The following is a 56800-nucleotide window of genomic DNA, read 5'->3' as shown; positions in this document are numbered from 1 at the left end:
CCGTCCCCGCGCCCCGCGGCGCGGCCCCCTCCTCCGACGAGCAGCGGCTGCGCGAACTCGGCTACGTCCAGGAGCTGGCCCGCTCCATGTCGGGCTTCTCCAACTTCGCCGTCTCCTTCTCCATCGTCTCGATCCTCTCCGGCTGCCTGACCCTCTACGGCTTCGGCATGAACACCGGCGGCCCCGCGCTCATCACCTGGGGCTGGCCGGTCGTCGGGCTGATGACCCTGTGCGTGGGCCTGTCCATGGCCGAGATCTGCTCCAGCTACCCGACCGCCGGCGGCCTGTACTACTGGGCGGCGAAGCTGGCCCCCTCCCGGGCACCGGCGTGGAGCTGGTTCACCGGCTGGTTCAACTTCCTCGGCCAGGTCGCGGTCACCGCGGGCATCGACTACGGCGCCGCCACCTTCCTCAACGCCCTGCTGGACCTCCAGTTCGGCCTGTCGGCCACGCCCGCCCACACCGTGGAGATCTTCGCGGTGATCCTCGTGGCGCACGGCCTGCTCAACACCCTGGGCGTGCGGCTGGTCGCGCTCTTCAACGACGTCAGCGTCTGGTGGCACCTGCTCGGCGTGCTGATCATCGTCGGCGTGCTGGTGTTCGTGCCCGACCACCACTCCTCCGCGTCCTTCGTCTTCGGCAAGTTCGTCAACGACACCGGCTTCCACAGCCCGTTCTACGTCGCGATGCTCGGCCTGCTGCTGGCGCAGTACACCCTCACCGGCTACGACGCCTCCGCGCACATGACCGAGGAGACCCACGACGCCGCCCGCTCCGGCCCGCGCGGCATCGTCAACGCGATCGTGGTCTCGCTGGTGGCCGGCTGGGTCCTGCTGCTCGGCCTCACCTTCGCCATCCAGAACTACGACGGCGAGCGGACCAGCGGCAGCGGGGTGCCGCCGGCCCAGATCTTCATCGACGCCATCGGGCACACCGGCGCCAAACTCCTGCTGCTGATCGTGATCGGCGCCCAGTTCTTCTGCGGGATGGCCTCGGTCACCGCCAACTCCCGGATGATCTACGCGTTCTCGCGGGACGGCGCGCTGCCCGGGTCGCGGCTGTGGCACCGGATCAACCCGCGCACCCAGACCCCGACCAGCGCCGTGTGGCTGGCCGCGGGCGGCGCGTTCCTGCTCGGCCTGCCGGCGCTGTGGAACTCCACCGCCTACGCCGCGGTCACCTCGGTCTCGGTGATCGGCCTCTACATCGCCTACGTCATCCCGGTGTACCTGCGGCTGCGGCAGGGCGACACGTTCGTGCGCGGGCCGTGGCATCTGGGGCGCTGGAGCCGTCCGATCGGTACCGTGGCGGTGGGCTGGACGGCACTGATCACCGTGCTGTTCATGCTTCCCACCGTCAGCCCGATCACCGCCCTCAGCTTCAACTACACCCCGGTCGCGGTGGCCGTCGTGCTGGGCTTCGCGGGGGTGTGGTGGCTGGTCTCGGCCCGGCGCTGGTTCACCGGCCCCCGGGTGCAGAGCAGCCTCCAGGAGTCCGACCTCGTCGCGAGCGATGTGGAGAAAAGTTGAGCAGCGTCCGCCTCACCTTCGACGATCTGCGCGAGCGCGTCGCGGCCGGCGCCGTCGACACCGTCGTGCTGGCGATGACCGACATGCAGGGCCGCCTCCAGGGCAAGCGCGTCGCCGCCGACTTCTTCCTGTCCGACGTGGTGCCGAACGCGGCGGACGGCTGCGGCTACCTGCTGGCCGTCGACGTCGACATGAACACCGTCGACGGCTACGCCCTCTCCTCCTGGGAGGGCGGCTACGGCGACCTCGTGCTCGCGCCGGACCTCGACACCCTGCGGATGGTGCCCTGGCACCCGGCGACCGCCATGGTCCAGTGCGACGTCACCCACCACGACGGCACCGCGGTCGGCGTCTCGCCCCGGCAGGTGCTGCGCCGCCAGCTCGACCGCCTCGCCGAGCACGGCTGGCACGCCTACGCGGGCACGGAACTGGAGTTCATCGCCTTCCGCGACACCTACGAGCAGGCGTGGGAGAGCGACTACCACCGGCTGACCCCGGTCAACCAGTACAACGTCGACTACTCCATCCTCGGCACCTCCCGGATCGAGCCGCTGCTGCGCCGTATCCGCAACGGGATGGCCGGCGCGGGCCTGACCGTGGAGTCGGCGAAGGGCGAGTGCAACCCCGGGCAGCACGAGATCGCCTTCAAGTACGGCCCGGCGCTGGCCACTTGCGACGACCACGCGGTGTACAAGACCGGCGCGAAGGAGATCGCCGCGCAGGACGGCGTGAGCCTCACCTTCATGGCCAAGTACGACGAGCGGGAGGGCAACTCCTGCCACATCCACCTGAGCCTGCGCGACGACGAGGGCCGCCCGGTGCTGGCGGGCGAGCGCCCGCACGGCTTCTCCACGGTGATGGAGCACTTCCTGGCCGGTCAGCTCGCCTGCCTGGCCGACTTCGCCCTGCTGCTCGCGCCGAACGTCAACTCCTACAAACGCTACGTCGAGGGCAGTTTCGCGCCCACCGCGATCGCCTGGGGCCGCGACAACCGCACCTGCGCGCTGCGGGTGGTCGGCCACGGGCCGTCGCTGCGGTTCGAGAACCGGGTGCCGGGCGGGGACGTCAACCCGTATCTGGCGGTGGCCGCGCTCGTCGCGGCCGGGCTGTACGGCGTCGAGCACGAGCTGCCGCTGGAACCGGAGTTCACCGGCAACGCGTACGCCTCCGCGGCCCCGCGGGTCCCGGCCACCCTGCGCGACGCGGTCGACGCCTTCGAGCGCAGCGACCGCGCCGTGTCGGCCTTCGGCCCGGACGTCGTCGACCACTACGTACACGCCGGCCGTACCGAACTGGCCGCCTTCGACCGGGCGGTGACCGACTGGGAGCGGCGCCGCGGATTCGAGCGGCTGTGACCCGCCGCCCCCGCCGCCCGCTGATCGGCATCACCGGCTACCTGGACGACGCCGCCTGGGGCGTCTGGCGGCAGCCCGCCGCCCTCGTCCCGCACACCTACGTCGAGTCCGTCACCCGCGCGGGCGGCACCGCGGTCGTGCTGCCGCCGCAGGCCGACGGCGCCGGCGACGTGCTCGACCGGCTCGACGGGCTGCTGCTCGCGGGCGGGCCCGACGTGGACCCGGCGCGGTACGGCGCGGCGCCGCATCCGCGCACGGGCGCACCGCACGAGGCCCGCGACGCCTGGGAGTTCGGCCTGCTGGCCGGCGCGCTCGACCGGGACCTGCCGGTGCTCGCGGTGTGCCGCGGGATGCAGGTGCTCAACGTCGCGCTCGGCGGCGCGCTGGTCCAGCACCTGCCGGACCGGGTCGGCGACAGCGCGCACCAGCCGGCCCCGGCGACGTTCGGACGGCGGACGGTACGCACCCGGCCGGGCAGCTTCCTGCACGGCGTCCTCGGCGCCACTTCCGAGGTGTCCTGCTACCACCACCAGGCGGTCGGCGCCCTCGGTGCGGGGCTGCTGCCCGCGGCCTGGAGCGAGGACGAGACCGTGGAGGCGCTCGAACGGCCCGGCGGCGGGTTCGCCGTCGGCGTCCAGTGGCACCCGGAGGCGGACGCGGCCGACCCGCGCCTGTTCACCGCGTTCGTGGCGGCGGTCCGGGGAGCCCGGGGAAGCGCGCCATGACGCCGGCCGCACGGGCGTACGGCCCGGCCGGTCGTCCCGCCGGCTCCGGGCGCCGGCCCCGGACCCGCACGGCTCGCCGCACCCGGAGCCGCACCCGCACCGCTCACCGTATCGACCGCTCCCAGGACAGGGTGGACAGCTGATGCCCCGACCAGACACCGCCGCGGCGGACACCACCGCACCGGACACCACCGCACCGGACGTGGCCGCCGAGCCGTGGCCGGTGGTGAACCCGGCCACCGAGGAGATCCTCAGCACCGTGCCGATGGCCGACCTGGCCGGGACGGACGCGGTGATCGCCCGCAGCCGCGCCGCGTTCGCGACCTGGCGCCGGGTGGCACCGGCCGACCGGGCCCGGCTGCTGCGGGCGTTCGCCGCCGCCGTGGACGCCGACCGCGCGCACCTGGCGGAGCTGGAGGTCGCCAACTCCGGCCACACGCTGGGCAACGCGCAGTGGGAGGCGGCCAACGTCCGCGACGTCATCGAGTACTACGCCGCCGCGCCCGAACGGCACTCCGGTCGCCAGATCCCGGTGGCCGGCGGCCTGGACGTCACCTTCCACGAGCCGCTCGGCGTGGTCGGCGTCATCGTGCCGTGGAACTTCCCGATGCCGATCGCCGGGTGGGCGCTGGCCCCCGCGCTGGCGGCCGGCAACACCGTGGTGCTCAAGCCGGCCGAGCTGACCCCGCTGACCGCCCTGCGGCTGGGCAGGTTGGCGCTGGAGGCGGGCCTGCCGCCGGGCGTGCTGGAGGTGCTGCCCGGCCGGGGCGACGTCGTGGGGCGGCGCTTCGTCACCCACCCGGACGTCCGCAAGGTCGTCTTCACCGGCTCCACCCGGGTCGGCAAGGAGATCATGGCGGGCTGCGCGGCCCAGGTGAAGCCGGTGACGCTGGAGTTGGGCGGGAAGAGCGCCAACATCGTCTTCGCGGACGCGGACCTGGCGAAGGCCGCCGCGACCGCGCCGTCCGCCGTCTTCGACAACGCCGGGCAGGACTGCTGCGCGCGTTCGCGGATTCTCGTCCAGCGCTCGGTGTTCGACGACTTCATGGCACGGCTGGAGCCCGCGGTGCGGGCGGTGCGGGTCGGTGACCCGGCCGATCCGGCCACCGAGATGGGGCCGTTGATCTCGGCCGCCCGGCGCGCCGCGGTCGCCGCCTACGTGCCCGAGGACGCCCCGGTCGCCTTCCGCGGCAGCGCCCCGGACGGCCCGGGCTTCTGGTTCCCGCCGACCGTGCTGGCCCCGGTGCGGCCCGACGACCGCGCGTTCACCGAGGAGATCTTCGGGCCGGTGGTGACCGTGGTCCCGTTCACCGACGAGGAGGACGCCGTACGCATCGCCAACGACACGTCCTACGGCCTGTCGGGTTCGATCTGGACCCGCGACGTGGGGCGGGCGATCCGGGTGGCGCGCGCCGTCGACGCGGGCAACCTGTCGGTCAACTCGCACTCCTCGGTGCGCTATTCGACCCCGTTCGGCGGGTTCAAGCAGTCCGGCCTCGGCCGCGAGCTGGGCCCGGACGCACTCGACGCCTTCACCGAGACCAAGAACGTCTTCATCGCCACGGAGGAATGAACCCATGACGCTCGCACCACGCCTGGACGGCCGCGTCGCCGTGATCACCGGAGCCGGCAGCGGCATCGGGCTGGCCAGCGCCCGCCGGATGGCCGCCGAGGGGGCCAAGGTGGTCTGCGTCGACGTGGACGCGGACACCGGCGCCGCCGCCGCGCAGGAGGTCGGCGGCCTGTTCGTCCGGGCCGACGTCACCGACGAGGACGCGGTACGCGGGATGTACGAGACGGCGGTCGCCACGTACGGGCGGCTCGACATCGCGTTCAACAACGCGGGGATCTCGCCGCCGGAGGACGACTCCATCCTCACCACCGGCCTGGAAGCCTGGCGCCGGGTGCAGGAGGTGAACCTGACCAGCGTCTACCTGTGCTGCAAGTACGCCATCCCGCACATGCAGCGGCAGGGCAAGGGCTCGGTCATCAACACGGCGTCGTTCGTGGCGGTGATGGGCGCGGCGACCTCGCAGATCTCGTACTCCGCGTCCAAGGGCGCCGTGCTGTCGATGAGCCGGGAGCTGGGGGTGCAGTTCGCCCGCGAGGGCATCCGGGTCAACGCGCTGTGCCCCGGGCCGGTCAACACCCCGCTGCTGCGGGAGCTGTTCGCCAAGGACCCGGAGCGGGCCGCCCGCCGCCTGGTGCACATCCCGCTCGGCCGGTTCGCCGAACCGGAGGAAGTGGCGGCCTCGGTGGCGTTCCTGGCGAGCGACGACTCGTCGTTCATCACGGCGTCCACCTTCCTGGTCGACGGCGGGATCTCGGGGGCCTATGTGACACCGCAGTAGCGGCCGGGGCACGCGGGTCCGGCGCCGGCGGCCAGGCGCCGGCGGCCCGACGCACGCCATCGGGCGCACGCGGTCGGGCGCCCGCGGTCCGACATCGTGTTCGACGCACCCTGTTCGGCGCCGTCCCACGTGATGCACCCTGTCCCAGGCACCCCACATCCCAACGGAACGGCGGATCACATGAATGACGTCAGTCGCAGGAAGTTCATGGCCCTGTCGGCGGCAGCGGCCGCGGCGGCGACCGTCGGCGGCGCGGCGGACGCCACCGCCGCGGCCGCCCCCGGCGACGCGCCGGCCGCGGCACCGGCGGCCACCGGAACGCTGACCGACGCCAAGCACATCGTGATCCTCATGCAGGAGAACCGCTCCTTCGACCACTACTTCGGCACGCTGAAGGGCGTCCGCGGCTTCGCCGACCGCAGCGCGATCCAGGTCGCGGGCGGCTACAGCGTCTTCAACCAGCCCAACGGCGCCGGCCGGCAGTACCCGTGGCAGTTCAGCGCCACCGAGCCGGCCGGCGGCGCCGACCCCGAGCGGCTGGCGCAGTGCAGCGGCGACCTCGCGCACGGCTGGGCGGACCAGCACGCGGCGTGGAACGGCGGCCGGATGGACGGCTGGGTCGCCGCCAAGGGCAACGTCCGCACCCTCGGCTACCTCAACCGCGACGACATCCCCTTCCACTACGCGCTCGCCGACAACTACACCGTCTGCGACGCCTACTTCAGCTCCACGCTCAGCGCCACCGGCCCCAACCGCACCTTCCACTGGAGCGGCCAGATCGACCCGGACGGCCGGAGCGGCGGCCCCGCCTACGACGGCGGCTCGGAGTCGGGACTGCGCTGGCAGACCTACGCCGAGGCGCTCCAGGACGCCGGGGTGAGCTGGAAGGTCTACCAGAACGCGGCGGACAACTTCACCGACAACGCCCTCGCCTACTTCACGCAGTTCACCTCCGCGGCCGCCGGCACCCCGCTGCACGACCGGGGCATGGGCTCGGTGCCCAAGGTGACCGGGAAGACCCCGGACGACATCGCCGCCGCGATCAAGGCCGACGTCCTGGCGGGCACCCTCCCCCAGGTCTCCTGGGTGGTGGCCGACGAGGGCTCCTCCGAGCACCCGTACGCGACACCGGCCGACGGCGCGCACTTCGTGCACATGGTCATCGACGCGCTGGGCGCCGACCCGGCCGTCTACAACTCCTCGATCCTCTTCCTCAACTACGACGAGAACGACGGCTTCTTCGACCACGTGCCGCCGCCGGTCCCGGTGGACGGCACCGCCGGCGAGTTCTGGACCGGCACCCCCGTCGGGCTCGGCGTCCGGGTGCCGATGATCGCGATATCCCCCTGGAGCAGGGGCGGTTGGGTCGACTCCGAGGTCTTCGACCACACCTCGGTGCTGCGCTTCCTGGAGACCTGGACCGCGGCCCTGGGCACCCCCGCCACATGCCCGAACATCAGCGCCTGGCGCCGCGCGGTCTGCGGTGACCTCACCTCGGCGTTCGACTTCGCCCACCCGGTGCCCGGGCTGCCCTCGCTGCCCGACACCTCGGCCGTGATCGGCGAGTCCACCTGCGCGCCGCTGCCCAACCCGGCGCCGGTGACCAACGCGCTGCCCGCGCAGGAGTCCGGCACCCGACCGGCCCGCGCGCTGCCGTACCAGCCGGGCGCCAACCTCGACCACATCGAGTTCGACGCCGGCGGCGTGACCCAGGTCTGGCTGGCGATGGACAACACCGACGCCCGCTCGACCCGCACGGTGCACTTCGCCGCCTACGCCAACGCCCACCGCGGTGGCGGCCCCTGGCAGTACACCGTCGCCGCGGGCAGCGCCACCAGCGACTTCTTCAACTGCGGCCCCGGCTACGGCGACGGGAAGTACGACCTCAGCGTGGTCGGCCCCAACCGCTTCCTGCGCCGCTTCCAGGGCGACACCACCGCGCCGGGCAAGGACGTCGCAGTCACGTCCTCCTACGCCGTCACCAGCAGCACCGGCAAGCTCGCGCTCTGGTTCGACCTCGCCAACAACGGCTCCGCACCGGTCACGTTCACCATCACCAGCGGCAACTACCGCACCGACGGCCCCTGGACGTACCAGGTCCCGGCCGGCGGGCATGTGGCCGACTACTTCAACGCGGTGGCCTACTTCAACGGCTGGTACGACATGACGGTGACGGTCAGCAGCGACCCGAGCTGGTCGCAGCGGTTCAGCGGCCACCTGGAGACCGGGCTGCCGAGCGTCAGCGGCTGACCGCCGGGGTCAGCCGCCGGCAGCCGGGGTCAGCCACTGGCGGCAGGGGTCAACGGCTGCGCGCCGCACGGCGGTTGGCGCGCAGCCACTCCTTGTTCATCGAGGTGATCGACAGCAGCGGGATGCCCTTGGGGCAGGCGGTGGCGCACTCGCCGGTGAGCGTGCAGCCGCCGAAGCCCTCGGCGTCCATCTGCCCGACCATGTCCAGCACGCGGCTCTCGCGCTCCGGTCCGCCCTGCGGGAGCGCGGCGAGGTGGTTGACCTTCGCGGAGGTGAAGAGCATCGCGGAGCCGTTGGGGCAGGCCGCGACGCAGGCGCCGCAGCCGATGCACTCGGCGTGCTCGAAGGCCCGGTCGGCGTCGGGCTTGGGCACGGGCGTGGCGTGCGCCTCGGGCGCGGCGCCGGTGGGCACCGAGACGTAGCCGCCGGCGGAGATGATCCGGTCGAAGGCGGAGCGGTCCACCACGAGGTCGCGGACGACCGGGAAGGCGGCCGCGCGCCAGGGTTCGACGTCGATGGTGTCGCCGTCGCGGAAGGACCGCATGTGCAGCTGGCAGCTGGTGGTGCGCTCGGGGCCGTGCGCGTCGCCGTTGATGACGACGCCGCACGCGCCGCAGATGCCCTCGCGGCAGTCGTGGTCGAAGGCGACCGGGTCCTCGCCGTCGAGGGTGAGGCGTTCGTTGAGGGTGTCGAGGACTTCGAGGAAGGACATGTCGGGCGAGACGCCGTCGACCTCGTAGGCGGTCATGGCACCGGGGGCGTCGGCGTTCTTCTGCCGCCAGATGCGCAGGGTGAGCCTCATGCGTAGCTCCGCTGGGTGGGGTGGACTTCGGTGAAGACGAGCTCTTCGCGGTGCAGCAGGGGCGGCGCTCCGGTGCCGGTGTACTCCCAGCCGGCGGCGTAGCTGAACTCGTCGTCGCGGCGGGCGGCCTCGCCGTCGGGGGTCTGCGACTCCTCGCGGAAGTGGCCGCCGCAGGACTCGGCGCGGTGCAGGGCGTCCAGGCACATGAGTTCGGCGAGTTCGAGGTAGTCCACCACGCGGTTGGCGCGCTCCAGGGACTGGTTGAACTCCGCCTCGGTGCCGGGCACCTTGATCCGACGCCAGAACTCCTCGCGGATCTGCGGGATGCGCTCCAGGGCCTTGCGCAGGCCCTGCTCGGTGCGGGACATCCCGCAGAACTCCCACATCAGCTCGCCGAGTTCGCGGTGGAAGGAGTCGGCGGTGCGGTCGCCGTCGACGCTCACCAGCCGGTGCAGCCGCTCCTTGGTGCCGGCCATCGCCTCGACCACGGCGGGGTGTTCGGCGTCGACCGGGTCGGCGGCCGGGTGCCGGGCGAGGTAGTCGTTGAGGGTGGCGGGCAGCACGAAGTAGCCGTCGGCCAGGCCCTGCATGAGCGCGGACGCGCCGAGCCGGTTCGCGCCGTGGTCGGAGAAGTTGGCCTCGCCGATCGCGAACAGCCCGGGCACGGTGGTCTGAAGGTCGTAGTCCACCCACAGCCCGCCCATCGTGTAGTGCACGGCCGGGTAGATCCGCATCGGCACCTCGTACGGGTTCTCCGCGGTGATCCGCTCGTACATCTCGAAGAGGTTGCCGTACTTCTCCTCCACGGCGCGCCGGCCCAGCCGGGCGATGGCGTCGGCGAAGTCGAGGTAGACGCCCTGGCCGCCGGGGCCGACGCCGCGGCCCTCGTCGCAGACGTTCTTCGCGGCGCGGGAGGCGATGTCGCGCGGCACGAGGTTGCCGAACGAGGGGTAGATCCGCTCCAGGTAGTAGTCGCGTTCGGCCTCGGGGATCGCGGCGGGCGGGCGGGTGTCGCCCTGGGCCTTCGGCACCCAGATCCGGCCGTCGTTGCGCAGCGACTCGCTCATCAGCGTCAGCTTCGACTGGTGGTCGCCGGTGCGCGGGATGCAGGTGGGGTGGATCTGGGTGAAGCACGGGTTGGCGAAGTACGCGCCGCGGCGGTGGGCCCGCCAGATCGCGGTGGCGTTGGAGTTCATCGCGTTGGTCGACAGGTAGAAGACGTTGCCGTAGCCGCCGGAGGCGAGCACGACGGCGTCGGCGAGGTGGGTGCTGACCTCGCCGGTGACCAGGTCGCGGGCGACGATGCCGCGGGCCCGCCCGTCCACGACGACCAGGTCCAGCATCTCGGTGCGCGGATGGATCTCCACGTTGCCGGCCGCGATCTGCCGGGACAGCGCCTGGTAGGCGCCGAGCAGGAGTTGCTGGCCGGTCTGGCCGCGGGCGTAGAAGGTGCGGGAGACCTGGACGCCGCCGAAGGAGCGGGTGTCGAGCAGGCCGCCGTACTCGCGGGCGAACGGCACGCCCTGCGCGACGCACTGGTCGATGATCTCCACCGAGATCTGCGCCAGCCGCCGCACGTTGGACTCGCGGGCGCGGAAGTCGCCGCCCTTGACGGTGTCGTAGAAGAGCCGGTGGATGGAGTCGCCGTCGTTGCGGTAGTTCTTCGCGGCGTTGATGCCGCCCTGCGCGGCGATGGAGTGGGCCCGGCGCGGGGAGTCCTGGTAGCAGAACTGCACGACGTGGTAGCCCTGTTCGGCGAGGGTGGCGCCCGCGGAGCCGCCGGCCAGCCCGGTGCCGACCACGATCACGGTGTGCTTGCGGCGGTTGGCGGGGTTGACCAGCTTCGCGGTGAAGCGGCGGGTGTCCCAGCGGTCCTCGATCGGCCCGTCGGGGGCCTTGCTGTCGGCGATGGGCGCGCCGGTGCCGTAGCGGGTGTAGTCGGTCAACTCGGCTCCCTCAGTGGACGGTTCCGGTCATGACGCCGACCGGTACGGCGATGAAGCCGGCCGTCAGCAGGACCGCGAGGCCGGTGGCGGTGGCCTTCAGCGCACGGTCACGGCGGCGGTTGCCCGCGCCGAGCGTCTGCGCGGCGCTCCAGAAGCCGTGCTGGATGTGCAGGCCGAGCGCGAGCATCGCCACGATGTAGATGACGTCGCCGTACCAGGTGTGGAAGGTCGCCTCGACGTTCTGGTACGGGTGCCCGGGTTGGGCGTTGCGGTTGACGGTGAGCGTGGTCAGGTCCAGCAGGTGCCAGACGATGAACAGCGCGAGGATCACTCCGCCCCAGCGCATGGTGCGGGTGGCGTAGCTGGAGCGGGCCTTGCGGTGGGCGTAGCCGACCGGACGGGCCCGCAGGTCGCGGCGGCTGAGCTGGAAGGCGGTCACGCCGTGCGCGACGACCGCGACGACGAGGACGACCCGGATGATCCACAGCGCCCACTCGTAGTGCAGCGCGGGCTCGCCGAGGGTGCGCAGCCAGTGCGCGTACCCGTTGTAGTCGTCGGCGCCGAAGAAGATCTTGAGGTTGCCGAGCATGTGGGCGACCAGGTAGAGCAGCATGACCAGCCCGCTCACCGCCATGACCGCTTTCTTGCCGACGGTGGAGTCCCAGGCCGTTTTCAGCGTGGGCGGCCGCCGGTATGTCCGCGTTGCCAATGCCATGGACACGACGGTAGGGCGCCGACCGATGAGTGGTCCAAGACATGATCCGGCTCGTTTCCATAGCGAACGCCTATGAAGGCGTACGCTGAGGGCATGCAGTTCCAGCAGCTCGCGTACTTCGTGGCGGTCGCGGAGACGCGGCACTTCACCCGCGCCGCGGAGGCCGTGCACGTCTCGCAGCCGTCGTTGTCCCAGCAGATCAGGGCGCTGGAGAAGGAGCTGGGGGCGCCGCTGTTCAGCCGGGCGCGCGGCAACATCGCGCTCACCGACGCCGGGGAGGCGCTGCTGCCGCTGGCGGTGCGCATCCTCGCCGACGCGGACACCGCGCGGCACGAGGTGCTGGAGCTGGCGCAGTTGCGCAGCGGCCGGGTGCGGCTGGGCGCCACGCCCAGCCTGTGCACGGGGCTGCTGCCGGTCGTGCTGCGCGCCTTCCACGACCGGCACCCCGGAATCCGGCTGCTGCTGGAGGAGGGCGGCTCCCACGACCTGGTCCGCGAGCTGGCCCGCGGGGCGCTCGACCTCGCGCTGGTGGTGCTGCCGCTGCCCAGCCCCTCCCCCGCGCTCACCACGGTCGAGCTGTTCCAGGAGGACCTGGTCGCCGTCTCCGCGGTCGGCGCGGACCCGCCGCCCACGCCGCTGCGGATCGAGGATCTGCGCGGGCAGCCGATGGTGATGTTCCGGCACGGGTACGACTTGCGGGACCTGACGCTCGGCGCGTGCCGCGCCGCCGGTTTCGAGCCGACCTTCACGGTCGAGGGCGGCGAGATGGACGCGGTGCTGGGGTTCGTACGGGCCGGGCTCGGGATCGGGGTGGTGCCCTCCATGGTGGCCGCCCGGGCCGGCGACGGCCTGCGCGTCACGCCGCTGGCCCGCCCCGGCCTACGGCGCACCGTCGCGCTCGCGCACCGCAGCGATGTGGCTCCGCCGCGGGCCGCGCGGGTGCTCCAGCAGGTCATCCTCTCGGAGGCGCCTCCCCGGTGACCCGACCCCCCGGGGTGGTCCGTCCTGGGTCGGGTCACCGCGAACGCCTCGATCGCCTTTCTCGGCGTGTCCGCGGTACTCGGCGCTGTAGATCGCCCGCATCGCCTTCGTCGCACCGGGCTGGGCGGACTTGGGGAGGCAGTTGTTTGACGTTGCGGGCCTGCGCACCCAGCACCTCTGCGGCTGAGCACGGGCGGGTCCCCCCGACCCGCGCTGCAACGCGGGCCTGCTCGGAGACGTCGGCGATGGAGCCGGGCCACTGGTTGTAGGGGGCGGCGCTGTTGATGACGAGGTTGGAGCCGATGCTGAGGTGGCCCGCCGGGGCGTAGACGGGAGTGGGGTTGCTGGGCGCGGTGTCGGAGGCGACTCCGTTGACGTACAGGGTCTGGATTCCGGCAGGGCGGTGAAGTGTCGGGTGAGCGTGGCTGCCCCTTCGATGGGGGCTCCGTTGGGCCGGGTGAAGACGTAGCCGGTGTCCCGCCAGCCGGTGCCTGCCGCTTCGCGTTCCTGGCGCTGCTGGTCGCGGTGCTGTTCGAGGGAGTGCAGGCATGGCGTGGGCAGCGCGATGGGCGGGATTATTGGGCCAGATGGAAAAGTTGTTTCCTTCTGGTATTCGGATGCGCACTAGGAGTGAGGAATAGGTGATGCTGGGCTTTACGGACTCCTATACCCTGTGGCGCCACCTTCCGTTCCCTTCGGGCGGGCCAGGTGAGGGCCTGGCCCTGACGCGCAGCGATTTGGCCGAGGCCGACGAGTACGTGACTACGGTAATCCGCTATGTAGAGCGCGGGATCTTCAAGCCGGCGCCAGTTGCCGTCCTTGAAATGCTGCAAGCGCTCATGCACCGAATCGATCGGCTCGGTAGCGTGGCAACGGGTGGCGAGCAGGCGGCCGCTCGGTCCCAGCACGCATACGCGGCGCTATTGCACCTCGTTTATCGGCAGTTCCTTGAGGAGGGCCGCCCGCGTGAGTAGCGAAGGCACCCTCCTCGGTTCCGGCTGATATGGGACGCAAGCGCGTCCTCGGCGGTGAGGGGTTCGAAGCGGCGAGGTCGGGGGGTGCCCATGCGGACGTTCCTGGCGACGTTGCGGGGGATCTCTTCCTCGCGGACGGCGTGCTCCAGGGCGGACTTGAGCACCGAGTGCACGTAGGCCAGGGTCAGCGGGGAGAGCCGCTTGGAGCAGCACTTCCCGGCAGCGCAGCACTGGGGCTGGTCGCGGGCGGCGTCGAAGCCGCGTGTGCAGCACTGGCAGGTGGTGCGGAGTTGGTCGAGCTAGGTGCGGACGTCCTTGGCGGTGAGCTTGGCGAGCTTCTTCTTGCCCAGGCCGGGGAGGACGTACAGCCGGACGACGGCGGTGTAGCGGGTGTGGGTGTTCTCGCGGAGCTGGTGGACGGCGGCAGCGTCGAGCCAGTACGTCAGGTACGCGGCCAGGCTGCCCTGCGCGGAGGGCGCGGGGAGGCCGCGGTTGCTGGCGGCGCTCTTCTCGGTGAGCTTGGCCAGGGCGTCTTTGCGGGTGGTGCCGTAGCGCGGACACGCTTGCGGGTGTCGCCGACGGCCAGCACGTAGCCGGCGGCTTCCCAGCCGTCCTTGCGCTGATGGACGGTGCCGTTGGCGCGGGCCCTGCGAGAACTGGTGCTGGGGGTGGGTTTGGTGTCGGGGGCAGTCATCAGGCTGCCTGTTCGAGTTGGTGTGGACGAGGGTGTACAGGGCGTGGGTGGGGATGCGGCGGGCGCGGCCGATGGTGATGGAGGCGAGCTGTGGGTGCGGATGAGGTCGTAGACGGTGGAACGGCTGATCTTCAGGCGTGCCGTGACCTCGGGGACGGTCAGGAGCTCGGCGTCGGCGGCCCTTGAAACCCACCGGCGGGGGTCCCTCGACCGGGAGCCGGGGCAGGGCGGGGGGAGGGTCAGAGCCGGAGGGGGAGCTTCGTGCGGGGGCCGGGGGCGCTGCCCGTGTTGGAGGTGCCCGCGGGTTCGAGGAGGAGGACGGCGGTCTCCTCGTCGGCGCGGGGACAGTGCTCCGCGCCCTTGGGCACGACGAACAGCTCGCCGGGCCCGAGGACCACGTCGCCGTCGCGCAACTGGATGGTCAGACGGCCGCTGACCACGAGAAACAGCTCATCGGTGTCGTCGTGGCGATGCCAGACGAACTCGCCGTGCAGCTTCGCGAGCTTCACCTCGTAGTCGTTGACGTCGGCGACGGTCCGCTGCGCCCACAGCTCGTCGAACGTAGCGAGCTTGGCCGCGAGGTTCACGGCTGCGGGCCCGGACGTGGCAGGGTTGGTGGGGTCGGTCATGGGCTGAGGGTGGCCGAACCGGCCGGTGGGGGTCTTGTACGTTCCTGACCCGTGTGGCGGAGAGGGGGTGCCGTGGACGGCCCCGAGATCCATCAGGTGGACGCGTGGCGCCCGGGTGTGCCGGGCATCACGGAGGTGCTGCACGCGCACTTCACGGACCACGCCTACCCCGTGCACACCCACACCACGTGGGACCTGATGCTGCTGGACGACGGCGTCGTCGACTTCGCGCTGGACCGCACTCGCCACGGCGCGACGGACGCCAGCCGGGTCGTGCTCCTTCCGCCCGGCGTCCCGCACGACGGCCGGACGGTCAACCCGGCGGGCTTCCGCAAGCGCGTGCTGTACCTGAGCACGGATGTGCTGCCCGCCCGGCTGGCCGGAAAAGCCGTGGCCGGCCCGATCCTCGGCGACCCGGCGCTGCGCGCCAGGGTGCACCGGCTGCACGGGACCCTGCGCGACCAGGACGACGCGCTCGAAGCGCAGTCACGGCTCGCCTTCGTCCGGGAGCGGCTGCTGGTCCACCTCGACGCCCACCGGGTACGGCCCCCGGGCCGCGAGGGGGACCGGCTCGCCGCACGGCTGCGGGAACTCCTCGACGCCCGGATCGCCGACGGCCTCACCCTCGACGAGGCCACCACGCTCCTGCACGCCCACCCCACCCACCTGATCCGCAGCTTCTCCCGCACCTACGGCCTGCCGCCGCACACGTACCTCACCGGGCTGCGGATCGACCGCGCCCGGCGGCTGCTCCTCGCCGGCGAGCGGCCGGTCGCGGTCGCCTCGGCCGTCGGCTTCTACGACCAGGCCCACCTCAACCGCCACTTCAAGCGCCACCTCGGCGTCACCCCGGTCGCCTACGCCCGCCGCAACGGCCGATCGCTGCACTAGAAACCGGCGCCCCCGCCCGCGGCCGGCTACACCGTCGCGATCGCCGGGTCGCTCACACCCGGGCGGCCGGTCTCCACGTGCCCGGCGAAACGGCGGGTGAACGCGGGGTCGTGGTCGGACAGCACCGTCACGTCGTACCAGCGGCCGGAGCGCGCGAGGTCCAGCCGGTGGTTCTCGCGGCGCCCGGCCCGGACCACGAGCATCCGCTGCTTCCCGTCGTACGCGTTGCGGACCGTGAAGCGGAGGTCGGTGTGCCCGGAGTTGGTGAGGGTCAGCTCGACCTGCCCGGTGAGGGCGTCGTGCCGGGCGGTCACCTCGGCGCCGGTGCGGTGCGCGGAGCCGCCGAAGGCGCGCAGGAAGCCGGCCGGACCGTGCACGGTGAGGTCGTACTCCCCGCCGGAGGTGCCGGTGTCCCAGTGCCCGGAGACGGTGTGCCCCGCGCCGGTGGTGTACGTCCAGGGCCCGTCGGTGCGGTTGCCGGAGGTGACGTGGAAGCAGGCGCCCGCGCCGGTGCCGCCGCCGAAGGTGAGGGTGATCCGCGCGTCGGACGCGGTCACGGCGGCGTCGGTGCGCGGCGCGTAGGGCAGCGGCCTGGTCGGCCGGGAGCCCTTCTCCTGGCGGGGCAGCGCCTGGTGGGCGGGCGGCACCGGTACGTAGGAGTCGTGCCGGTCGGAGTCCGGCGGCTGGTAGCCGTCGGTGCCGGGCAGGTGCGCGGGCCGGTCGTGCGTGAGGGAGAAGTCGAACGCGGAGGTGAGGTCGCCGCAGACGGCGCGCCGCCAGGGCGAGATCTGCGGCTCGCGCACGCCGAACCGCCGCTCGATGAAGCGGAGGACCGAGGTGTGGTCGAACGTCTCGGAGCAGACGTAGCCGCCGGTGCTCCACGGCGAGACCACGATCATCGGCACCCGCTGGCCGAGGCCGTACGGGCCGGGCGCGTAGGTGGCGTCGCCCGGGAAGAGTTCGAGCGAGGTGTCGACGGTGGAGGCGCCCTGCCCGGGCGCGGCGGCGTACGGCGGCACGACGTGGTCGAAGTAGCCGTCGTTCTCGTCGTAGGTGATCAGCAGCGCGGTCCTGCTCCACACCTCGGGGTCGGAGGTGAGCGCGTCGAGCACCTGGGAGATGTACCAGGCGCCGTAGTTCGCGGGCCAGTTGGGGTGCTCGGAGAACGCCTCGGGGGCGGCGATCCAGGACACCTGCGGCAGCCGGCCGGCCTTGACGTCGGCGCGCAGCACGTCGAAGAAGCCGTCGCCCGCCTTGGCGTTCGTGCCGGTGCGGGCCTTGTCGTACAGGGGGTCGCCGGGCTTCGCGTCGCGGTACTGGTCGAAGTAGAGCAGCGAGTTGTCGCCGTAGTTGCCGCGGTAGGCGTCCTCGATCCAGCCCCAGCCGCCGGCCGCGTCGAGGCCGTCGCCGACGTCCTGGTAGATCTTCCAGGAGACGCCGGCCTGCTCCAGCCGCTCGGGGTAGGTGGTCCAGCCGTAGCCGAGTTCGGAGTTGTCGACGACCGGGCCGCCGCCCTTGCCGTCGTTGCCGGTCCAACCGCTCCACAGGTAGTAGCGGTTGGGGTCGGTGCCGCCGATCAGCGAGCAGTGGTACGCGTCGCAGACGGTGAACGCGTCGGCGAGCGCGTAGTGGAACGGGATGTCCTCGCGGGTCAGATGGGCCATCGTGGCGGCGGACTTGGCCGCGATCCACTGGTCGTAGCGGCCGCCGTTGACCGCGGCGTGGCTGCCGGTCCACTCGTGGTTGAGACCCTCGATGAACTTCATCCCCAGGTCCCCCGCGTCCGGGTGGTACGGCAGGACCTCGCCCGCGCCGGCGCCGGTGCCGGTGCCGTCCGGCTGGTGCCACACCGACTTGCCGCTGGGCAGCGTGACCGGGCGGGGGTCGCCGAAGCCGCGGACCCCGCGCAGCGAGCCGAAGTAGTGGTCGAAGGAGCGGTTCTCCTGCATGAGGACGACGATGTGCTCGACGTCCTTGAGGGTGCCGGTGCGGCGGCCGGCCGGGATGGCGGCGGCCCGGGTGATGCTGCCGGACAGGGCGGAGAAGCCGGCGGTGGCGCCCGCGATCTGAAGGAAGCGGCGCCGGTTGAGTTCGGTCATGGCTCGCGAGACCTCTTTGGCTCGGGGCGGGGGTGTGTCGCGGTATCCGGTCGCGGCAGCCCGGTCGGGTGGGTCCCAGACCACCGAGTGCCGGCGAAGGGCGGGTGTCGTCCGCGTGGCGCGCCGAGGTACGGACCGCGAACAGGCTTGCCCGCGGCGGCTGATGGGGTGCCCGGGGGTCCGGGTGCCCGGGCGCGAGGCACCCAGCCTCCCCAAGCCGATCAGACCTTCAACCGTAGTTGGGAAGGGAGGCGCCAGAGGGACACGGTGGACTCGTCGTAGGGGTGTCAGACTCCCAGGGTCGGGAAGCGACCTTCAACGACCGCGTCCACGAAGGTCTGCCACTGCTCGGGCCGGAACGTGAGCGCCGGCCCCGTTGGACAACCAGGGGCCGGCGCCTCCGACATGTGCTCAGGCGAGCAGGTCCTTCTGTCCGGCCTGCACGCTTGCTGTGAACAGCTCGTAGTCCCGACGGGAGACGATCAGGACCTTGGCGTCGGGGTCACCCACGTCCACGGAGTCGCGCAGCGCCACCACCCCGTCCACGAAGGCGACCTCCAGGCAGTTGTTGCCGGCATTGGACATGTCGCTCTTGGCCCAGGTGGCGTTGGTGAGATCGACCTGCTTGTTCATGCGTAGTAGTCCTTGATCAACTCGTGGATGAAGCGGCGCGAGGCCGGGCCGTCGAGGGACTGGGAGCGGAGGTATTCGAGGGCCGACTCGTACCTGCCCACGTCCCCATCCTCCTCCAGGTAGACGGAGGTTGTCATCGTCTCAATGACGGCAACCGGCGGTCCCACCGGGAAGCGGTACATCGTCGGGTACGACGACCTGACCGGCCCGAGGTTCGCGTCGCCACGCTCGCCCTGACGGGCCGTTCGGCTACACACCTGTGGCCAACCTGGCGACCGACAGAGGGGATATCCGATGGGACGTCAGATCACGAGCTCGCTCCACCAATCCCTGCCCGTACGGACGCTCAGGTGAAATCATGCATGAGTGAAGGAGTTCAGGCAGCGATGGTGACACCTGTCGCCCTGGCACGCTCGAACAGCGCCTTCACGTGAGCGTTCCTCGCATGAGGAGAGAGACGGGCGACCATAATCCTCATCTTGTCGTCACATCGACCCGATTGGACCAAGGGGTAGTCGTCCAAGGCGCGATCCCAGGACTGGCAGGCCGCTTCAAGATGCCCGATGTCGAGCTGCCGTTCAGCGGTGAGGCTGTGGTGACGCACTCGGGTGCGCCGGTAGTGGGGGAAGGCAAGCCGGGTGGACTCCTGCATGGCCTTGACAGCCCCGGCACCATCTCTCAGCTCATGCCGTACCTGTGAAAGGTGGTACATCAGCGCAGCAGGATCATAGGACCCGAAGGTTTTGGACTGAGACTCGGCTACATCCATGGCCCGCTCTGCCTCGCTCATGAAGCGCAGCGCCTCAGCCGCGTTTCCGAGCTGCGCAGCCGAGTGTGCTTGTTGCCCTGCCAGGAAGGCCCGCATCCGAGGGCCGGCCTGGGGCGAGGCGGCTGCTGCCGCATCTGCAAGCCTCATGGCGTGACGTCCGTGTCCGAGCTCAACGGCTTGAACAGACATACCTCGCAGCGTCGTGCAGTAGGTCAGGTGGTCTTCAGCAGCCCCGGCCAGTTCGAGCGCCTTGAGGTAGTAGCGCTGGGCCAGGCCGTGAACTCCTTCGTCCACTGCCATGTATCCGGTGAGGTAGCAGAGGTCCGCGGCAGCCGACATCATCGCCCTACGAACGTGTCCGGGCGCTTCGGCCCTCAAGTAGCCGGCCACCGTGTTCACCAGGAACGCGGCGGCCATGGGACGGGCGTGCCGGCCGCCGAACTCGTCGTCGAGGTCGCTGACCTTCTCCGTCATCTGCTGGACCATCTCAACTTCGCCAATACCAATACGGATGGTCTTCCCGGCCGCGAAGGCTTCAGCCCGTCCCACCACGTCAGGCCAGTCCGGGATGGTCAGAGCAACAGAGAACAACGCTGCGCCCAGCACGCTCCTTCGGGACGGGTCCATGTCCTGCCTCCCCAGATCGATCAGACCTTCAACCGTACCCAAAGGCGGCGCAGTTCCAGGGTGCGGGAAGCCAGCCTCTTCGTGGGTGACTGGACGGAAGAGCCTCCGTGACAGGGACTCAAGGATGGCCGCGCGGGTCTCCTTGCGCGGCATGGTGCCACTCAGCCAATGCGACACCGTCGAATGATCGAACCTGGTCGGCTTGCCCAGCTCGGTGCCGACACGATTTACCTCCATGGCGAACCGCTCGTGCTTGATATCGGCTTCCGACAGCAGTCCGGCCAGCCGTCGATTCGAGGTCTTCTCCTGGGCCACGCCAACTCCCGCGAACTTTCACGTGATTCACGCTCTCGCACTGCACACACAGTACCGCTGTATGTGTTCGTGCGGTTGCTTAGTGCGTAGCAACAGAAGCGGGGCTTCGAGCTCCTCGACACGTAGGGAGGTGCAGCGATTAGCGCGCGGTTACTTCACTTCAGGCTCGACCTTGCGTGCGAACCCTCCGCCGTCCGGTTCGCTCGGAGCCACGCTCACGACGTTCTGAAGCAGTGGGCGATGCCCTCCGAGGTGAGGTACGACGCTGCGACCGTGGTCACCGAGCTGACGAGCAACGCCGTTCGCCACGCGGGGAGTTGCGCCGATCCGTTCGGGCCCGGGCAGGTCCGGCCGTCGACCGTACGGCGGTGCGCCCTGACCCTGTGGGTGACCGACACGCGGCTGCACCTCGGGGTGTGGGATCAGAGCAGGGCCCGCCCGGTGCTGCGGCCCGTCTCGTTCGACGCCGAGGGCGGACGCGGGCTCCAGGTGGTGGCCGGTCTCTCCGAGGGGCAGTGGGGCGCCGCGCTGACCCGGCCCGAAGGGAAGGTCGTCTGGGCCGCGCTCCCTCTCCCCGCCGGGTACCGCCCTCGCATCGCACGGGACAGCCCGTTGTCGCGGGCTTCGTCGAGGCGGTGAGCGCGTGAGAACCGTTGCCGCTTCACCGACCCCGATCCGGCGCCCGCCCGGCCGGGCCGGGCCACCCGACGCCCGTCCGCGCCGCGCCGCCACCCGATTCCACCGCCCGACCACGAACAGGAACCCCGCACCATGAACGCCACCCCCTCATCCAGCGCCTTACCCGCCCCCGCTACCCCGCCGGAGCTGAACCCGAAACCGAGGCCGAACCCGAAGCCGAAGCCGGCCCGGCGGTGGGCGATCACCACCACCACCGGAGATACCGCCATCGGCCACCTGCCGGACTGGGCCAGCACCGACCCGAGCGAACACGACGTGCCCCCGCACCAGTTGGCCGCGCGCCTGGCCGACATCAACCACCACGTCCGCTTCCCCGGACAGGTCCTACGCGTCTACTCCCCCGCGAACTCCGAACGGCACCCGATGCCCGTGGAAGTCCTCCACACCAGCATCGACTGCAACCCCTACGCGCCCGACCCCGAACCCCGCGTCCCCGTCGCCAACCTCCACCTCGCCGGAGAGTACTGGCTCACCGACCTCGACCCCGAAGAACTCGGCCACCTCGCGGGCAGCCTCCGGACCCTGGCCGACCGCCTCGATCACCAGGTCCGCCCCACACTCGTCGCCGCCCGCTCCGACTGGACCCGCCACCCGTCCCGCACCACAGGCACCCACCGGTGAAGGCCCACGTGACGAAACCCCGCACTCCGGCGCCGCTGTTCGCGAACGGCGAGATGACCGCCCGCGCCCTGTACGCCCACCAACTCGCCGCGCTGCGCGCGAAGGCCGGACTCACTCTCACCGAACTGTCCGACCAGTGCCACTACGAACAGTCCTACCTGCACCGGCTGGAGACCGGCGGACGACTGGGCACCCTCGACGTCGCCGTCGCCCTGGACCGCCTCTACGACACCGGCGACCTCCTGGTCCGGCTGTGGCACCTGGCCAAACGCGAAGCCAAGCAGCTCGCGGCCGGCGGCATCGCCAGCCTCGAAGCCACCGCCACCACCATCCAGGAATACGCCCTCACCGCCATCCCCGACCTCCTCCTGGCCCCCGCCTACGCCAAGGAGCAACTCGCCGCCACCGGCCCCCACCACCTCCGGGCACTCGACGCCCGCCTCGAAGAACTCCGGCTGCGGCAGGCCCGGTTGACCGCCACCGCGTCCCCGCCGGTCCACTACCGCGCCATCCTCGACGAAATCGTGCTCCAGCACGCGGTTCACCACCCCACCACCTGGGCCGATCAGCTCGACCACCTGATCACCGCCGCCCAACACCCCGCCGTCGCCCTCCACATCCTCCCGCTGGGCGGCGGTCCGCGCGTCCTCCACGGCCCCCTCCAACTCCTCTCCTTCCGCGTCGGCCGTCCCCTCGCCCACGCCCACAGCACGCTCACCGGCCACCTCACCGACGACCCCGACGACGTCGAACAGCTCCGCCAGAGCTACGACAACCTGCGCGACACCGCCCTGACCCCCACCCAGACCCTCACCCACCTCCACGCCCTCCGCACCACCACCGTGACCACGTCCACGTCCTGAACAGCCCGCCCCGACCACCGACGCCAGCCCCGGACGCCGCGACCGGCCCGTCACCGTGGGTTCCGTCGCCGTCCGGCAAGGCGCCGTTCAACTGTCCGTCGCCGCCGGGCGGGAGTCTGCCCGATGTCACCGCGCCGTACCGGTGGCACCGGCACCGCTCAGCACCTCCACGCACCGCATCCGCGCCAAGGAGCCATGATGGTCGCACAGTTGGACCCGCTGGACCCGTCCGAGCCGTCGTCGTCCGAGTCCTCGCCGGAGTCCTCGTCCGGTCCGCGCATCGGCCGCCGGACCGCGGTCGGCCTGCTCGGCACCGCGGGTGCCGCCGCGGTGGCCGCACCGCTGCTGACCGCGACGCCGGCCGCCGCGTCGGCCCCGGGCAGCGCGCCGGCGGGTGCCCCGGCCTTCCACCCGTCGCCGGACGCGGGCGGCGCGCCGCCGGTGCAGGGCCTGCACCTGACGTTCGGCAAGGACCCGTCCACCCAGATGGTGGTCTCCTGGCTGACCGACGCCCCGGTGAAGCGGCCCCGGGTGATGTACGGCACGCTCGACCACGGCCTCGGCTCGGGCGCCGACGCGGTCACCCGCGTCTACGCCGACGGCAAGTCCGGCCGGAAGGTCTACGTCCACCACGCGGCACTGAACCGGCTCTCCCCCGGCAAGCAGTACTTCTACGTCGTCTCGCACGACGGTGCCACCCCCGACAGCGGCACCTTCGCCACCGCGCCGCGCGGCCGGCAGCCGCTCACCTTCACCAGCTTCGGCGACCAGTCGGCACCGCAGGTCACCTGGGCGGCCGACGGCACCGTGGCGCTGGACGCCAACTCCACGCCCGCCACGAAGGACATCGTCACCGGCATCGAGCAGGTCGCGCCGCTGTTCCACCTGCTCAACGGCGACCTGTGCTACGCCAACCTGGACCTGGACCGGGTGCGGACCTGGAACAACTTCTTCACCAACAACACGCGTTCGGCCCGCTTCCGGCCGTGGATGCCCGCCGCGGGCAACCACGAGATCGAGTCGGGCAACGGCCCGATCGGACTGGGCGCCTACCAGACGTACTTCGCGCTGCCGTCGACCGAGACCGACGCCGAACTCGCCGGCCTGTGGTACGCGTTCACCGCCGGCTCGGTGCGGGTCATCGTGCTCCAGAACGACGACAACTGCCTGCAGGACGGCGGCGACCTCTACATCAACGGCTACTCCGGCGGACGCCAGCTCGCTTTCCTGGAGCGGGAGTTGAAGGCCGCCCGGGCGGACCGCGAGATCGACTGGGTGGTCGTCGCCATGCACCAGGTGATGATCTCCTCCTCCGACGCCAACGGCGCCGACCTGGGCCTGCGCGCCAAGTACGGCCCGCTCTTCGACCGCTACCAGGTCGACCTGGTCGTCTGCGGGCACGAGCACAACTACGAGCGGTCGCTCGCCGTGCGCGGCGTCGTCAGCGGCAGCGAGACGCTGACCCCGAACCCGGCGTCCACCCGCACCGACGACATCGACACGGGCCTGGGCACCGTGCACATGGTGCTCGGCGGCGGCGGTGTCTCCGGCACCACCAACCAGTCCTTCTTCAAGGACGGCACCGCGAAGGTCCTCACGGCGGTGGCCGACAGCCGCCCCGAAGGCGGCAAGCGCGCGCCGACCTACGTCAAGGAGGAGGCGGTCTGGACGGGCGTGCGCGACATCGAGCACCCGTACGGTTTCGCGGCCTTCACCGTCGACCCGGGCCGCTTCCCCGGCGACACCACCCGCCTGCACGTCACGTACTACAACGTGGACAAGCCCGCCGGCGAGCTCTCGGTCTTCGAGAAGTTCACGCTGCACCGCAAGCGGTCCGACGCACGTCGCTGACGGCACCCGGTCCACCCGGGCGACACGGTCCGCCCGGGTGGCACGATCCGCCCGGGTGGCTCGCTCGGGTGGCTCGCTCGGGGTCGCCCGACATCGGTCAGGTGGCGGCCGACGCGCACCGGCACCCGGGTCGGCCGGTCACCGCCGGCGCGCGGGCATCACCGTCGGCTGGGAGTCCGGCCGCATCGCCGCATCCGTGCCACCGTCGACCGTCAGCAGGGCGCCGGTGGTGAAGCGGGCCTCCGGGCGCAGGAACTGGTCGACCCAGAAGGCTATGTCCTCGGGGTGGCCGAACACACCGAGCGGCATCGGGGTGGGGAAGGCGTCCGGGTCGAGGTCCTCCTCCTTCATCGTGGAGCCGGTCATCAGCGGGGTGATCACGGCGCCGGGGGCGATGGCGTTGAGGGTGATGCCCCTGCGTGCCCACTCCGGCACGACCGCGGTGGCCCGCACCCACCGGGAGAGAGCGAACTTCGAGGTGGCGTACGCGCTGATGCTCGGGCTGTTCGCGGCGAGTTCGGCCGGCAACCCGCCCTGCCCGGCCCGCGCGTGCTCCCGGGCCGCCTGCTCGTCGCCGGCGAGCATCAGCTCCACCAGCGGCTCGTCGATCATCGGCACGGTGGTCGAGGAGTTCGAGCTGATCACCACGGCGCGTCCCCCGCCGGCGGCCTCCAGCGCCGGGCGCAGCCCGTTCAGCAGGGCCACCGGGCCGAAGTAGTTGATCGAGGCGACGACGCCGGCGTCACGCATCTGCGGTCCGACGCCCGCCACCGCCGCGACACCGTCCAGCCGGCCGCCGGCGAGCCGGATGACCTCCCGGACGGCGTGCGCCCGGCCCTCGGCCGTACCCAGGTCGGCGACGACGTCGGCGTCCCGCAGGTCCACTCCGATGACGCGGTGTCCCGCGGCGCGCAGCCGGGCGGCGCTGGCCGCGCCCATGCCCGAGGCCGAGCCGGTGACGGCGTATGTACCCATGGTGAATCTCCTTCGTGCGGTGCTCGGTCACCGTGGCGACCGTGGTGGTGCTTGTCGGTCACGGGCGTCCCGTCACCGTTTTCGATCGTAGTTCAATCACTGATTGAATGACGTCATGACCCACGTCACCTGTGGTGCAATGGCTCCGTGAGTCATCCGGACACCACGACGCGGCAACGCCTCCTCGCCGCCGCCAAGACGCTGTTCCTGGAGAAGGGCGCCGACCAGGTCTCGCTGCGCGCGGTGAACGCGGCGGCCGGGCTGAACCCGGGGGCGGTCCACTACCACTTCGGCTCCCGCGAGGGCCTGATCTCGGCACTGCTCGAACAGGAGCTGAGCCCGGTGTGGCGGTCCTGGTGGGACCGCGTGCCCGAGGACGGCGCCGGCGCCGAGGACCTGGCGGCGGGGCTCGTCGAGCCGTTCGCCGAGCTGGTCGGGACGCGTGACGGCCGCGTGCTCGTGCACCTGCTGGCGCGTACGGCGCTGCCCGCCGGCCAGCTTCCGAACGTCTCGACGCCCTACACCCCCGCTCCCTTCGAGGTGCGGCTTGGCCGTGCGCTGCCCGAGCTGACCCCGCAGGAAGTCACCGAGCGGTGCGCGCTGGCGTCCGCCCTGGTGCTGGAGGTCTACGGGCGCCCGCTGGCGCGCACGGCCGCCGAGAACCACGCCTTCCCCGACACCCGCACCGTCGTCGCCTTCGTGCTGGCCGGGCTGACCGCCCCGCCGGTCGGGCGTCGCGCACCCGGGGCGTAGCCCGGACCCGGCCGCGCGAGGCGCGGGCGATGCGTCAAAAGGGGCACTCGGCGGCCCGCACCGCGGGTGGGGTGCGGCCAGGTGCACCCGGGTGAGCTACGATCCGCCGAGTCCCCCGAATCACGCAGGAGGCGTCACGTGGCCGACAGCGAATACCGCGTCGAGGTCGACGGCGCACGCGTGCTGACTCCGCGGCTGGTCCTGCGGCCGTGGCAGGACGACGACGCCGCTGGCGCCCTCGCGGTGTACGGCGCCGACGAGGTGACCCGCTGGCTGGCCCCGGCCATGACCCGCACCCCGGACGCCGAAGCGATGCGCGACCTGCTCGCCTGCTGGCGGGCGAACTGCGAGGAGATGGAGCCCCCGGCCGGGCGCTGGGCCGTCACCCGCCGCGACACCGGCGAGCTGGTGGGCGGCGCGGCCCTGCTCCCGCTGCCCCCGTACGGCGTGGACCTGGAGGTCGGCTGGCAGTTGGCCCCCACCGCGTGGGGCCAGGGGTACGCCTCGGAGGCCGGGCACGCCGTGGCGCACTACGCGTTCGAGGCGGGCGTCGACGAGATCTTCGCCGTCGTCCGCCCCCGCAACGAGCGCGGCGCCGCCACCGCCCGGCGGGTCGGCATGGAGTGGGTCGGCGAGACCGAGAAGTACTACGACCTGCGGCTCCAGGTGTACCGCCTGCGCAAGGCCGAGTTCCCGCCGGCCCCCGCGCCGCGCACCGCCGAGTAGCCCGCACCCGGCGCCCGTACGAACCCGGCCGTCGTACGGCGGCGGCGCGGCGGCGAACCCGGGTCGGACGCGGGTCGGACCCGGCGCGGGAGCGGCCGGGCGAAATGCGGGAGAGCCGCGCGGACCCCTGCTGTTACCGTACGAGGGCCGGCCGCGGGACTCCGGTGCGACTTCCGGAACCTGCCTGTAAAGCAATGATTCGCAGCTCGCGCCCTCACACCCCGGCCGGCGTCCGTCGCCATGGAGGGGGTGCGCGGTGCCGGCTGCGCCGGAGGGCCTGGTGGCCGCCGAGGACGTGCTGCTGTTCGTGAACGCGGCGGTCACGGCGACCGGCCAGCGCGAGTTCCACAGCGGAGCGGACCGGCAGCGGATGTCCCTGGACTTCCTGCACGCGTACATGCTCGGCAACTACCGGGAGTTGTACGCGGCCGCCCTCGCGCTGGGCGTCAACGACCACAACGCGGCGCTGATCGTCCGGCACCTGCTGGAGACCGCGGGCGAGGCGGGCCCCGAACAGCGCCGTACCGAGGGCGCGTTGATCGCCCGGCGGCTCGAACTGCTCCCGCCGCAGCGGGTGTACGCCCTGTTCGGCGAGCTGCGCGCGGCCCGGGTGAACAACCGCCGTACCCGGGCGATCATCCGGGACTGGCTCGCCACGCGGCCCGACCCGGCGTTCGACGCGGTGAAGTACCGCGCGGGGGTGAAGGGCGCCCTGCGCCACGCCCATCTGCCTTCGGCCACCGAGGAGTTGGGGCCGTTCCTGTTCGCGCCGCGCAGCCGCACCCGGTTTCGCCACCCGCTGCTGGACGCGCGCCGCCGGGCCCGCTACGAGCAGGCGGCGCTCTACGAGCTGCCGTTCACCGTCGCGGAGGGGTTCGCGGCGCGGCACGGCATCGCCCGCGAGGTGTTCCTGGAGCGGATCGCGCCGCGGCTGACCCGCCTGGAGCGGCTGCGCCTGCAGGAGTCGGCCAAGCGCGCCGGCGCCGAGGCGGTCCGCACCGACCTGGCCCGGATGCCGCTGACCCGGCTCGCCTCCTACGTCCTGGGGCTGCCGGCCCCGGACCGGGTGGAGCGGCGGGCCGAGCTGACCGCCGCCCTGACCGCCGCCGCGCGCCGTACCGCCGGTACGCGGGCCGGGAGTTGGGGCCGGGTGACGGCGGTGCTCGACGACTCGTACTCCGCGTACGCGTCCGGCCAGAAGCGGCGCCGGCCGCTGGCGGTCGCGCTCGCCGCGCACTTCCTGCTGGCGGCGCTGGCCGGTTCGTACCGGGCGCTGTGGACCTCGGGCCGTACGGACGCGCTGCTGGCCCGTCCGCAGGGGCCCACCCCGCTCGGCGCCCGGCTGCTGGACGCGCTGGAGACCGGGCCCGACCTGCTGCTGGTGGTCTCCGACGGCTTCGACAACGCGCCGCCGGGCCTGGCCGCGGAGGTGCTGCGGGTGTGGCGCACCCGTATCGACCCTGCCGGCCGTACCGACGTGGTCCACCTCAACCCGGTTTACGACGCGCGGGAGTTCGAGGTGCGCCGGCTGTCCCCCGCCGTGCCGACCGCGGGCATCCGCGACGCGGAGGACCTGCCGGCGCTGGTCGAGCTGGCCGCGTTCGCCACCGGGCGCACCGGGCTGCCGCGGCTGCGGGCGCACCTGGACGCGAGGGTCGCGGAGTTCCTGGCGGCGGCGCCCGAGCGCTTCCCGGCCGAGCCCGCCGCCGGGGCGGCCGAGACCGCCGGGGGCACGGCATGAGCGGCACCTTCCGGCTGGACCTGGCCGGCCTCGAACCCGGCCCCGCCCAGGTGTGGGGCGGTGTCCGGCTCGTCCCGCTGCTGCGGGCCGAGCCGGTCGAGGGGCTGCGGCTGCACGCCGAGCTGTACCGCGACGGGTACGGCGTGGTGGCCGTCGGCCCGCGCACCGCGTACACCTCCTACATCCCGCACGGCTTCGTCGCGGACTGGGGCGCCGACACCGGGCACACCGGTCCGGCCGCCGCGTACGGCACGCAGTTGCGCGGCGGGCCCGACGGCGGCGGCGCACCGGGCCGGGGCGGGCGCGCGGGCGGCAAGGGACACGGCGAGCCGCCGCTCTCCTGCGTGCCGCTCACCCTGCACCGGCGGATGGCCCGCCGCGAGGCGAAGCACCGGCTGCGGTTCCTGCCGCTGCACCTGGCGCTGGAGGGCTATCTGAGCCTGCACTTCGGCGGTCCGTCCATCGCCTGGGCGGAGTGGTCCCGGCAGGCGTTGCGGCGCGGGCTGTCGCCGCGGGCGGAGGAGGCGTACCGCGGCGCCGAGGTGAGCGGACTCGACGACGCGCTGCGGATCTTCGAGGTGCACCCCGGGCAGTGCGGGACGGCGGTCTACGTCGCGGACGCGCTGGCCGCCGTGTTCGCGGTGCCCCACCCGGAGGACTACCGGGCCCTGCACGACACCCTCCTGCTCGACCTGTACGGCGAACTCGTCCACCAGTACGCCCTGTTCGGCTCGCCGGTGCCGGAGTTCAGGCCCGCGCTCGGCGAGCCCGGGTCGCTGCCGGAACTGCGCGCCGCCGTCGCCCGGGAGGAGCGCGGCTGGCGGGAGTTCCACGACGGCACGATGGCCGCGGGGCTGCTGGACGCGGAGTACCGCGCCCAACGGGTCTACCGGGCAGGTCCGTTCACGCTCCAACGGTTCCGGCCGGCCTTCCTGCCGCGCCGGGAGAACCACATCGGCGAGGCGATCACGACCCGTGACGGGCGCGTCGCCTACCTCAAGACGTTCCGGCTGTCCGAGGCCCAGGTGCGGCGCGGCCACCTGCTCAGCCGGCTGGCCGCCAACGACTGGCACTTCGGCGCCACCGCCACCGAACTCGGCCTCACCGAAGCCGAGTTGGCGCAGCGCCTGCGCTCCGCCGGATTCGGCCACCTGCTGCGCCAGGACATCGCCGACGCCTTCCGCGCCCGCGCCGCCCACGGCTGACCGGGGCGGTCCGCGCACGGTGGGCCGGACGGCGCCGGCGTGACGCGTACGCGGCACCCCCCGCACACGCTTCCCCCGCACCCTGCGCCCCACACCCCGCGCCCGTCGAGGCCTCACCCCCGCCACCGCACTGAATCGTTCAATTCCGCGCCCTCCTTCCCACCGCCACCACACCCAGCCCCGGTCCAGCGGCGGGCGGCCCGGACCGGACCGGCATACACCACTCGGCACGCCTTCAACTGCGCCGACCCCATCAACCGATCCGCGCACGAGCATTGACGCCCACCCGGCGGCTGCCCTAGCGTCCCTGACGATTCGTTTGAATCATTTCATTCCGTCCGCCGGGAAAGGCGGCCCGGCGGAGGACATCCGGGGCCGCGTGCGCGCGGGGCCGGTGTGTCGGACGCATGCTCCACGGAGGGAATCCGATGAACGACGACGGCTGTCCGACGTCCGGCGGCAGTGCCCGTCCACCCGTCTCCCGGCGCCGGGTGCTCCAGGTCGCGGCGGCCGCCGCGGCCGCCGGCACCGTGGGGAGCTTCTGGCAGCCCGCCTACGCGAGCGCACCCGGCACCGCACCCGGCACCACCCACGGAGCCTTCTCCACGGGGAGGTTCGCCGATCCGCCGGCGGACAGCATGCCGCTGGTCCTGTGGTTCTGGAACGGCGCCGTCACCGACGACCTGATCGACTCCACGCTCGCCGATCTGCGTGCCAAGGGCATCAGCGAGGTGCTGGTCTTCCCGTTCGACACCGGCGCGCTCCAGCCGGCGTTCTTCACCGAGGACTGGTTCGCGGTGGTCGAGCACACCCTGCGCGAGGCCCAGCGGCACGGCATGCGGATCTGGCTCTTCAACGACGACTTCTTCCCCAGCGGCCGGGCCGGTGGTCTCGTGGCCGAGGGCGGTACGGTCGGCACCCGCACCTACCGGCCGCGCCCCGACCTGCGCACCAAGTGCGTGGTGCACACCGGCAGTCAGGTGACCGGAGGCGCCCGGGTGCCGCTGGCCGCCGCCGCGCTCTCCGTCGCCGGCGGCCGGCTCGTGGTGGACGCGGCCGCGTACGACGGCGTGCGCGTGCTCAAGGACGGTGCCGGCTGGGGCGATTACACGGTGTCCGGCACGGTCCGCGTCGAGTCGGGCACCGCCGGGCTGATGGTCCGCTGCGCCGACGCGTACAACGGCTACCTCGCGGACCTGCGGGCCGACGGCGGGGTGGACGTGTGGCGGCAGACCGGCGGCGCGTTCTCGCTGCTGCGCGCCGGCACCGCGGTGGCCGGCTTCGACCCCGGCGCCGACCACCGGCTCCAGGTCACCGTCGAGGGGCAGCGGATCACGCCGTCGCTGGACGGCACCGACCTGGGCCCGGTCACCGACGGTTCGCATCCCGCCGGGACGGTCGGGGTACGGGCGACGGCGACGCAGCGCTCGTCCTGGGCCGCGCTGACCGTGACGGGCGCGGACGGCGGCCGGTGGTACACGGGTGCGTTCGACGACCCCTCCGCCGTCCTGGACTTCGCGGTGCCCTCCGACCTGGGCGAGACGTTCGCCGCCTCGGCCCGCCCGCTGGACGCGGACGGGGACGCGGTGGCTCGGACGGTGGAGCTGACCGGTTCGGTGGGCGCGGGAGCGGTGTGGACGGTGCCGGAAGGCCGGTGGCAGCTCGACGTGTTCAGCGTGCGCACGCTGGCCGACTCCGGCGGCAGCCGGCGCGACTACCTGGACCTGATGGACGACGAGGCGGTGGGCCTGTTCATGGACGCCGTGCCGGGCGAGTACGTCCGGCGCTTCCCGTGGGCGGTCGGCGGGGTGCTGCGCGGCTTCGCCGACGACGAGCCGTTCGTGGCGTCCGCGTCCGCGGAGTGGGCGCAGGTGCCGTGGTCGCCGACGCTGGCCGCGGAGATCGACCGGCTGGCCGGCGAACTCGCCCGCGACGCGGCGGCAGGCGCCGGCAGTAGCGGGCACGGTGGCACCGGGCGCGGCGGCACCGGCCACGGCAGCGGAAAGGCCGCCGGAAAGGACGGCGGGAAGCCCCGACCCGCCGGGCTCGGCACCGTGTTGTCGGCCGTGTTCACCGATCTCGGCGAGCACGGCGGCGAGTTGCGCGGGCTGTTCTGGCGGGCCGTGTCCAACCGCTTCTCCGACGCCTACTACAAGGGGATCGGCACCTGGACCGGCCGGCACGGCCTGGAGCTGATCTCCAACCCGCTGTGGGACGAGTACGGTCCGGCCGAGCAGATCAAGAGCACCGGCAACCTCAACACCGCGCACCAGTGGGCGCAGGTGCCGGGCACCGACCTGATCTCCGACCAGTTCCAGCGCGGCTACTACCGCACCCTGCCGCGCTGGCCGGCGTCGGCGGCCCACCAGGTGGGCAGGGAGCGGGTCTACCTGGAGGCGATGGGCGCCGCGGGCTGGCAGGTGACGCCGTCCTTCACCCGCCAGGTGATCGGGGCGTTCGTGGTGCGGGGCATCAACAAGGTGCTGCTGCACGCGCGGTTCTCCGACTCCGGCGACATCGTCTTCGCGCCGCCGTTCCAGCCGGAGAACCCGTGGTGGAACGTGTCGGCGCCGCTCAACGAGTGGATCGGGCGGCTGGTGCAGGCCGCGCGCGGCACCCCGGCGGCGCGGACCGCGCTGCTCCAGCCGCAGCGGGCCGCCGAGGCGTACCAGGACCGGCCGGAGCGGACCGCGATCGACGACGCGTTCATCGGCGCGGTGCACGCCCTGGAGGACCGCCAGATCGACTTCGACTTCGTGGACGAGGGTGCGCTGACCGGTGACCCGGCGCTGATCGAGCACGCGCGGACATCGGGCGGCGCGCTCACCGTCGGGCACGGGCGCTACACGGTGGCGGTGCTGCCGGAGACTCCCCTGCTGTCGCTGGCGGCCGTTGCGGCGCTGACGGCGTTCGTGGACGGCGGCGGCACGCTGGTGGCCGTGGGCGCGTTGCCGGCGAAGGAGGCCGCCGGTCGTGACGCGGACCTGGCCGGCGCGCTGTCCGCGCTGTTCTCGGGCCGCCGGGCGAAGCGGGCGCTGCGGGCGGCGGACGCCCCGGCCGCGGCGGCGCGGGTGGTGGCGGCGGGCGCGGCGGCGGCCGTCCTGACGCCGCCGGTGCCGGAGGTGCGGGTGCTGCGGCTGGCGCAGGGCGGCGAGGAGTCGTTCCTGGTGAACAACGAGCACGCGGCGGCGGTGGAGTCGACCGCGGTCTTCCCGGCGATCGGGGTGCCGCTGGTCTGCGACCCGGACACCGGCGCGGCGGCGCCCGCCGGGGTGTGGCACCCGGCGGCGTTCCCCGGCCGGAGCGGCGGGGGTACGGCGGTGCCGCTCGCGCTGGAGGCCGGGCAGGCGGTGCTGGTGGTCTTCCGGCAGCCGTCCGGGGGTGATCCGGCGCACGCGATCGCGGCGAACGTCCCGGTGCGGCAGGTGCGGGTGCGCGGCGCGGCCGCGGTGGCGACGGTCCAGGTGACGGCGCCGGGCACGGTCCGGGTCACCGCGCAGGACGGGGGCCGCCGCTTCGCGGGAAGCCTGGACGTCACCGACCCGCTCGCGGCGGTGGCGCTGGACGGCGACTGGAGCTTCCGCTTCGACACCGGCGGGGCACCGGCGGCGGACCGCCCGCTGGGCTCGTGGACGGAGCTGGACCCGTCGTGGTCGGGCGCGGCGTCGTACGAGCGGACCTTCACCCTTCCCGCGGCCACGCTGTCCGGACGGCGGTGGACGCTCGACCTCGGCGCCGTACGCGATGTCGCGGAGGTCGAGGTGAACGGTGTCGCGCTGCCGTCCCGGCTGTGGGCGCCCTACCGGTTCGACGTGACCGACGCGCTGCACGCGGGCGCGAACACCATACGGGTACGGGTGACGAACACCGGCGCCAACGCCCACGGCGACGCGCAGGTGTCCGGTCTGCTCGGCCCGGTGCTGCTGCGGCCGTCCCGCGTGGAGGAGGTGCGGCTGACCCGGTCGGGCGGATGAGCGTGCCGCGGGGCCGGGTGGGCGGCGCCGCGGGGCCCCGCTCCTCGGGCGGAGGTCAGACCGTCTCCCAGGGCACCGCGGCCCATGCCTCGTCGAGCAGCGCGTACGCGGCCGGCGGGTTCACGAAGGCGATGTCGTCCACGTCCGCGAGCGGTTGCGACGGGCACCAGGAGTAGCAGGCGAACGCGGCCTGGAATCCGGCGAGTTCGTCCACCCGCAGCGGCCGGGTGCGGGTGGGCGCGCCGATGCGGTCCAGCCCCGCCGTCAGAAGCTGCTCGGTGATGCCCGGCAGCTTCGGGCCCTGCGGCCAGGTGACGGTCTCGCCGTCCCACAGGCCGAGGTTCCAGATGGAACCCTCCAGGACGAGCCGGTCCGGCCCGGTGAAGAGCGCGTCGTCGAAGCCTTCCGCCCTGGCCGCACGCCGGGTGCGGCTGAGCCCCATGGTCGCGGTGTGCTTCAGGTGCGGAGCGTCCCGCAGGTAGGGCATGGCGCGCACCCGCCAGGGCGGCAGGCGCGTCTCGGCGACCGGGTCGGTCAGCGACACCATCACGCCGAGGTCGGGGGTGTCCGTGGGCACCGAGACGTCGCCGCCGCGGGCGAAGACGGCGATCCGTGCGGACACCTCGCGCGGTGCCCCGGCCAGCGCGTGGCGCAGCAGTCCGCCGACGCGCTCCGCGCCCGGCGACGCCCCGAACATCTCCCGCGACGCCTCGTCGAGCCGCCGCAGGTGCAGTTCCCAGCCGCGGACCCGGTTCCCCCGCACCTGCATCGAGGTGAAGTGGCCGTAGTTGACGACCGCCACCCGATGGAGCTGCGCCGTGGTGGGCACCGCGCCGTCGATCTCCACATGCAGCATCGGGGCAGCATACGGGACCCGCGTGCCGGCGAACGGTCAGGACCGGTCAGGACCGGCGCCTTCCGTGGACGGGCCGGCTGCCTCCCGGCCGCCCGGCTGTGCCCAACCGGCGTGCCCGGGGGCCGGTTTCGGGTCTCCCGCCGGTCAACGCCCGCCGGCCGGACGGTCGGAGGCGGCGGCGGGGCGGAGCGACGGGTCGCGGATCATCGCGGTGATCTCGGCCGCGGCGCGCTCGGCGGCCGGTTGGCGCCCGGCGCGGACGTCCAGCCGGCCGAGGCCGACCTGGTCGAGGGTGATGTCCTGGTGCGCGCCGCTGCTGTCGAGGAACTGCCCCGCGTGGAGCGGGCCTTCGGCCGGCCGCAGGCGGAGCGTGAGCACGCCGCCGGAGTAGTCGGCGCCGACGAGCCGCTCCCAGGGCACCTGGCGGCTGACGACGTGCCGCCGCACCCGCAGGCCCGCGGGGCCGGCGCTGATCCGCCAGGTCAGGACGGCGAACGGGCCCACCAGCCCGGCCAGGGCGACGGGGGCCGCCCACACGATCCGCCACGACGTGGAGTGCTCGAGGAAACCGAAGCCGACGGCCGGCACCACCGCGAACATGGTGATCGCACCGGTCAGGGACAGCCCGCTCGCGTGCCACCGGGTGGGAAGGGCCGCGCCCGGCCGCCGCATCGCGGCCAGCGCGTCCTGGACACGGGCCTCGGCGGCCCAGCGCTCCTTGACCGTCAAGCCGTCGTCGGCGCCGTCGCCCCCGCCCCCGCCCCCGCCCGCCGTGGCCGCTCCCCCGTCGCCGGCGCCGTCCTCGTCCTCGTCGTCCTCGTCGGGGTCGTCCTCCGCGCCGATCCGGATCGGCCCCGCCGAGGCATCGACGTACCAACGGCCGTTCTCCGTACGGACCGCCAGCAGCAACTCGCCGCCCTCGGCGCCGTCGGCGAACATCAGCGCCTGGCGCAGCGGCGCGGGCGGGTCGTGGTGCGGGGCGTAGTGGAGCACCGCGTGCGCACCGGCCGTGTCGTCGTGGGCGAAGACCTCCGTGCTGCCGCCGCGCACCCGGGCCAGTACCCGCAGCACGGGCACGGGTCCGCGCCGCAGCCGGGCCGCGCGGCCGGCGGCCACCAGCCCGGAGCTGACGGCGACCACCCCGAGGCCGCCGAGCACGAGCGCGAGCAACTGCCGGTCGGCGCGGTCCCCGTACGGTTCGGCCGCCAGCAGGACGCGGCCGCCGCCGGGCAGCAGCACCCGCACGGTGCTGAGGTTCCGGTAGTCGCCCTCGACGTCGAAGTGGTGCCGGCGCCGCTCGCCGGGCAGTCGCACCACCAGGGTGCCCTCGCCGGAGTGGAACGCCACGACGCGGGCGTCCACGGCCGGGGCGGTGCGCGCGGCGCGGTCGTCCGCCCGGTCGGCCTGGACGATCGATACCGTCAAGGCGGCGGCCGCAGCGCACATCGCCGCGCCCACCACCCACCGCACGGCGCCGCGTTTCGGGCGCGCGGTCCACGCCAGGACGGGGGCCCGGGCGGTGATGCCGCCGGCCGCCTCGCGGAACCGGCGCCGCTGGGCCCGCCGCAGCACCAACTTCCGTACCGACACGGCCAGTCCCCAGCACAACCCGGCGACCACGACCCCGTCGGCGATCCGCAGGGAGGTGCCGCCCTCCCAGATGCTGGGGTCGGCCATGCAGCCGACGAGCAGCAGCCCGCACAGCACCGCCGCCTCGGGCAGCACGAACAGCCACCACAACTGCGGCCAGAACAGCATGGTGATGATGGCGTCGGTCCACTGCTCGCCGCAGGGCGCCTGCGGCGTGCACACCGGATCGGGGGCGTTCGCCATCGCCGCGACCACGCCGACGACGAGCAGCAGCGCGGGCCCCAGCGGGTGCGCCCACCGCCCCGCCCGCGCGCCCGCCCACCGCGCGGTGTCCGGGGTGAGCCACGGCCGGGCGGGTATGTCCGCGAGAAGCGGCGAACTCGTCGTCACCCGGGCATTATGCGCGCAGGTCCGCACATGTGTGCGCCGAACCCCCGGCCCCGCCGCCCGCCGCGCGCGACCGCCCCGACCGGGCCGCCCGACCGGCGGAACACCAGGCCCTACGGCCCCGTTCACCCCACCCGGTTCACGCATCCCGGCCGCGCACCACGGACGCGTTCCGGCCCGGACGGAGGGGATGACCGGTCGCGCACGACCATGCCCGCGCGGTCCTGGCGGAGATGGCGGCCGGCCCCAGCACGAGCGGCGGCCGCACACGCCACGAGCGAGGGCGGGCACGACCAAGCCGCCCGCGCCGTCCGCGAGACCGAGCACACCGCCCTGCCCGCCGAGCCAACACCTCGGGTCCGGCTGGACGCGACCAAGCCGCCCAGCCCCAAACCCCCAAGCCGGGCCGCCCCGCCCGCCGTCCGCGAGACCGAGCACACCGCCCTGCGCGCCGAGCCAACGCCTCGGGACCTGCCCACGCACGGGGACGCGATGCGGCCGGTCCTGCTGCGGACCGGCCTGCCGGAACCGGCACCGGAGCCGACGCGGTTCTCCCGCACGGATCACCCCGCCCGTGACACATCACCGCACCGCCCACTGCCGATCCCGCCACGCACACCCCGGCGATGCCGCAACCACCGCCGGATCAACCCACGTTCCCCCCACGGACCACCCCGCCCCACGACACATCACCACACCACCCACCGCCGATCCCGCCACCCACACCCCGGCGACGCCGCAACCACCGCCGGAACAACCCGCCTTCTCCCCCACGGACCACCCCGCCCCACGACACATCACCACACCACCCACCGCCGATCCCACCACGCACACCACGGCGACGCCGCAACCACCGTCCGGTGCCTGCTCACCGCGCACGGCTCCGCCCGCTCGGTGGACGGCGACTCCGGCGCGGCGGCGCGGAGCGCGGGGTCTCCGCCTTCCGGACCGGCCGGGGCCGGACCGCCGGCGGCATCCTCGGCCGCCGCACCCGGGAGGTCATCTCTCCCGACGTCGACGCGCTGTGCGCCGGTCCGCCGCTGTCCGCCCGCCCGGATCAGCGGGGGCACAGCCGCCCGGCCCGTCCGAACGGGGGCACGGGCGAAGCCCGTTGAGGACGGCCCGGCCGACCCCGGAATGCCCGCGCAGCGCCCCGCACCGGTTCACGCCGTCCTCGCCGCGTCCACCGCGGCGGCGACGAAGGAGGCGACCAGCCGGCGGCGGTCGTCCTGCGCCCACGCGAGGACGAGTGCGCTGGTGGGCGCGTCGGTCACCGGCCGGTAGACGAGGTCGGGGTGCAGGGGCTGGGCCAGCGAGCGCGGCAACAGCGCGATGGTGCGTCCCAGCCTGATCATCTGCAGGGCTTCGGCCGCGTCCGCGACCTCGGGCCCCGGCCGGGCCTCGGGCGCTCCGGTCCAGCGCACACCCTTCCAGCGGGGCAGCGACTCCTGGGCGAGGTCGGCGAGGGTGACCTCCGAGCGGGCGGCGAGCCGGTGGCCCGGCGGCAGGATCGCGACACGGCCCTCGACCGCCAGGGTTTCGTGGTCCAGGCCGGTCATGTCGTCGAACGGCGCGTACAGCAGGGCGACATCGGCGCGGCCGTCGCGGACATGGTCGGCGCGGTCGGTGGCTCCGCCGAAGAGGATGTCCACCTGGCGGGCGTCGGGCCGGTCGGCGTAGGCGGCCAGGATGCCGGACAGGAGGTTGCCGTCCCCGCCGGGTTTGATCACCAGGCGCAGGTGGTCGTGCCGGTCGCCGGCCCGGCGGGCCTTCTCGGCAGCCGCGCTGACGGCGTTGAGCGCGTGCCGGCCGTGGTGCAGGAGCGCTTCGCCGGCGGGGGTGAGGGCGACGTGCCTGCTGGAGCGCTCCAGCAGCTTCACGCCGAGCCGGGACTCCAGCCGCCGGAGAGCCTTGGACAGCGCCGGCTGCGCGATCGCCAGGCGGGCCGCGGCGTGCCCGAAGTGCAGTTCCTCGGCCACGGCGACGAAGTACTCCAGCTCGCGTGTCTCCAGTTCGGCCATGCCGCAAGCCTACCGCCCGATCCATTCCCACCAGGCATGGATCGGAAACGGATGGATCTTGGACGCGCGCGAGAAGTGCCTGTTCACTCGGGGCATGATTCACCACACGATGATCGTTGCGTTCGACAGTCCGATTCCCGCGAGCGAGCTGGACGCGTACATCAAGGAGTTCGAGGAGCTCGTGACGGGTTCCGGCACGGTCGAGTCGGTCGCGGCCCGGCACCACATCCGCGTCCCGGGCGACGACCACGCCCCGGTGGCGGTGGCCAGCGCCATCCTGCAACTGCGCGTGGCCGACCTCGACGCCCTCAACGCGACCTTCGCCCTGCCCGGGACGGTCGATCTCATCAGGCGCTGGCAGAGCCGCTATCCGTACCAGGCGATCTGGGCCAACCACGAGCCGCTGGCATGAGCGGGAGCGGCTACGCGGGCAAGGCGGGGCTGGTCACCGGCGCCGGCAGCGGGATCGGGCGGGCCGGCGCGCAGGAGTTCGCCCGGCGCGGGGCCGCGGTCGCCGTACTCGACCTCGACGAGGACGGTGCCCGCAGGACCGTGGAGCTGATCGCGCGGGAGGGCGGCCGGGCCGAGGCCGTGGCCGTCGACATCGGCGACGAGGAGTCCGTGCGGCGGGCCGTGGCCCAGGTCGTGGCGACGTTCGGCGGGCTCGACTTCGCGGTCAACAACGCCGGAGTCCCCTCACACCAACGGGTCCTGACGGAGATGACGGTCCAGGAGTGGGAGCACGTGCTGCGGGTCAACCTGATCGGCACCTGGCTGTGCATGAAGTACGAACTGCCCGCCATGAAGCGGCGCGGCGGCGGGGCGATCGTCAACGTCGCCTCCAACGGCGGCCTGTACGCGATCCCCGGCGTACGTGGCCGGCAAGCACGGCGTCGTCGGCCTGTCCAAGGCGGCTGCCGTGGACTACGGGCCGGACGGCATCCGGGTCAACGCGCTGTGCCCGGCGATGACGAGGACCCCCATGCTCGACGGTGTCGTCGCGTCGGCCGGTGCGCGGACGGTCGAGCGGCAGGTGGCCGCGACCCCGCTGGGCAGGCCGGCCGAGCCCGAGGAGGTCGCCGCCGCGGCGGTGTGGCTGTGCTCGCCGGACGCCTCCTACGTCACCGGCACTGCCCTGTCGGTCGACGGCGGCCGCCGGGCCTGAGCGCAGGACGACGGGCGGGTGCGGGGCGGGGGCGTACCCACGCCCCGGCACCCCTCGCGGCCGCCAGAGAACGCCCGCCCGCGGCCGCCGGTACGCGGCCCGCCCGTACTCCGGCTATCCGAGCCTGCGGGCCAGCACCAGCCGGCAGCGCGGGCTGCCGTCGGGGCGCCGGCCGAACTCCTCCAGCGCGAGGGTGGTGACCGAGAAGCCCGCGGCGGCGAGGTCGGCCCGTACCGGCTCCAGCGGGAAGGTGCGGTAGTACATCACGAAGGGTGGCCGCCACAGCGCGTTGCGCAGCCGCATGGCGGCGTCGAAGCCGGTCAGCGCCCAGTGCCAGGGCGAGCGGACCGGGGGCGGCGCGGCGATCGGGAAGGCGAACAGGCCGCCGGAGCGCAGCGCGCGGTGCACCCCGGCGAACAGCGCGGGCCGCTCCGCGGGCAGGAAGTGCCCGAACGCCCCGAAGCTGACGGCGAGGTCGAACTCGGTCTCGAACGGCAGCGCCCGCGCGTCGGCCCGCACCCAGCCGTGTTCCGGGTGCGCGGCCCGGGCCCGGTCGAGCATGCCCGCGCTGAAGTCCGTCCCCGTCACGCCGTTGGGGCACAGCCCGTCGAGCACCCGTACGCCCGCGCCGGTGCCGCAGCACACGTCGAGCCCGGTCCTGAACGGCCCGTACGCCCGCAGCGCGGCCTCGGTCGCGTCGAGGAAGCGGTCCGGGGTGCGGAACGGCGTGTGGTCGAAGGTCGGCGCGAGCAGGTCGTAGCCGTGCTCGACGGATGACAGTGCCTGGACGGCAAGTTCACGCGCGGACGGGCCCTGGGAGGAGAACACCCGGCCCAGCGTAGGGGGCGGATGGGGCGCGATGTGCGCGAGATCTCACCGGAACGAAACGGAACCGCCATTCCCGTTGGCTTATCCTGGCTTTAGCGGAACCCCAGTTCCGGTTCCGCGCCCTCTTCTGAGCTCTCCTGAACTCAGGCACCCTCATTCTTCAGTTCAAAGGAGTTCCATGGCGTCCGAGACCCGGCGCACGCACCATCAGGTGACGTTCGCGGTGCTTGCGGCCAGTGTCAGCGTCTACGCGCTGCTCCAGTCGCTGGTCACCCCGGTCCTGCCGACGATCCAGGCATCCCTGCACACCTCGCAGAACACGGTCACCTGGGTACTGACCGCGTACCTGCTGTCCGCTTCGATATTCACCCCGATCATGGGCCGGATCGGCGACATGGTCGGCAAGAAGCCGGTCTTCGTGGCCACCCTGGTCGCGCTGGCCGCGGGCTCGCTGCTGGCGGCGCTGGCCACCAACGTGACGGTGATGATCATCGCCCGGGCGATCCAGGGCGTCGGCGGCGGCGTGCTGCCGCTCGCCTTCGGCATCGTCCGCGACGAGTTCCCCCGCGACAAGATGAGCGGCGCGGTCGGGGCGATCGCCTCGCTCGTCGCGGTCGGCGGCGGTCTGGGCATCGTGCTGGCCGGCCCGATCGTGAACGCGCTCGACTACCACTGGCTGTTCTGGCTGCCGATGGTGCTGACCATCATGGCGGCCGCGGCCTCGCTCTTCTTCGTGCCGCCCACCCGCAGCCGCACCCCGGGCCGGATCAGCTGGGCGCCGGCGCTGCTGCTGTCGGCGTGGCTGGTGGCTCTGCTCGTCGCGCTCAGCCAGGCGTCGGTGTGGGGCTGGGGCTCCGGCAAGGTGATCGGCCTGATCGTCGCCGCCGTGGTGCTCGCGGTCGCGTGGGTGGAGACCGAGCGCCGCTCGGCGACGCCGCTGATCGACATGCGGATGATGAGCCGCCCCGCGGTGTGGACCAACAACACGGTGGCGCTGCTCTTCGGCGTCGGCATGTACTCGGTCTTCGCGTTCCTGCCGGAGTTCGTGCAGAGCCCCAAGTCCACCGGCTACGGCTTCGGTTCGTCCATCACCCAGTCCGGGCTGATCCTGCTGCCGATGTCGGTGGCGATGTTCCTGGTGGGCCTGGGCGCCAACACCCTGGCCGCCCGGATCGGCGGCAAGACCGTGGTGCTGCTCGGCTCGGTGATCAGCGCGGTGTCGATGGCGCTGCTCGCCTTCGCGCACACCGCGACCTGGGAGCTGTACATCGCCACCGCGGTGATGGGCGTCGGCTTCGGCCTGGCCTTCGCGGCGATGTCGAGCCTGATCGTGAGCGCGGTGCCGGCCGAGCAGACCGGTGTGGCCAGCGGCATGAACGCCAACATCCGCACCATCGGCGGCTCGATCGGCGCGGCCCTGATGGCCAGCGTCGTCACCTCCAACCCGGCGGCCGACGGCCTGCCGCGCGAGGCCGGCTACACCCACGGCTTCGCGATGCTCGGCGTCGCGCTGCTGGTGGGCGCGCTCGCCGCGCTGCTGATCCCGGTGAGCCGGCGCGGCACGCTGGTGGCGGGCTCGACGGAGGAGAACGAGCCGGCGCACGCGCCGCTCACGGCGGTACCTGGCGGTACGGTCATGAGCGACACGTCGGAGTGAGGTCCGGCGCCGGCGGACCCGGTGCCACCCTCACCGGAGGGGCCGGCACCGGGACGAGTCGCACGATCGGAAGTGGACGATGGCAGCGCAGCACCCCGTGCACGAGTCGGGGCACGGTTCCGTACCGGACAGCGCCGCGCGCGACGCCGAGTGCGGCGAGCACCCGGCGCCGCAGGCCGCGGCCGGCCCGTCGGCCGGCGCCGACCACGTCACGCAGCACCGGCCGATGCGGCGCGACGCCGCGCGCAACCACCAGCTGGTGATCGCCGCGGCCCGCGAGGTCCTCACCGAGTACGGCACCGACGCCAGCATGGAACTCATCGCGTCCCGCGCCGGGGTCGGGGTCGGCACGCTCTACCGGCGCTTCCCGAACAAGGAGGCGCTGGTCGACGAGATCGCCGCGCAACTCCTCGGCGAGCTGGTCGGCCAGGCCCGCATCTCGCTGTCCCACCCGGGCGGCACCGGATTCGAGGCGTTCGTACGGGTCTTCGGCCACTGGCTGAGCGAACACCGCGGCTACGCCCACAAGTTGATCGGGCGCACCGAGGCCGCGTGCGTGGAGCAACTGCGCGACCTGATCGACCGGCTCCTCGACCAGGCGAAGGCGTCCGGCCGGATCGACCCGCACGTCGAACTCGGCGACGTGATGACACTGGTCTGGGGCATGCGCGGGGTGGTGGAGACCAGCGGCACCGTGACGCCCGACGCCTGGCAGCGCTACACGGACATCCACCTGGCCGGGATGCGCGCGCCGGCCGCCCCGGGCATGCGCTCCGCGGTGACCCGCGCGGAGATGACCCGCATCAACGCGGGCGGCTGACGGCCGCCGGGGCCCCGGCCCCGGCCCGCCGGCTGCGGGTCATCTCCGCGCGGGCGTGCGACGGGTTGTACGCCCGTCAGCGCCGCCGCGCGAACGCCGCGCGAACGCCGCGTGCACCCCGCGCGACACCCCGACGCCGCCGCCCAGCCCCTCGATCGCGTCGTGCAGCGCCCGCTGAAGCGCCGCCAACTGCCCTGGTTCCAGGGCCTGGTGGTCGCTGAAGGTGGCGATGAGCCCGACCCAGTCGTCGGCGCTCACCGTCGCCTCCCAGCGGTACTGCCGTACCTCGATCGGCTCGAACTCCCCGATCGGCTCGAAGGGTTCGCTCCGTGTCTGGTGCGGGAGGTAGCTGTGCGTCCTCGCCCGCGGCGCGTGCTCGTCGTAGAGCCGCCGGAAGAGCGCCGCGTCGTCGTCGGCGAGGAGCAGGTAGCTCCAGAACAGGGCGAGCGTGCCGCCCGGCCGCAGCAGCGACGCGGCCTTCTCGGCGCCGCGGGCCGGGTCGATCCAGTGCCACGCGTCGCCGCAGGTGATCAGGTCGAAGGTGCGGCCCGCGGCTTCCCAGGTCTCGAACGCCCCGAGCTCGACCGGCAGTCCGTGTCCCCGCGCCACGGCGGCCATCCGCGCGTCGATCTCCACTCCGAGCACCCGCGTCCCGCGGCCGGCCAGTTCGGCGGCGACCTTGCCGGTGCCGCAGCCGACGTCCAGCGCGTCGCGGGGCGCACGCGCGACCAGGTCGTCCACGAGTCCGGGCGGCGGGGAGGGCCGGAACCGGTCGTACTGCTCGCTGACGGAGCCGAAGGAGAGCGCACTGGTCCGGTCCAGGTGGTACGCGGGCGTCTTCGTCACGGCGCCGAGCGTAGTGGGCGCGGCGCGCGGCCGGACCGTCACGGCGGAACCGTCACGGCGGGACGGCCACGGCGGCGGCCCGCTGCGGTCCTCAGACGGCGCGTTCCATGCAGACCAGCCGCTCCCGCTCGTCCCACGACGCGGTGACGGTGAATCCGAGCCGCTCGTACAGCGCGATCGCGTCGGTCCGCCACTCCCACACCGACAGCCGCAGGGTGCGCGCACCGCTCCGCTCGGCCCACCCGAGGGCGGCGCGGACCAGGCCGGACGCGACGCCCCGCCCGCGGTACGCCGGATCGGTCCAGAGCCTCTTGACCTCGGCCCCGCCCTCGACGGGGTCGGTCACCACCAGGCAGCCCACCGCCGCGTCGCCCGCGTTCCCCGCGTCGCCGCCCAGTGCCAGCAGCACGACGTCGGCGGCGAACGCGGCCTCCGGGTCGGCGATCTCGGCGCGGTAGCGCTCCGGCAGGTCGTCCACTGCGGCGACGGCCTCGCCCTTCTCGGCCTGCGTCCGCAGATGGTAGGCCGCCAGCAGCTCGGCCGGCCCCTCCTGGGGTCGCGCGCCCGGGTCCCGGTCGGGCCAGCGGACGACGGCGATCTCGGGTCGATCAGTCATGCCACCAGCATCACATGCCGCAGGTCAGGACCGGTGCGAGGGCCCCTGAGCCGCACCCGGTACGCCAGGGCAGCGCACCGCCGGGGCCGCGCCGGGGCGGTACGGTGCGACGCCGGGGCGGTGCGGGCGGGACGCGTCAGCGGCGGGTGCCGCAGTCCGGGCAGAAGGCCGCGCCCGCCGGGAGCTGCGCGCTGCACGAACCGCAGGTGTCCTGCTGCGCGAGTTGGTGGCCGCAGCCGGGGCAGAAGGCCGAACCGTGGGTCTCGGCGCTGCACTGCGGACAGACCAGCTGGCGCGGGGTGTTCACCGCGAACGACTGCCCGGAGTTCTGGCCGGCGGCGTAGGCGCGCTCGGAGACCATGTCGTTGAGGCCGCGCTGCTGGGCGGCGACCGCCTCGGCGGCGGTGTCGGGCGCGCAGGTCAGGCAGATGCCCTGGCCGGCGTTCCAGCAGCGGTTGCAGACGTAACCGGTGCAGCGCGGGCAGCGGTTGAAGTGGCCCTCGGCGTTGCTGATCGCGCGCTGGAACGCCGCGTCGCGGGCGCTGCCGTATCCGGCTCCGGCGAGGCCGTCGGCCGCGGTGGACATGCCGCTGCCGGCCCGACCGAGCATCCCCCAGGCCGCGTTGACGCCCTTGCCGACCCAACTGGCCATCCGCCCGCCGGTGTACGCCTCGAACCGCGAACGCCAGGTGTCGTTGCACCGGTTGCAGGAGAACTCGAACTGGAACCCCGCGCCCGTGCCCTGTTCCTGGCACAGATCGCGGTAGTTGTTGCTGAAGTAGATCTCCGCGGTCACCGGTCGCCCTCCCCGAGCAGTCTCCGGCCGGGCCCATACCCGCCGGTCGTCCCCCCACCGGCAAGGGACGCCCCGTACGTCCTCCCGGTTCTGCGGACCGGTCCGGCACCGCAGGCAGGCAATACTTTCCCACATCCGGGCACTCCCGGGCGCCCCTGTCCGCGGCCCCGGACGCCCCACCGCGCCCCGCGCCTCCCACCCCCACCACCAGGCACTGACGACCCACCTCCCACGGTTCGCGCGGCCCCGTGCGGGGGCGGCCGGGCGGGCCCGGGGAAGCGTGCCCGGGCAGCACGCGGCCGCGGCCGCCGGGACCCGGATCGGGTCGGTGCGGCGGCCGCGGCCGGGTGGACGGGGCGGGGTCAGCCCTGGCGGGCCTTGCCGCGCGGGTCCTTGCGGTTGATCACGTAGACCTTGCCGCGGCGGCGGACGATCTGGGCGCCCGGCCGGCCCTTCAGGGAGCGAAGCGAGTTGCGAACCTTCATGGCGGCGCCTTTCTGCTCGTAGTCTCTACGGTGCAGGGGCGACAACCGCGGCGCCCGCGCGTTCATTCCGCGCGGGCGGGCGGCCCAGGAGGGGACGGCCGAGGCCATGACCGACGCACCGCAGGACGGCACCGAGGGCACCGAATCGACGAAGCGCGCGGGAGGAGCCGAGGACGACGACAGCCCGGACTTCTCCCGCCCGGGTTTCTCCAGTCCCGACTTCTCCAGCCCGGACTTCAGCAGCCCCGGCGGCGACCGGATCGGCGACTTCACCCCGCCCGACTACGAAGTACCGCCGTTCAAGGGCCCCGACTACGAGGCCGAGGACGCCGACGACCTCGTGCCCGAGGAGGCGGGGTTCTCCAGCCCCGGCTTCTCCAGTCCGGACTTCACCAGCCCCGGCCCGATCGACGACCCCGAGGACCACTGAGCCTCGGCCGAGCCTTCCGCCCTGCCCGCCCGGCCTCCGGTGCGGGCAGGGCGCTCGCATGATCCGGCTCGCACCCGCGAAGGCCGCCGTCCGTCGCCGCCAGCCGTCGACCATCGCCGTCGTCCGTCAGCGTCAGCCCCCAGCCCTCAGCAGCCCCCAGCCGTCACGTCAGCCCTCAGCCCTCAGCCCAGACGGTCGGTCCGGACCGTCAGGTCGGCGATGTGCGCGAGCATCGCGTCGAGTGCCGCCTCCAGCGGAGCGGTCTCGCGCCGGGTCTGGGTGAGCAGCAGCCCGCCCTGCAGAGCGGCGAGCAGAGCCAGCGCGAGCTGGTCCGGGTCGGCGTCGCGCCGTAGCTCCCCGCGGTCGTGCATCGCGTGGATACCGGCCCGGATCGCCGCCTCCCAGCGGGCGAAACCGTCCACGAGGTCGCCGCGCGCCACGTCGTCGCTCTCGGCGAGTTCGCTGGCCAGCGACCCGATCGGGCAGCCGCCCTGGCAGTGCCGCTCCCGCTGGACGTCGACCACGAGATCGCGCCAGGCCCGCAGCGCCGGCAGGGAGTCCAGGCTGCTCAGCAGCGGCTCCTGGGCGTCCAGCACGGCCTGCGTCTGGTGCGCTATCACCGCGCGGACCAGGGCGTTCTTGTCCGCGAAGTAGTGGTAGATCTGCGAGGTGCTGACCCCGGCCGCGGCACGCACGTCGTCGGTGCTGGTGCCCGCCACGCCGCGCTCCAGCATCAGCCCGGCCGCGGCGGCCACGATGCGTCCCCGGGTGGCGGCGCCCTTGCGGGTCAGCCGCTGGGGGGCCGTCGGGTCGGGCACGGGAGGCGAGTCGATGCTCATGCGCTCAGCGTAGCGCGCCACGTCGTTTTCTGGAGTTGACACTCCAATCCCTCCGTGCCAAGAATGGAGTCATCGCTCCAATATTCACCGGCGGCGACGACATCAGCGGCGGGCCCCCGTACGTCCACGCGGGCCGCGCACCGCGCAGCGCACACCACTACAGAAACCAGGCGGATCACCATGGAGTTCGAAGGCCGCAAGGCACTGGTCACCGGCAGCACCGCCGGCATCGGCCGGGAGGTCGCCCTGCAACTCGCCACCGGGGGCGCCGAGGTCATCGTCACCGGGCGCAACGCGGAACGCGGCGCGGCGACGGTCGCCGCGCTCGAGGACGCGGGCGGCAAGGCGCGCTTCGTCGCCGCCGACATGACCGACCTCGACTCGGTCCGGCGGCTCGCCGAGGAGGCCGCCGACGTCGACATCCTCGTCAACAACGCCGGCGTCTTCGACTTCAGCCCGACCGCCGAGCAGACCGTGGCGTCGTTCGACGCGATGTTCCAGGTCAACGTGCGGGCGCTGTACTTCCTCACCGCCGCGATCGCGCCGCGGATGGCCGAGCGCGGCGAGGGCAGCGTGGTCAACATCAGCACGATGGCCGCGACCGTCTCGCTCCCCGGCAGTTCCGTCTACGCCGCCACCAAGGCCGCGGTGAACTCGCTGACCCGCACCTGGGCCGGGGAGTTCGGCGCGTCCGGGGTGCGCGTCAACAGCGTCGCCCCCGGCCCCACGCTCACCGAGAGCGCTCCGCTGGAGATGGTCGACACGCTCGGCTCCACGACGCTGCTGAGCCGGCACGCGAGCACCGAGGAGATCGCCGCGGCGGTGGTCTTCCTCGCCTCGCCCCGCGCCACGTACATCACCGGCGCCACGGTCCCGGTCGACGGGGGCCGCGCCGTCGCGTGACCCGGCGGTGGTCGAGGGGTCCCCGGGCCGGGCCGTACGGCCGTGCCGCCCGGCCCGGGTCAGCCCGCCGTCGGCGTCGCCTTCGCTGTCGCTGTCGCCGTCGTTGTCGTCGTCGGGGAGAGTTCGCGGGCGGCCGCCCGGCCCACCGCGTCCGCGACGGCGGCCAGGTCAGGGGAGTCGAGCTTCCACTGCTGCCAGTACAGCGGCACGTCGATCGGGCGGCGGGCGGCGAGTTCGACGAGGGTGCCCGCCGCCAGATGGGGACCGGCCTGGAGGTCCGGGATCATGCCCCAGCCGAGCCCGGCGGCGACCGCGTCGAGATACGCCTCGGACGACGGCATGTAGTGCCGGGCGCGGGTGGCCGCGCGGGCCTGCCGGGGTGCGAGCCCGCGCAGGAACCGGTCCTGGAGTTCGTCCTTGCGGTCGAAGACGATGACGGGGGCGGCCGGCAGTGCCTCGCGCAGCGGACGGTCGGCGATCCAGCGGGCGGCGAACGGGGGCGCGGCCCTGGCCCGGTAGCGCATCCGGCCGAGCGCCCGTACCGAGCAGCCCTGCACGGCCTGCGGCGAGGAGGTGACCGCGGCCATCACCCGGCCCTGGCGCAGCAGCGCCGCGGTGTGGTCCTCGTCGTCGCGGTGCAGGTCGAAGAGGATGCCGCGGTCGGCGGCGGCCTCGGCGAGCGCGGGCAGGAACCAGGTCGCCAGCGAGTCGGCGTTGACCGCGATCGGCAGCGTGGCGGGGCCGAGCGCGTCGCCGAGGCCGAGTTCGGCGCCGGCGTCCTGCTCCAGCCGTGCGAGCTGCCGGCCGAACCGGACCACGACCTCGCCCGACGCGGTCAGCCGCACCGGCTTCGTCCGCAGCAGCAGCACCCGGCCGGTGCGCTGCTCCAGCGCCTTGATCCGCTGGCTCACCGCGGACGGCGTGACGTGCAGGGCCTCGGCCGCCGCCTCGAACGTGCCCTCGTCCACGGCGGCCAGCAGCGTACGCACCTGGTCCAGCGGGAGCCCCGCCATCGACCGTCACCCCATTCCCGCCGCCCGCGCCGGCGCCTTCGTCGGCGCCGCCCGCCACGCCGCCGTCCGGCTCGGAAGCCGTACGGAGAGCGTTAAGAATTCCTCATGCTACCTAAGAATCATTAGCTGGCCTGTACGATCCGCCCGCTCCTAGCCTCGGTCCATGCACGCAGCTCTCCTCGCCGCCCTGGCGGGCCTCGGCACCGGTCTGACCCTCATCGTGGCCATCGGCGCCCAGAACGCGTTCGTGCTGCGCCAGGGCATCCGCCGGGAGCACGTGCCCGCGGTGGTCGGGATCTGCGCCGCCTCCGACGCCGTGCTGATCGCGGCGGGCATCGGCGGCGTCGGCACCGTCGTACGCCGCTGGCCGACCGCGGTGACGGCCACCGGGTGGATCGGCGGCGCGTTCCTGGTGACGTACGGCGTGCTGGCCGCCCGCCGGGTGCTGCGGCCGCAGCGGCTGTCCGCCGCCGAGGGCACGGGCGCCTCCGCCCGCACCGCCGTCCTCACCTGCCTGGCGCTGACCTGGCTCAACCCGCACGTCTACCTGGACACGCTGCTGCTGCTCGGCTCGGTCGCCAACTCCTACGGCGGCGCGCGCTGGCCGTTCGGGGCGGGCGCGGTCACGGCGAGCGTGCTGTGGTTCAGCGGCCTCGGCTTCGGCGCGCGGCTGCTGCGCCGCCCGTTCGCCCGGCCCGGGTCCTGGCGGGTGCTCGACGCCGTGATCGCCGTGAGCATGGTCTGCCTGGGCGTCATGATGGCGACCCGGGCGTGAGCGGGCGCCGCCGCGACCGTACGGACCGGGCGCGGTCGCGCCGGCCGGCCGCCGCCTGACTCGGCCCCAACGCCCCTGTTCCGCGCGGCGGTTCAGCCGAGAAGGGAGCCGCCCCACGCGGCGCCGGGGGTGGTGCCGCCCTGGTGGATCGGGCGGAAGCCGATCACGGCGGCGTCGTCGCGGCGGTTGCCGACGCCCGACAGCAGTTGGGCGCAGATCTCCGCGAGCGTCAGCCCCTCCGCGCGGGCGGTTTCGGCGATCCGGGCGAGTGTCGCCATGCCCTCGCCGAGGTCCGTGCCGGGCACCTCGATCAGGCCGTCGGTGTAGAGCAGCAGGGTGTCGCCGTTCTTCAGTTCGTAGTGCCAGGTGGTGCGCGGCATCGACGGTGCCACGCACAGCGGCAGGTCAGGGCCGGCGCCGTGCAGGTAGCGCGGCTCGCCGTCGGCGGGCAGCAGCAGCGGCGGCGGGTGGCCGGCGTTGGACCAGGCCACGTGCCAGCGGCCGCCGGCCCGCGGCACCAGGTTGGCGTGCACCACCGTGACCAGCGGCGCGATGTTCAGGCCGTCCACCACCCGGTCCAGCTGGGACAGGCTCTCGGCCGGGCTGTTCGGATGGTCCTGGTCGTAGGCGATCACCCGGAGCATGCTGCGCAGCTGGCTCATCGAGGTGGCGGCGTCCAGGTCGTGGCCGGCGATGTCGCCGATGGTGAGGGTGACGGTGCCGTCGGGCAGCAGCAGCGCGTCGTACCAGTCGCCGCCGATCTCCGCGGTCTTGCTGGCCGGCTGGTAGTGCGCGGCCAGTTCGGCGCCGGGCACCCGCGGGGTCGCCGACAGCAGGGCGCGCTGGAGGGTCAGCGCGGTGTGCCGGGTGCGTTGCAGCTCCACCGCCTGCCGCAGCGGCTCGCGCACCTCGTGCAGGATCTCGCCGAGCAGCGCGAGGTCCGCGGAACCGGGTGGCGGGCTGTCCGCGCAGCCGGCCGCGCAGGCGAACGCGACCACGGCCGAGTCGATCACGATCGGCACCATGGTCAGGCTGGTGGCCCGCGCCGCGCGCAGCCACTTCCTGGACATCTCCGACAGCACGCCCTCGGGCGGCTCGCCGGCGGGGAAGACCAGCAGCTTGGGGCGGCGGCTCTCGATCACCTGCTGGGCGACCGAGCCCACGAGGTAGGGCTGGTTGCTCAGCGGGGGCATGTCCGGCAGGCCGGAGCGGGCGGTGGACGCCACCCGGACCGCGGTGAGCGGGCCGCCGATGCCGGCCGAGGGCAGCATGAAGACCGCGCACGCGTCGGTCAGGTCCGGCACCACCGCCGCGGCGACGGCGGCGAACGCGTCCGGCACGTCGTCGGTGCCGGTGACGGTGGCCACCCGCGCCAGCAGCCGCTCGCGCAGCCGGTTGCGCCACTGGTCCTCGATGTCCGCGGTCGCGCCGATCCACTCCACCAGCACCCCGCCGCGCTCGATCGGCACCGCGCGGGACTGCACGTGCCGGTACTCGCCGGAGGCGGTGCGCAGCCGGAACGTGCACACGAACAGGGACGGGGTCCCCTCGGACGCGTCGCTCCAGGTGCGCACCAGCCGGGTCCGGTCGTGCGGGTGCACCGCCCTGAGCCACTCCTGGTCGATCACCGGCCGCCACGGGCTGCCGGTGAAGTCCTCGAAGCCGCCGACCAGCTCGGTGATGTCGCCGTTGGGCTTCATCAGCCAGACGATCTGCGTGACGGCGGACATCAGCGCCTCGTACCGCTGCAACGCCTTCTGCCGCTGCTCGGAGAGCAGCTGCGCGGCCTCCACCGCGTCGACCTGCGGGGTGGTGTCGACCGCCACGGCCAGCACGCCGGGACCGAACCGGGAGACCACCGGGGAGCAGCTGTAGACGAAGTGGCGGCGGCCGGGCGCGCCGGGCGCGGTGCCGTCGGTGGTGCGGGTGTCGGTGACCTGGCGGGCGGCCCGGTCCCGGTACACCTGGTCGAGCATCTTCAGGAAGCGGGCGGCCCTGGGCTCGGTGAACACGTCCGCGGACCGGGCGCCCAGTTCCCGGGGCCCGAACAGGGCGCGGAACGCCTCGTTGATGTACACCAGCCGGTGCTCGTCACCGGCGGTCAGGGCAACGGCCACGATGGCACGGTCGAACACCTCTGGTTCGAGCTCGGGCACGCCCGTTTCGCCGCCGATCCGCCTCATCCTCCGATCATCGCTCGCCACGGCCCACCAGGCGCGCCGAAAGGGCCGGGCGTTCGCACATGTGACCGGTACGGCGCCCAAGGGAGCGCTCCCCCGCGGCTCGGGCGGCCGGGCGGCCGTCGGCGGGCCGGGCCGGGCCGCTGCCGTTACGGTGGGTACCGGGGGCGGTACGCCGGCCCGGCGCCGCGGCGGGCGGACGGCGGCCCCGGGGACTTCCGGGGCTTCGCAGAGCCACCAGGACTTCGAGGACCTGCGAGGACCTGCGAGGGCCTTCTGGGGGCCTTGGGGGGACAACCGAAGAGCACCCGCGGCACCGCCGACCACGCAAGGAAGTCGCGCACCATGACCTCAGCGCCCACGATCCCCGATGTCACGCTCAACAACGGTGTGGTGATCCCGCAGCTCGGATTCGGCACGTACCTGATCGAGCCGAAGGACACCAAGGAAGCGGTGCTCGCCGCGCTGGAGACCGGTTACCGGCACATCGACACCGCCGAGATGTACGGCAACGAGAAGGAGGTCGGACAGGCCATCGACGAGTTCGGCCTGGAGCGCTCCGACGTCTTCGTCACCAGCAAGCTCAACAACGGCTTCCACGCCTACGGGGACGTGCTCACCGCGTTCACCCGCAGCCTGGACGACCTCGGCATGGAGTACCTGGACCTGTTCCTCGTGCACTGGCCGCTGCCCGCGGTCGGCGACTACACCGAGACCTGGCGGGCGATGGAGGAGATCTACCGGTCCGGCCGGGTCAGGGCGATCGGCGTGTCGAACTTCCAGACCGCCCATCTGAACCGGCTCTTCCAGGAGACCTCGGTGGTGCCCGCGGTCAACCAGATCGAGGTGCACCCCTACCTCACGCAGGACGAGCTGCGCGCGTTCGACGCCGACCACGGCATCGCCACCGAGGCGTGGTCCCCGATCGCCCAGGGCAAGGTCCTCGGCGACCCGGTGATCGCCGCGATCGCCGCGCGGCTGGAGCGCACCCCGGCGCAGGTGACGCTGCGCTGGCATTTGCAGCGCGGCGACATCGTCTTCCCGAAGTCGGTGACGCGCTCCCGGGTCGAGGAGAACTTCCGGCTCTTCGACTTCGAGCTGACGCCCGACGACATGGCGCAGATCAGCGCGCTGGACCGCGGCGAGCGGACCGGCCCGGACCCGGACACGTTCAACTGGGTGCCGTGACCGGTCCCGCGCGGCGCGCGACGCGCTGACCTCCCCGGCCCGCGCGTCGCGCGGGGGCGCCCCTACCCGCCGGCGCTCCCCGGTCCAGGTCAGGCGGAGGTCTCCAGCAGCCGCCGCAGGTCCTCCGCCATCCGCAGCGCGGCCGCGCGCCCGTCGCCGCCGAGGGAGCCGGCGTCCGCGGGCCGCGCCCGGTCCACGACCACCCGCAGCGCGGCCGCCGCGTGCCGGGCGAACAGCGCCAGCAGGTCCAGCTCGCTCAGGCTCGACCTGGCCTGCGGCACCGGGTCGAGCACCTCCAGCACGCCCAGCACCCGGTCGCCGTGCGTCAGCGGCGCGGCCATCAGCGAGTCGGGCACGTACTCGGTGGACTCGGCGAAGTCCCGGTCGAAGGAGGCGCTGCGGGACAGGTCGTCCACGACCATGGGCTCGCCCGAGGAGACCACCCAGCCGGCGATCCCGCTCTCGGCCGGGAAGCGCCGCCCCACCAGGAAGCTCTCGCCCTGGCCCGAGACGGCCTGGAAGACCAGCTCGTGGCTCGACTCGTCCAGCAGGAACACCGAACTGGCCTGGGCGCCGAAGATGGCCCGGGCCGTGTCGACCACCGACTGCATCAACTCCTGCGACAGCGGATCGGTCTCTGCGTTGCTCTGTGTCACGAAGCACCCCTGATGCCCAGTTGTACGTTGGCCGCGGAAAGGTAGAGCGCGTTCTTGAGCTGGAAGGTCGTCATCCGGCGGTGCCGGGACAGGATGCGGGCGCAGAGCCCGGCGATGTAGGGCGTGGCGAAGCTGTTGCCCGTGGTCCTGATCGTCGCCCCGCCGAGCCAGGCCACCTGCACGTTCTGGCCCGGGGCGAAGAACTCCACCGGCGGGCTCGGGTTGTACAGGTGCAGCTCCGGGTCGTCCTCCTGGTGGCTGCCCACCGAGATCACCGACGCGAAGCGCCAAGGGAAGCTCTCCACCGGCGTGTTGTGCGCGGAGGCGACGATCGCGGTGCCGCGGAAGTACGCCTCGTCGGCGAGCACCCGCAGTTCCTCGGCGAACTGCGGCCGGGTGGTGGACAGGCTCAGGTTGATCACGTCGAAGCCCTGCCGGATCGCCCAGCGCAGGCCCGCGAGCAGGACGTCGCCGGTGCCGCCGAACCCCTTGCCGAGCACCTGCACGCTGTACAGCTCGCACTCCGGAGCGGTTCTGCGGATGATGCCCGCGCAGGCCGTGCCGTGGCCGCAGGTGTCGGTGGCGTCGGTTTCCACGACGCTGGTCCCCGTCTCGTCCTTGCGGACCGTCCAGGCCCCGTCGACCCTGCCGATCAGCGGATGGCCGTCCTCCACCCCGGAGTCGACGACGCACACCCGCACGCCGGTGCCCAGCGCGCCGGCCCAGTCCCGGTCGGGCGCCGGCCGCTCGCCGTCCGCGGCGACCAGCACGTCCTCGGGGCGCTTGCCGCGCAGACTCCAGGTGAGTCGGGGACCGGCGCCCTGCTCGGCGGTTGTCATTCAGCAGCCTCTCGCGTTCTGGCGGTGTCACGTTCCGGTGCGGTGGTGGCCGGGGGTCCGGCGGGCCGGGGTCCGGGCGGCCGGCGGCGGGCGGCTCACGTCGGGACCCGGTGCCATCCGGCGGCGTGCCGCGCCCCGGGCAGGTGGCCCTTGGCCTCGAACTGCCGGGCGGCCTGGGCGGCGGCCCGACGCGCGTCGTCCGCGCGGCCGGCCTGGCGCAGGACGTCGGCCCGGTCCAGCCAGGCGGTCGCCAGCAGGACGGGCGAGTCGGTGCCGGCCGCGGTGCGCACCGCGCGCGCGGCCAGCGCCTCGGCCTCCCCGGCGCTGCCGCGCGCGGCGGCGATCCTGGCCTGGAGGCCGTCGAGGTCGGCGGTGTCCGAGGCGGCCTGGTCGCCGTCCGCCGGCTCGGCCGCCGCCCTGCCCGGGGCCCGCGCCAGCCGCGTGGCCGCGTCGCCGTAGCGGCCGGCGTCCAGTAGCAGCCGCGCCGACTCCCGGGCCACCACCCCGCGCAGGCCGTCGGCCTGGAGGCTCGCGGCGGCGCCGTCGGCCTCGTCGAGCAGGTCCAGCGCCCGGCCGCCCTCACCCGCCAGCGCCGCCACGGCGGCGGCGAACAGCGGCAGCACCACGCGGCCCTCGGCGTACGCGAGTTCACCGGCCAGCCGCCGGGCCCTGGCCAGGCAGGCGTGCGCGTCGTCCCAGCGCTCCTGGAGCGCGAGCAGCACGGCGAGCGGGCAGTTGAGCGTGAGCCGTACGGTGGGGCGCTGCTCCCCGTGTTCGGCCAGCAGCGCGCGGCTGCGGGCGACCGCCGAGCCGACCGGCTCCGGGCCGCGCCACAGCGAGACGCCGATCGCGCCCAGCGCCAGGGCCCGTTCGGGTTCCGCGCCTGCCCGGCGGGCGTGCGTCAGGGCCCGGGACAGCAGGCCGTCGGCCGCCACGTGCCGGCCGTGCGACTGCCGCTCCTGCGCGATCCGGATGCACGCCCGCGCCTGCCCGAGGTCGTCTCCCGCGCTCTCGAAGACCGGCAGCGCCCACTGGGCGACGGTTCCCGCGCTGCTCCCGTCGGGGGCCGCGGACACCGCGGCCAGGGCCAGCCGCGCGTGCGCGGCCTCCACCGGGCGCACCGCCTCCCGCGGTTCGGCGTCCGCCGCGGCGAGCACTCCCAGCAGCAGCGCCCGGCCCTCGTCCGTACGGCCGGTCGCCAGCAGTACGTCGCCGAGCCGGCGGGCCGCCGCCGCCCACTCGGGCTCGCCGTCGGCGGCCAGCTCCACCGCCCGCTCCAGCAGCCCCGCCGCCCAGGCCAGGTCCGAGCGGGCGAGCGCCCTGGAGCCGCTGTCGATCAGCAACCGGACGGCGTCCAGCCGCAGTTCGTCGGTGTGGGCGCCGAGGACGCCGAGCTCGGCGCGGTAGCGGTAGGCGTGCTCCAGGTGCCCGGCGACGGCGGCGGTCGCCTCGGCGGACGGCAGGCGGCGGGTGCCGCGGCGCGGTGCGTCCTGCGCGCCGCCCGACGGGCCGCTGCCCGAAGGTCCGTTGCCCGAAGGTCCGTTGGCCGTGGCGCCGCTGTCCGGCGCGCCGCCGCTTGGCGGGGCCTGGCCCGCGAGCCGGTCGGCCAGCGCCCGCGCGGCGTGCTCGTGCCGCTCCGCCCGGGTCCGCTTGGCCATCGACTGGTAGGTGACCTCGTGCACGAGGCCGCTGCTGAAGCGCAGCGGGTACGTGCCCGGCCGCGGCCGGTCCGCGGGCCTCAGCAGGCGGTGCCGGCCGAGCCGGGCGAGGGCCGCGCCGACCGGCCCCGGCACCGGTGCCGGCGGCTCCGGTTCCGCCGCGGGCGCTTCCGTGGCGTGCAGCGCGCCGCCGGGTGCGCCCTCCCGGTCGCCGGCCACCAGGTCGGCCACCTCGTCGGCGGTGAACTCCCGTCCCGCGACGGCCGCGATGTCCAGCGCGGCGCGCTCCGCGCGGCCGAGCGCGCCGATCCGCGCGCCGAGCAGCGCCTGAAGGGTGGTCGGCAGGTCGCCGCCGCCGTCGGGGCGGTACCCGGAGTCCGGCTGGGTGAGCGCGGCGATGAGCATCTCCAGGTAGAAGGGGTTGCCGCCGGCGGACTCCAGGACCTGCGGCGGCACGCCCGTACCCCCGCTCGCCGGGCAGCGCGTGGACGCCGGGCAGATGACGCGGCACGAGGCCGCGCAGATGGGCGTCCTCCTGCTCAGCGCGGGACACGAGACG

The 56800-nt window shown here is 73.5% G+C and carries 48 protein-coding genes and 2 pseudogenes; 26 read left to right on the top strand and 24 right to left on the bottom strand.

What is annotated here, in order from left to right; genetic code table 11:
* Window positions 1–86: 86 nt before the first annotated feature.
* From AB0399_RS19090 to AB0399_RS19065, 6 genes are all read left to right on the top strand, one after another.
* Window positions 87–1529 (top strand): amino acid permease, encoded by a 1443-nt coding sequence (locus AB0399_RS19090; protein ID WP_366412124.1) that lies wholly within the window; start codon window positions 87–89, stop codon window positions 1527–1529.
* Complete coding sequence (locus AB0399_RS19085; protein ID WP_366412101.1) at window positions 1526–2884, top strand: glutamine synthetase family protein; 1359 nt, start codon at window positions 1526–1528, stop codon at window positions 2882–2884. Before AB0399_RS19090 ends, AB0399_RS19085 begins: the two co-directional genes overlap by 4 nt.
* Window positions 2881–3609: a gamma-glutamyl-gamma-aminobutyrate hydrolase family protein gene (locus AB0399_RS19080; RefSeq protein ID WP_366412100.1), complete on the top strand. Its 729-nt coding sequence runs from the start codon at window positions 2881–2883 to the stop codon at window positions 3607–3609. The genes AB0399_RS19085 and AB0399_RS19080 overlap by 4 nt, the downstream gene beginning before the upstream one ends.
* 142 nt (window positions 3610–3751) lie before the next feature.
* Complete coding sequence (locus AB0399_RS19075) at window positions 3752–5182, top strand: aldehyde dehydrogenase family protein (RefSeq protein ID WP_366412099.1); 1431 nt, start codon at window positions 3752–3754, stop codon at window positions 5180–5182.
* 4 nt (window positions 5183–5186) lie between these two features.
* A complete protein-coding gene (locus AB0399_RS19070; RefSeq protein ID WP_329371995.1) occupies window positions 5187–5960 on the top strand; it encodes a 3-oxoacyl-ACP reductase in 774 nt (257 codons plus the stop codon).
* Between the two features lie 180 nt (window positions 5961–6140).
* Complete coding sequence (locus tag AB0399_RS19065; protein WP_366412098.1) at window positions 6141–8210, top strand: phosphocholine-specific phospholipase C; 2070 nt, start codon at window positions 6141–6143, stop codon at window positions 8208–8210.
* A gap of 49 nt (window positions 8211–8259) precedes the next feature.
* Here AB0399_RS19065 and AB0399_RS19060 read toward each other — a convergent pair whose 3' ends face one another.
* Genes AB0399_RS19060 through AB0399_RS19050 form a run of 3 tightly spaced genes read right to left on the bottom strand, consistent with a single transcriptional unit; the run spans window position 8260 to window position 11673 of the window.
* Entirely contained in the window at window positions 8260–9012 is a 753-nt protein-coding gene (locus tag AB0399_RS19060; RefSeq protein WP_328461081.1) for a succinate dehydrogenase/fumarate reductase iron-sulfur subunit, read from the bottom strand.
* Window positions 9009–10958, bottom strand: a complete 1950-nt coding sequence (locus AB0399_RS19055; protein WP_329371989.1) for a fumarate reductase/succinate dehydrogenase flavoprotein subunit — start codon at window positions 10956–10958, stop codon at window positions 9009–9011. Before AB0399_RS19055 ends, AB0399_RS19060 begins: the two co-directional genes overlap by 4 nt.
* Before the next feature lie 10 nt (window positions 10959–10968).
* Entirely contained in the window at window positions 10969–11673 is a 705-nt protein-coding gene (locus AB0399_RS19050; RefSeq protein WP_366412097.1) for a succinate dehydrogenase cytochrome b subunit, read from the bottom strand.
* A 93-nt stretch (window positions 11674–11766) separates the two neighbouring features.
* On the opposite strand from AB0399_RS19050, the gene AB0399_RS19045 reads away from it, so the two are divergent.
* The gene (locus tag AB0399_RS19045) at window positions 11767–12654 is read left to right on the top strand and encodes a LysR substrate-binding domain-containing protein (protein WP_329371986.1); all 888 of its coding nucleotides are present in this window, start codon (window positions 11767–11769) and stop codon (window positions 12652–12654) included.
* Between the two features lie 641 nt (window positions 12655–13295).
* Window positions 13296–13628 (top strand): hypothetical protein, encoded by a 333-nt coding sequence (locus AB0399_RS19040; protein WP_366412129.1) that lies wholly within the window; start codon window positions 13296–13298, stop codon window positions 13626–13628.
* Window positions 13629–13669: 41 nt separating this feature from the next.
* Here AB0399_RS19040 and AB0399_RS19035 read toward each other — a convergent pair.
* Both AB0399_RS19035 and AB0399_RS19030 read right to left on the bottom strand, forming a co-directional pair.
* A pseudogene (locus tag AB0399_RS19035) lies at window positions 13670–14322 on the bottom strand (site-specific integrase); the annotation flags it as partial.
* 239 nt (window positions 14323–14561) lie between these two features.
* Window positions 14562–14951 (bottom strand): cupin domain-containing protein, encoded by a 390-nt coding sequence (locus AB0399_RS19030; protein WP_366412096.1) that lies wholly within the window; start codon window positions 14949–14951, stop codon window positions 14562–14564.
* A gap of 72 nt (window positions 14952–15023) precedes the next feature.
* Here AB0399_RS19030 and AB0399_RS19025 point away from each other — a divergent pair, with 72 nt between their 5' ends.
* Window positions 15024–15842, top strand: a complete 819-nt coding sequence (locus tag AB0399_RS19025; protein ID WP_366412095.1) for an AraC family transcriptional regulator — start codon at window positions 15024–15026, stop codon at window positions 15840–15842.
* A 26-nt stretch (window positions 15843–15868) separates the two neighbouring features.
* Here the strand turns inward: AB0399_RS19025 and AB0399_RS19020 are convergent, their stop codons facing one another.
* The 4 genes from AB0399_RS19020 to AB0399_RS19005 form a co-directional block, all read right to left on the bottom strand.
* A complete protein-coding gene (locus AB0399_RS19020; protein WP_366412094.1) occupies window positions 15869–17941 on the bottom strand; it encodes a phosphocholine-specific phospholipase C in 2073 nt (690 codons plus the stop codon).
* Between the two features lie 411 nt (window positions 17942–18352).
* Window positions 18353–18574 carry a DUF397 domain-containing protein gene (locus tag AB0399_RS19015; RefSeq protein ID WP_328461100.1) on the bottom strand — a complete coding sequence of 74 codons (222 nt, stop codon included), beginning with the start codon at window positions 18572–18574 and terminating at the stop codon, window positions 18353–18355.
* The gene (locus tag AB0399_RS19010) at window positions 18571–18831 is read right to left on the bottom strand and encodes a Scr1 family TA system antitoxin-like transcriptional regulator (RefSeq protein WP_366412093.1); all 261 of its coding nucleotides are present in this window, start codon (window positions 18829–18831) and stop codon (window positions 18571–18573) included. Before AB0399_RS19010 ends, AB0399_RS19015 begins: the two co-directional genes overlap by 4 nt.
* A 119-nt stretch (window positions 18832–18950) precedes the next feature.
* On the bottom strand, window positions 18951–20255 hold the full coding sequence (locus tag AB0399_RS19005) for a tetratricopeptide repeat protein (protein ID WP_366412123.1): 1305 nt from the start codon (window positions 20253–20255) through the stop codon (window positions 18951–18953).
* Window positions 20256–20423: 168 nt separating this feature from the next.
* On the opposite strand from AB0399_RS19005, the gene AB0399_RS19000 reads away from it, so the two are divergent.
* The 4 genes from AB0399_RS19000 (at window position 20424) to AB0399_RS18985 (ending at window position 24319) form a co-directional block, all read left to right on the top strand.
* Window positions 20424–20924, top strand: coding sequence for an ATP-binding protein (locus tag AB0399_RS19000; protein ID WP_366412122.1), 501 nt, complete (start codon window positions 20424–20426; stop codon window positions 20922–20924).
* A 132-nt stretch (window positions 20925–21056) separates the two neighbouring features.
* Complete coding sequence (locus AB0399_RS18995) at window positions 21057–21605, top strand: hypothetical protein (protein ID WP_366412092.1); 549 nt, start codon at window positions 21057–21059, stop codon at window positions 21603–21605.
* Window positions 21606–21613: 8 nt separating this feature from the next.
* The gene (locus AB0399_RS18990) at window positions 21614–22468 is read left to right on the top strand and encodes a helix-turn-helix transcriptional regulator (protein ID WP_366412091.1); all 855 of its coding nucleotides are present in this window, start codon (window positions 21614–21616) and stop codon (window positions 22466–22468) included.
* Window positions 22469–22666: 198 nt separating this feature from the next.
* Window positions 22667–24319, top strand: a complete 1653-nt coding sequence (locus AB0399_RS18985; protein WP_366412090.1) for a metallophosphoesterase family protein — start codon at window positions 22667–22669, stop codon at window positions 24317–24319.
* 138 nt (window positions 24320–24457) lie between these two features.
* On the opposite strand, the gene AB0399_RS18980 is transcribed toward AB0399_RS18985, so the two are convergent.
* Entirely contained in the window at window positions 24458–25294 is an 837-nt protein-coding gene (locus AB0399_RS18980; protein ID WP_366412089.1) for an SDR family oxidoreductase, read from the bottom strand.
* A 147-nt stretch (window positions 25295–25441) separates the two neighbouring features.
* On the opposite strand from AB0399_RS18980, the gene AB0399_RS18975 reads away from it, so the two are divergent.
* The 5 genes from AB0399_RS18975 (at window position 25442) to AB0399_RS18955 (ending at window position 33693) form a co-directional block, all read left to right on the top strand.
* The gene (locus AB0399_RS18975) at window positions 25442–26047 is read left to right on the top strand and encodes a TetR/AcrR family transcriptional regulator (protein ID WP_329371964.1); all 606 of its coding nucleotides are present in this window, start codon (window positions 25442–25444) and stop codon (window positions 26045–26047) included.
* A 138-nt stretch (window positions 26048–26185) separates the two neighbouring features.
* Window positions 26186–26773, top strand: coding sequence for a GNAT family N-acetyltransferase (locus AB0399_RS18970; protein WP_329371961.1), 588 nt, complete (start codon window positions 26186–26188; stop codon window positions 26771–26773).
* 256 nt (window positions 26774–27029) lie between these two features.
* Window positions 27030–28514 (top strand): hypothetical protein, encoded by a 1485-nt coding sequence (locus tag AB0399_RS18965; RefSeq protein ID WP_366412088.1) that lies wholly within the window; start codon window positions 27030–27032, stop codon window positions 28512–28514.
* The gene (locus AB0399_RS18960; RefSeq protein ID WP_366412087.1) at window positions 28511–29719 is read left to right on the top strand and encodes a hypothetical protein; all 1209 of its coding nucleotides are present in this window, start codon (window positions 28511–28513) and stop codon (window positions 29717–29719) included. The genes AB0399_RS18965 and AB0399_RS18960 overlap by 4 nt, the downstream gene beginning before the upstream one ends.
* Before the next feature lie 428 nt (window positions 29720–30147).
* Entirely contained in the window at window positions 30148–33693 is a 3546-nt protein-coding gene (locus tag AB0399_RS18955; protein ID WP_366412086.1) for a glycosylhydrolase-like jelly roll fold domain-containing protein, read from the top strand.
* Window positions 33694–33748: 55 nt separating this feature from the next.
* Here the strand turns inward: AB0399_RS18955 and AB0399_RS18950 are convergent, their stop codons facing one another.
* The 3 genes from AB0399_RS18950 to AB0399_RS18940 form a co-directional block, all read right to left on the bottom strand.
* Window positions 33749–34549, bottom strand: coding sequence for an aminotransferase class IV (locus AB0399_RS18950; protein ID WP_366412085.1), 801 nt, complete (start codon window positions 34547–34549; stop codon window positions 33749–33751).
* A gap of 144 nt (window positions 34550–34693) precedes the next feature.
* The gene (locus AB0399_RS18945) at window positions 34694–36529 is read right to left on the bottom strand and encodes a hypothetical protein (RefSeq protein WP_366412084.1); all 1836 of its coding nucleotides are present in this window, start codon (window positions 36527–36529) and stop codon (window positions 34694–34696) included.
* A gap of 1160 nt (window positions 36530–37689) precedes the next feature.
* A complete protein-coding gene (locus tag AB0399_RS18940; RefSeq protein WP_366412083.1) occupies window positions 37690–38547 on the bottom strand; it encodes a LysR family transcriptional regulator in 858 nt (285 codons plus the stop codon).
* A 109-nt stretch (window positions 38548–38656) separates the two neighbouring features.
* Here AB0399_RS18940 and AB0399_RS18935 point away from each other — a divergent pair, with 109 nt between their 5' ends.
* Both AB0399_RS18935 and AB0399_RS18930 read left to right on the top strand, forming a co-directional pair.
* On the top strand, window positions 38657–38959 hold the full coding sequence (locus AB0399_RS18935; RefSeq protein WP_366412082.1) for a hypothetical protein: 303 nt from the start codon (window positions 38657–38659) through the stop codon (window positions 38957–38959).
* Window positions 38956–39712 (top strand): annotated as a pseudogene (locus AB0399_RS18930) (glucose 1-dehydrogenase). Before AB0399_RS18935 ends, AB0399_RS18930 begins: the two are co-directional and overlap by 4 nt.
* A gap of 114 nt (window positions 39713–39826) precedes the next feature.
* Here AB0399_RS18930 and AB0399_RS18925 read toward each other — a convergent pair.
* Window positions 39827–40540, bottom strand: a complete 714-nt coding sequence (locus tag AB0399_RS18925; protein WP_366412081.1) for a class I SAM-dependent methyltransferase — start codon at window positions 40538–40540, stop codon at window positions 39827–39829.
* A gap of 178 nt (window positions 40541–40718) precedes the next feature.
* Here AB0399_RS18925 and AB0399_RS18920 point away from each other — a divergent pair, with 178 nt between their 5' ends.
* Entirely contained in the window at window positions 40719–42197 is a 1479-nt protein-coding gene (locus tag AB0399_RS18920) for an MFS transporter (RefSeq protein WP_329371940.1), read from the top strand.
* Between the two features lie 79 nt (window positions 42198–42276).
* Window positions 42277–43017: a helix-turn-helix domain-containing protein gene (locus AB0399_RS18915; RefSeq protein WP_366412080.1), complete on the top strand. Its 741-nt coding sequence runs from the start codon at window positions 42277–42279 to the stop codon at window positions 43015–43017.
* 39 nt (window positions 43018–43056) lie between these two features.
* Here the strand turns inward: AB0399_RS18915 and AB0399_RS18910 are convergent, their stop codons facing one another.
* The 4 genes from AB0399_RS18910 to ykgO form a co-directional block, all read right to left on the bottom strand.
* Entirely contained in the window at window positions 43057–43863 is an 807-nt protein-coding gene (locus AB0399_RS18910; protein ID WP_366412079.1) for a class I SAM-dependent methyltransferase, read from the bottom strand.
* Between the two features lie 91 nt (window positions 43864–43954).
* Window positions 43955–44479, bottom strand: coding sequence for a GNAT family N-acetyltransferase (locus AB0399_RS18905; protein ID WP_366412078.1), 525 nt, complete (start codon window positions 44477–44479; stop codon window positions 43955–43957).
* A gap of 136 nt (window positions 44480–44615) precedes the next feature.
* Window positions 44616–45275, bottom strand: coding sequence for a zinc ribbon domain-containing protein (locus AB0399_RS18900; protein ID WP_328461143.1), 660 nt, complete (start codon window positions 45273–45275; stop codon window positions 44616–44618).
* A 362-nt stretch (window positions 45276–45637) separates the two neighbouring features.
* Window positions 45638–45760: a type B 50S ribosomal protein L36 gene (gene ykgO / locus AB0399_RS18895; RefSeq protein ID WP_328461145.1), complete on the bottom strand. Its 123-nt coding sequence runs from the start codon at window positions 45758–45760 to the stop codon at window positions 45638–45640.
* Between the two features lie 106 nt (window positions 45761–45866).
* Between ykgO and AB0399_RS18890 the strand changes: the two genes are divergently transcribed.
* Window positions 45867–46190, top strand: coding sequence for a hypothetical protein (locus tag AB0399_RS18890; protein WP_329371931.1), 324 nt, complete (start codon window positions 45867–45869; stop codon window positions 46188–46190).
* Between the two features lie 182 nt (window positions 46191–46372).
* Here the strand turns inward: AB0399_RS18890 and AB0399_RS18885 are convergent, their stop codons facing one another.
* Window positions 46373–47029, bottom strand: coding sequence for a TetR/AcrR family transcriptional regulator (locus AB0399_RS18885; protein ID WP_329371929.1), 657 nt, complete (start codon window positions 47027–47029; stop codon window positions 46373–46375).
* 180 nt (window positions 47030–47209) lie between these two features.
* On the opposite strand from AB0399_RS18885, the gene AB0399_RS18880 reads away from it, so the two are divergent.
* Window positions 47210–47932: an SDR family oxidoreductase gene (locus tag AB0399_RS18880; RefSeq protein ID WP_366412077.1), complete on the top strand. Its 723-nt coding sequence runs from the start codon at window positions 47210–47212 to the stop codon at window positions 47930–47932.
* 59 nt (window positions 47933–47991) lie between these two features.
* Here AB0399_RS18880 and AB0399_RS18875 read toward each other — a convergent pair whose 3' ends face one another.
* Complete coding sequence (locus AB0399_RS18875; RefSeq protein WP_366412076.1) at window positions 47992–48945, bottom strand: LysR family transcriptional regulator ArgP; 954 nt, start codon at window positions 48943–48945, stop codon at window positions 47992–47994.
* Between the two features lie 163 nt (window positions 48946–49108).
* Between AB0399_RS18875 and AB0399_RS18870 the strand changes: the two genes are divergently transcribed.
* Entirely contained in the window at window positions 49109–49720 is a 612-nt protein-coding gene (locus AB0399_RS18870; protein ID WP_366412075.1) for a LysE/ArgO family amino acid transporter, read from the top strand.
* A gap of 92 nt (window positions 49721–49812) precedes the next feature.
* Here AB0399_RS18870 and AB0399_RS18865 read toward each other — a convergent pair whose 3' ends face one another.
* Entirely contained in the window at window positions 49813–51903 is a 2091-nt protein-coding gene (locus AB0399_RS18865; RefSeq protein WP_329371921.1) for a SpoIIE family protein phosphatase, read from the bottom strand.
* A gap of 342 nt (window positions 51904–52245) precedes the next feature.
* Here AB0399_RS18865 and AB0399_RS18860 point away from each other — a divergent pair, with 342 nt between their 5' ends.
* Window positions 52246–53088: an aldo/keto reductase gene (locus tag AB0399_RS18860; protein WP_366412074.1), complete on the top strand. Its 843-nt coding sequence runs from the start codon at window positions 52246–52248 to the stop codon at window positions 53086–53088.
* An 89-nt stretch (window positions 53089–53177) separates the two neighbouring features.
* On the opposite strand, the gene AB0399_RS18855 is transcribed toward AB0399_RS18860, so the two are convergent.
* The 3 genes from AB0399_RS18855 to AB0399_RS18845 form a co-directional block, all read right to left on the bottom strand.
* A complete protein-coding gene (locus tag AB0399_RS18855; protein WP_328473810.1) occupies window positions 53178–53699 on the bottom strand; it encodes a GAF domain-containing protein in 522 nt (173 codons plus the stop codon).
* Window positions 53700–53740: 41 nt separating this feature from the next.
* Entirely contained in the window at window positions 53741–54583 is an 843-nt protein-coding gene (locus AB0399_RS18850; RefSeq protein ID WP_328461161.1) for a S8 family serine peptidase, read from the bottom strand.
* 95 nt (window positions 54584–54678) lie between these two features.
* Window positions 54679–56697, bottom strand: a complete 2019-nt coding sequence (locus AB0399_RS18845) for a hypothetical protein (RefSeq protein WP_366412073.1) — start codon at window positions 56695–56697, stop codon at window positions 54679–54681.
* Between the last annotated feature and the right edge of the window lie 103 nt (window positions 56698–56800).

This window comes from Streptomyces sp. NPDC088194 (genome assembly GCF_040702025.1).
Lineage (GTDB): Bacteria > Actinomycetota > Actinomycetes > Streptomycetales > Streptomycetaceae > Actinacidiphila.
The sequence above is the reverse complement of the archived record's forward strand: the minus strand, read 5'-3'. Positions and strand labels throughout refer to the sequence as shown.

Bases quoted from the DNA above. Each gene is read 5' to 3' on its own strand.
- AB0399_RS18995 (WP_366412092.1), top strand. From the start codon at position 21,057: ATGAACGCCACCCCCTCATCCAGCGCCTTACCCGCCCCCGCTACCCCG.
- AB0399_RS18850 (WP_328461161.1), bottom strand. From the start codon at position 54,583: ATGACAACCGCCGAGCAGGGCGCCGGTCCCCGACTCACCTGGAGTCTG.
- AB0399_RS18950 (WP_366412085.1), bottom strand. From the start codon at position 34,549: ATGCTGCATGTGGAGATCGACGGCGCGGTGCCCACCACGGCGCAGCTC.
- AB0399_RS19030 (WP_366412096.1), bottom strand. From the start codon at position 14,951: ATGACCGACCCCACCAACCCTGCCACGTCCGGGCCCGCAGCCGTGAAC.
- AB0399_RS19090 (WP_366412124.1), top strand. From the start codon at position 87: ATGTCGGGCTTCTCCAACTTCGCCGTCTCCTTCTCCATCGTCTCGATC.
- AB0399_RS19020 (WP_366412094.1), bottom strand. From the start codon at position 17,941: ATGACCGAACTCAACCGGCGCCGCTTCCTTCAGATCGCGGGCGCCACC.
- AB0399_RS19065 (WP_366412098.1), top strand. From the start codon at position 6,141: ATGAATGACGTCAGTCGCAGGAAGTTCATGGCCCTGTCGGCGGCAGCG.
- AB0399_RS19070 (WP_329371995.1), top strand. From the start codon at position 5,187: ATGACGCTCGCACCACGCCTGGACGGCCGCGTCGCCGTGATCACCGGA.
- AB0399_RS18985 (WP_366412090.1), top strand. From the start codon at position 22,667: ATGGTCGCACAGTTGGACCCGCTGGACCCGTCCGAGCCGTCGTCGTCC.
- AB0399_RS18960 (WP_366412087.1), top strand. From the start codon at position 28,511: ATGAGCGGCACCTTCCGGCTGGACCTGGCCGGCCTCGAACCCGGCCCC.
- AB0399_RS19050 (WP_366412097.1), bottom strand. From the start codon at position 11,673: ATGGCATTGGCAACGCGGACATACCGGCGGCCGCCCACGCTGAAAACG.
- AB0399_RS18880 (WP_366412077.1), top strand. From the start codon at position 47,210: ATGGAGTTCGAAGGCCGCAAGGCACTGGTCACCGGCAGCACCGCCGGC.
- AB0399_RS18940 (WP_366412083.1), bottom strand. From the start codon at position 38,547: ATGGCCGAACTGGAGACACGCGAGCTGGAGTACTTCGTCGCCGTGGCC.
- AB0399_RS18920 (WP_329371940.1), top strand. From the start codon at position 40,719: ATGGCGTCCGAGACCCGGCGCACGCACCATCAGGTGACGTTCGCGGTG.
- AB0399_RS18955 (WP_366412086.1), top strand. From the start codon at position 30,148: ATGAACGACGACGGCTGTCCGACGTCCGGCGGCAGTGCCCGTCCACCC.
- AB0399_RS18870 (WP_366412075.1), top strand. From the start codon at position 49,109: ATGCACGCAGCTCTCCTCGCCGCCCTGGCGGGCCTCGGCACCGGTCTG.
- AB0399_RS19060 (WP_328461081.1), bottom strand. From the start codon at position 9,012: ATGAGGCTCACCCTGCGCATCTGGCGGCAGAAGAACGCCGACGCCCCC.
- AB0399_RS18915 (WP_366412080.1), top strand. From the start codon at position 42,277: ATGGCAGCGCAGCACCCCGTGCACGAGTCGGGGCACGGTTCCGTACCG.
- AB0399_RS18855 (WP_328473810.1), bottom strand. From the start codon at position 53,699: ATGCAGTCGGTGGTCGACACGGCCCGGGCCATCTTCGGCGCCCAGGCC.
- AB0399_RS19015 (WP_328461100.1), bottom strand. From the start codon at position 18,574: ATGAACAAGCAGGTCGATCTCACCAACGCCACCTGGGCCAAGAGCGAC.
- AB0399_RS18905 (WP_366412078.1), bottom strand. From the start codon at position 44,479: ATGACTGATCGACCCGAGATCGCCGTCGTCCGCTGGCCCGACCGGGAC.
- AB0399_RS19045 (WP_329371986.1), top strand. From the start codon at position 11,767: ATGCAGTTCCAGCAGCTCGCGTACTTCGTGGCGGTCGCGGAGACGCGG.
- AB0399_RS18980 (WP_366412089.1), bottom strand. From the start codon at position 25,294: ATGGGTACATACGCCGTCACCGGCTCGGCCTCGGGCATGGGCGCGGCC.
- ykgO (WP_328461145.1), bottom strand. From the start codon at position 45,760: ATGAAGGTTCGCAACTCGCTTCGCTCCCTGAAGGGCCGGCCGGGCGCC.
- AB0399_RS18885 (WP_329371929.1), bottom strand. From the start codon at position 47,029: ATGAGCATCGACTCGCCTCCCGTGCCCGACCCGACGGCCCCCCAGCGG.
- AB0399_RS18860 (WP_366412074.1), top strand. From the start codon at position 52,246: ATGACCTCAGCGCCCACGATCCCCGATGTCACGCTCAACAACGGTGTG.
- AB0399_RS18890 (WP_329371931.1), top strand. From the start codon at position 45,867: ATGACCGACGCACCGCAGGACGGCACCGAGGGCACCGAATCGACGAAG.
- AB0399_RS18875 (WP_366412076.1), bottom strand. From the start codon at position 48,945: ATGGCGGGGCTCCCGCTGGACCAGGTGCGTACGCTGCTGGCCGCCGTG.
- AB0399_RS19075 (WP_366412099.1), top strand. From the start codon at position 3,752: ATGCCCCGACCAGACACCGCCGCGGCGGACACCACCGCACCGGACACC.
- AB0399_RS18935 (WP_366412082.1), top strand. From the start codon at position 38,657: ATGATCGTTGCGTTCGACAGTCCGATTCCCGCGAGCGAGCTGGACGCG.
- AB0399_RS18865 (WP_329371921.1), bottom strand. From the start codon at position 51,903: ATGAGGCGGATCGGCGGCGAAACGGGCGTGCCCGAGCTCGAACCAGAG.